Annotated in this window: 47 protein-coding genes and 1 pseudogene; 27 read left to right on the top strand and 21 right to left on the bottom strand. The window is 70.0% G+C overall.

Annotated features, from left to right (window positions below; translation table 11 throughout):
- Window positions 1-84 precede the first annotated feature (84 nt).
- From HLK59_RS18125 to HLK59_RS18155, 7 genes are all read left to right on the top strand, one after another.
- A complete protein-coding gene (locus HLK59_RS18125) occupies window positions 85-1617 on the top strand; it encodes a sugar ABC transporter ATP-binding protein (protein ID WP_171142487.1) in 1533 nt (510 codons plus the stop codon).
- Window positions 1614-2642 (top strand): ABC transporter permease, encoded by a 1029-nt coding sequence (locus HLK59_RS18130; protein WP_171142488.1) that lies wholly within the window; start codon window positions 1614-1616, stop codon window positions 2640-2642. Before HLK59_RS18125 ends, HLK59_RS18130 begins: the two co-directional genes overlap by 4 nt.
- A gap of 101 nt (window positions 2643-2743) precedes the next feature.
- On the top strand, window positions 2744-3793 hold the full coding sequence (locus HLK59_RS18135) for a substrate-binding domain-containing protein (protein WP_171142489.1): 1050 nt from the start codon (window positions 2744-2746) through the stop codon (window positions 3791-3793).
- Between the two features lie 68 nt (window positions 3794-3861).
- Window positions 3862-5076, top strand: coding sequence for a Gfo/Idh/MocA family oxidoreductase (locus HLK59_RS18140; protein WP_171142490.1), 1215 nt, complete (start codon window positions 3862-3864; stop codon window positions 5074-5076).
- 589 nt (window positions 5077-5665) lie between these two features.
- On the top strand, window positions 5666-6817 hold the full coding sequence (locus tag HLK59_RS18145) for an inositol-3-phosphate synthase (protein ID WP_346779757.1): 1152 nt from the start codon (window positions 5666-5668) through the stop codon (window positions 6815-6817).
- 193 nt (window positions 6818-7010) lie between these two features.
- Window positions 7011-8174 carry a sugar phosphate isomerase/epimerase family protein gene (locus HLK59_RS18150; protein WP_171142492.1) on the top strand — a complete coding sequence of 388 codons (1164 nt, stop codon included), beginning with the start codon at window positions 7011-7013 and terminating at the stop codon, window positions 8172-8174.
- Window positions 8175-8379: 205 nt separating this feature from the next.
- Window positions 8380-10500 (top strand): PQQ-dependent sugar dehydrogenase, encoded by a 2121-nt coding sequence (locus HLK59_RS18155; protein ID WP_171142493.1) that lies wholly within the window; start codon window positions 8380-8382, stop codon window positions 10498-10500.
- A gap of 61 nt (window positions 10501-10561) precedes the next feature.
- On the opposite strand, the gene HLK59_RS18160 is transcribed toward HLK59_RS18155, so the two are convergent.
- Window positions 10562-11602: a hypothetical protein gene (locus HLK59_RS18160; protein ID WP_171142494.1), complete on the bottom strand. Its 1041-nt coding sequence runs from the start codon at window positions 11600-11602 to the stop codon at window positions 10562-10564.
- A gap of 225 nt (window positions 11603-11827) precedes the next feature.
- On the opposite strand from HLK59_RS18160, the gene HLK59_RS18165 reads away from it, so the two are divergent.
- Window positions 11828-12025, top strand: coding sequence for a hypothetical protein (locus HLK59_RS18165; protein WP_171142495.1), 198 nt, complete (start codon window positions 11828-11830; stop codon window positions 12023-12025).
- 191 nt (window positions 12026-12216) lie between these two features.
- Here HLK59_RS18165 and HLK59_RS18170 read toward each other — a convergent pair.
- Window positions 12217-13020: pseudogene (locus HLK59_RS18170) on the bottom strand (helix-turn-helix domain-containing protein); the annotation flags it as partial.
- A 62-nt stretch (window positions 13021-13082) separates the two neighbouring features.
- Here HLK59_RS18170 and HLK59_RS18175 point away from each other — a divergent pair.
- Complete coding sequence (locus HLK59_RS18175) at window positions 13083-13673, top strand: TIGR03086 family metal-binding protein (protein WP_240982486.1); 591 nt, start codon at window positions 13083-13085, stop codon at window positions 13671-13673.
- Between the two features lie 21 nt (window positions 13674-13694).
- Here the strand turns inward: HLK59_RS18175 and HLK59_RS18180 are convergent, their stop codons facing one another.
- Complete coding sequence (locus HLK59_RS18180) at window positions 13695-14717, bottom strand: S66 peptidase family protein (RefSeq protein ID WP_171142497.1); 1023 nt, start codon at window positions 14715-14717, stop codon at window positions 13695-13697.
- A gap of 54 nt (window positions 14718-14771) precedes the next feature.
- Window positions 14772-15791 carry a LacI family DNA-binding transcriptional regulator gene (locus HLK59_RS18185; RefSeq protein WP_171142498.1) on the bottom strand — a complete coding sequence of 340 codons (1020 nt, stop codon included), beginning with the start codon at window positions 15789-15791 and terminating at the stop codon, window positions 14772-14774.
- 298 nt (window positions 15792-16089) lie between these two features.
- Between HLK59_RS18185 and HLK59_RS18190 the strand changes: the two genes are divergently transcribed.
- From HLK59_RS18190 to HLK59_RS18215, 6 genes are all read left to right on the top strand, one after another.
- Entirely contained in the window at window positions 16090-17358 is a 1269-nt protein-coding gene (locus HLK59_RS18190) for an extracellular solute-binding protein (protein WP_171142499.1), read from the top strand.
- An 89-nt stretch (window positions 17359-17447) separates the two neighbouring features.
- Window positions 17448-18320, top strand: a complete 873-nt coding sequence (locus tag HLK59_RS18195; RefSeq protein WP_171142500.1) for a sugar ABC transporter permease — start codon at window positions 17448-17450, stop codon at window positions 18318-18320.
- Between the two features lie 12 nt (window positions 18321-18332).
- The gene (locus HLK59_RS18200; RefSeq protein ID WP_171142501.1) at window positions 18333-19247 is read left to right on the top strand and encodes a carbohydrate ABC transporter permease; all 915 of its coding nucleotides are present in this window, start codon (window positions 18333-18335) and stop codon (window positions 19245-19247) included.
- Between the two features lie 102 nt (window positions 19248-19349).
- Window positions 19350-20204 (top strand): glycoside hydrolase family 43 protein, encoded by an 855-nt coding sequence (locus HLK59_RS18205; protein WP_171142502.1) that lies wholly within the window; start codon window positions 19350-19352, stop codon window positions 20202-20204.
- Between the two features lie 116 nt (window positions 20205-20320).
- Entirely contained in the window at window positions 20321-22798 is a 2478-nt protein-coding gene (locus tag HLK59_RS18210; RefSeq protein ID WP_171142503.1) for a carbohydrate binding domain-containing protein, read from the top strand.
- 168 nt (window positions 22799-22966) lie between these two features.
- Window positions 22967-23815 (top strand): PhzF family phenazine biosynthesis protein, encoded by an 849-nt coding sequence (locus HLK59_RS18215; RefSeq protein ID WP_206327275.1) that lies wholly within the window; start codon window positions 22967-22969, stop codon window positions 23813-23815.
- Window positions 23816-23847: 32 nt separating this feature from the next.
- On the opposite strand, the gene HLK59_RS18220 is transcribed toward HLK59_RS18215, so the two are convergent.
- From HLK59_RS18220 to HLK59_RS18235, 4 genes are read right to left on the bottom strand one after another with little or no spacing between them, the layout of a single operon-like run.
- Window positions 23848-24951 carry a hypothetical protein gene (locus HLK59_RS18220; protein ID WP_171142504.1) on the bottom strand — a complete coding sequence of 368 codons (1104 nt, stop codon included), beginning with the start codon at window positions 24949-24951 and terminating at the stop codon, window positions 23848-23850.
- A gap of 27 nt (window positions 24952-24978) precedes the next feature.
- Window positions 24979-25488 (bottom strand): carboxymuconolactone decarboxylase family protein, encoded by a 510-nt coding sequence (locus HLK59_RS18225; RefSeq protein ID WP_171142505.1) that lies wholly within the window; start codon window positions 25486-25488, stop codon window positions 24979-24981.
- A 35-nt stretch (window positions 25489-25523) separates the two neighbouring features.
- On the bottom strand, window positions 25524-26042 hold the full coding sequence (locus tag HLK59_RS18230) for a VOC family protein (protein ID WP_171142506.1): 519 nt from the start codon (window positions 26040-26042) through the stop codon (window positions 25524-25526).
- Window positions 26039-27028, bottom strand: coding sequence for a zinc-binding dehydrogenase (locus tag HLK59_RS18235; protein ID WP_171142507.1), 990 nt, complete (start codon window positions 27026-27028; stop codon window positions 26039-26041). Before HLK59_RS18235 ends, HLK59_RS18230 begins: the two co-directional genes overlap by 4 nt.
- Window positions 27029-27149: 121 nt before the next feature.
- Here HLK59_RS18235 and HLK59_RS18240 point away from each other — a divergent pair, with 121 nt between their 5' ends.
- The 3 genes from HLK59_RS18240 to HLK59_RS18250 all read left to right on the top strand — a co-directional run bounded on the left by HLK59_RS18240 (window position 27150) and on the right by HLK59_RS18250 (window position 29159).
- Window positions 27150-27839: a TetR/AcrR family transcriptional regulator C-terminal domain-containing protein gene (locus tag HLK59_RS18240; protein WP_171142508.1), complete on the top strand. Its 690-nt coding sequence runs from the start codon at window positions 27150-27152 to the stop codon at window positions 27837-27839.
- A gap of 2 nt (window positions 27840-27841) precedes the next feature.
- Complete coding sequence (locus HLK59_RS18245; protein WP_346779758.1) at window positions 27842-28432, top strand: helix-turn-helix domain-containing protein; 591 nt, start codon at window positions 27842-27844, stop codon at window positions 28430-28432.
- Window positions 28433-28499: 67 nt separating this feature from the next.
- Window positions 28500-29159: a TetR/AcrR family transcriptional regulator C-terminal domain-containing protein gene (locus HLK59_RS18250; RefSeq protein WP_206327276.1), complete on the top strand. Its 660-nt coding sequence runs from the start codon at window positions 28500-28502 to the stop codon at window positions 29157-29159.
- A gap of 58 nt (window positions 29160-29217) precedes the next feature.
- On the opposite strand, the gene HLK59_RS18255 is transcribed toward HLK59_RS18250, so the two are convergent.
- Window positions 29218-31419 (bottom strand): MMPL family transporter, encoded by a 2202-nt coding sequence (locus tag HLK59_RS18255; RefSeq protein WP_171142510.1) that lies wholly within the window; start codon window positions 31417-31419, stop codon window positions 29218-29220.
- Between the two features lie 95 nt (window positions 31420-31514).
- On the opposite strand from HLK59_RS18255, the gene HLK59_RS18260 reads away from it, so the two are divergent.
- Entirely contained in the window at window positions 31515-32093 is a 579-nt protein-coding gene (locus HLK59_RS18260) for a TetR family transcriptional regulator (RefSeq protein ID WP_171142511.1), read from the top strand.
- A gap of 282 nt (window positions 32094-32375) precedes the next feature.
- On the opposite strand, the gene HLK59_RS18265 is transcribed toward HLK59_RS18260, so the two are convergent.
- Window positions 32376-33161 (bottom strand): MBL fold metallo-hydrolase, encoded by a 786-nt coding sequence (locus tag HLK59_RS18265; RefSeq protein ID WP_171142512.1) that lies wholly within the window; start codon window positions 33159-33161, stop codon window positions 32376-32378.
- Between the two features lie 105 nt (window positions 33162-33266).
- Between HLK59_RS18265 and HLK59_RS18270 the strand changes: the two genes are divergently transcribed.
- Entirely contained in the window at window positions 33267-33935 is a 669-nt protein-coding gene (locus HLK59_RS18270) for an NAD(P)-binding oxidoreductase (RefSeq protein WP_171142513.1), read from the top strand.
- 21 nt (window positions 33936-33956) lie between these two features.
- Here the strand turns inward: HLK59_RS18270 and HLK59_RS18275 are convergent, their stop codons facing one another.
- On the bottom strand, window positions 33957-34913 hold the full coding sequence (locus tag HLK59_RS18275; protein WP_171142514.1) for a threonine/serine dehydratase: 957 nt from the start codon (window positions 34911-34913) through the stop codon (window positions 33957-33959).
- A gap of 73 nt (window positions 34914-34986) precedes the next feature.
- Here HLK59_RS18275 and HLK59_RS18280 point away from each other — a divergent pair, with 73 nt between their 5' ends.
- On the top strand, window positions 34987-35652 hold the full coding sequence (locus tag HLK59_RS18280; RefSeq protein ID WP_171142515.1) for a TetR/AcrR family transcriptional regulator C-terminal domain-containing protein: 666 nt from the start codon (window positions 34987-34989) through the stop codon (window positions 35650-35652).
- 2 nt (window positions 35653-35654) lie between these two features.
- Window positions 35655-36710 (top strand): low specificity L-threonine aldolase, encoded by a 1056-nt coding sequence (locus HLK59_RS18285; protein WP_171142516.1) that lies wholly within the window; start codon window positions 35655-35657, stop codon window positions 36708-36710.
- An 81-nt stretch (window positions 36711-36791) separates the two neighbouring features.
- Here the strand turns inward: HLK59_RS18285 and purU are convergent, their stop codons facing one another.
- The 6 genes from purU to glyA all read right to left on the bottom strand — a co-directional run bounded on the left by purU (window position 36792) and on the right by glyA (window position 44110).
- A complete protein-coding gene (purU, locus tag HLK59_RS18290) occupies window positions 36792-37712 on the bottom strand; it encodes a formyltetrahydrofolate deformylase (protein ID WP_171142517.1) in 921 nt (306 codons plus the stop codon).
- A 132-nt stretch (window positions 37713-37844) separates the two neighbouring features.
- Window positions 37845-38453, bottom strand: coding sequence for a sarcosine oxidase subunit gamma family protein (locus HLK59_RS18295; protein ID WP_171142518.1), 609 nt, complete (start codon window positions 38451-38453; stop codon window positions 37845-37847).
- On the bottom strand, window positions 38446-41298 hold the full coding sequence (locus HLK59_RS18300) for a sarcosine oxidase subunit alpha family protein (protein ID WP_171142519.1): 2853 nt from the start codon (window positions 41296-41298) through the stop codon (window positions 38446-38448). The genes HLK59_RS18295 and HLK59_RS18300 overlap by 8 nt, the downstream gene beginning before the upstream one ends.
- Complete coding sequence (locus HLK59_RS18305) at window positions 41295-41576, bottom strand: sarcosine oxidase subunit delta (protein WP_171142520.1); 282 nt, start codon at window positions 41574-41576, stop codon at window positions 41295-41297. The genes HLK59_RS18300 and HLK59_RS18305 overlap by 4 nt, the downstream gene beginning before the upstream one ends.
- An 18-nt stretch (window positions 41577-41594) precedes the next feature.
- Complete coding sequence (locus tag HLK59_RS18310) at window positions 41595-42815, bottom strand: sarcosine oxidase subunit beta family protein (protein ID WP_171142521.1); 1221 nt, start codon at window positions 42813-42815, stop codon at window positions 41595-41597.
- Window positions 42812-44110 (bottom strand): serine hydroxymethyltransferase, encoded by a 1299-nt coding sequence (gene glyA, locus HLK59_RS18315; RefSeq protein ID WP_171142522.1) that lies wholly within the window; start codon window positions 44108-44110, stop codon window positions 42812-42814. Before glyA ends, HLK59_RS18310 begins: the two co-directional genes overlap by 4 nt.
- A gap of 94 nt (window positions 44111-44204) precedes the next feature.
- Between glyA and HLK59_RS18320 the strand changes: the two genes are divergently transcribed.
- Window positions 44205-44873: a GntR family transcriptional regulator gene (locus tag HLK59_RS18320; RefSeq protein WP_171142523.1), complete on the top strand. Its 669-nt coding sequence runs from the start codon at window positions 44205-44207 to the stop codon at window positions 44871-44873.
- Window positions 44874-44901: 28 nt separating this feature from the next.
- Here the strand turns inward: HLK59_RS18320 and HLK59_RS18325 are convergent, their stop codons facing one another.
- From HLK59_RS18325 to HLK59_RS18340, 4 genes are all read right to left on the bottom strand, one after another.
- The gene (locus HLK59_RS18325) at window positions 44902-45708 is read right to left on the bottom strand and encodes an amino acid ABC transporter ATP-binding protein (protein ID WP_171142524.1); all 807 of its coding nucleotides are present in this window, start codon (window positions 45706-45708) and stop codon (window positions 44902-44904) included.
- Between the two features lie 22 nt (window positions 45709-45730).
- Window positions 45731-46702, bottom strand: a complete 972-nt coding sequence (locus HLK59_RS18330; protein WP_240982487.1) for an amino acid ABC transporter permease — start codon at window positions 46700-46702, stop codon at window positions 45731-45733.
- Complete coding sequence (locus HLK59_RS18335; protein WP_171142525.1) at window positions 46702-47601, bottom strand: transporter substrate-binding domain-containing protein; 900 nt, start codon at window positions 47599-47601, stop codon at window positions 46702-46704. Before HLK59_RS18335 ends, HLK59_RS18330 begins: the two co-directional genes overlap by 1 nt.
- Before the next feature lie 372 nt (window positions 47602-47973).
- A complete protein-coding gene (locus tag HLK59_RS18340; protein WP_171142526.1) occupies window positions 47974-48642 on the bottom strand; it encodes a GntR family transcriptional regulator in 669 nt (222 codons plus the stop codon).
- A gap of 350 nt (window positions 48643-48992) precedes the next feature.
- Here HLK59_RS18340 and HLK59_RS18345 point away from each other — a divergent pair, with 350 nt between their 5' ends.
- The 4 genes from HLK59_RS18345 to HLK59_RS18360 all read left to right on the top strand — a co-directional run.
- Window positions 48993-50372, top strand: a complete 1380-nt coding sequence (locus HLK59_RS18345) for an MFS transporter (RefSeq protein WP_206327278.1) — start codon at window positions 48993-48995, stop codon at window positions 50370-50372.
- Window positions 50373-50447: 75 nt separating this feature from the next.
- The gene (locus tag HLK59_RS18350; protein WP_171142527.1) at window positions 50448-51836 is read left to right on the top strand and encodes an NAD(P)/FAD-dependent oxidoreductase; all 1389 of its coding nucleotides are present in this window, start codon (window positions 50448-50450) and stop codon (window positions 51834-51836) included.
- A 31-nt stretch (window positions 51837-51867) separates the two neighbouring features.
- Entirely contained in the window at window positions 51868-52767 is a 900-nt protein-coding gene (gene dapA / locus HLK59_RS18355; RefSeq protein WP_171142528.1) for a 4-hydroxy-tetrahydrodipicolinate synthase, read from the top strand.
- A 16-nt stretch (window positions 52768-52783) separates the two neighbouring features.
- Window positions 52784-53802: ornithine cyclodeaminase family protein (locus tag HLK59_RS18360; RefSeq protein ID WP_171142529.1), on the top strand; the 1019-nt coding region annotated here is incomplete at its 3' end.

Here is a 53802-nt window from a genome sequence, read left to right on the forward strand (position 1 = left end):
CCTGTGGGATCGGAGATGTGCAGAAGAGACAGGCCCAGCCGAGCCCCGCTCGCTCAAGGCCCGCACCTGCCGAGGGGATTCCTCATGGCACCACCATCACCCCTGCTCACCATGTCCGGTATCACCAAGTCGTTCCCGGGCGTTCGCGCCCTGGACGGTGTGGATCTAGAGGTCCAGGCCGGTGAAGTCCATTGCCTCCTCGGGCAGAACGGGGCCGGCAAGTCGACCCTCATCAAGGTCCTGGCCGGCGCCCACCAGCCCGACGAGGGCACCATCACCTGGCGCGGCGAGCCTGTCACCCTGCGCTCGCCGATCGCCGCCATGCGCCTCGGTATCGCCACCATCTACCAGGAACTCGACCTGATCGAGGGGCTGTCCGTCGCGGAGAACGTCTTCCTCGGGCACGAACCGACCTCCGCCGGGTTCGTCGTGCGCGGCTCCGCCGCCCGTAAGGCGACCGCGGAGTTGCTGGAACGTCTGGGGCACTCGGAGATCGACCCCTCGCGACTCGTCGGTGACCTGTCCGCGGCGCAGCAGCAGATCGTCTCCATGGCCCGCGCGCTGTCCCACGAGGTCCGTTTGATCGTGATGGACGAGCCGTCCGCGGCACTCGACCCCGAAGAGGTGGACAACCTCTTCCGGATCGTGGGCGAACTGACGGACGACGGGGTCGCCGTCGTCTACATCTCCCACCGTCTTGAGGAGATCCGGCGCATCGGTGACCGGGTCACGGTCCTCAAGGAGGGCCGGTCGGTCGCGGGCGGGCTGCCCGCCGAGTCGACGCCGACCCATGAGGTCGTGGCCCTGATGACCGGGCGGAATGTGGAGTACGTCTTCCCCAAGCGCTCCGAGCGCCCCGAGGCAGGCTTCGCCACGGGGAAGGAACCGGTGCTGACGGTCGAAGGGCTCACCCGGCGAGGGGAGTTCGCGCCCGTCGATCTGGAGCTGGGGCCCGGAGAGATCGTCGGTCTGGCCGGGCTCGTCGGGTCCGGGCGCAGCGAGATCCTGGAGACGATCTACGGGGCGCGCAGGCCTGACGGCGGCCGGGTCCTCGTCGACGGCACCCCCCTGCGCCCGGGAAGCGTCCGCGCCGCCGTCCGCGCCGGCATCGGGCTGGCGCCCGAGGAGCGCAAGGCGCAGGGCCTGCTGATGCTGGAGTCCGTCAGCAGCAACGTCTCGGTCTCCACCCTGTCCCGGTTCGCCCGCGCGGGCTGGATCGACCGGCGTACCGAGCGGGCCGCGACGCACCAGGCGGTGCGGGAACTGTCTCTCCGACCGGACAATCCCGATGCCGCGATCAGGACCCTGTCCGGCGGCAACCAGCAGAAGGCGGTCCTCGCACGGTGGCTGCTGCGGGGCTGCAAGGTGCTGCTGCTGGACGAGCCGACCAGGGGCGTCGACATCGGCGCCCGGGCGGAGCTCTACGCCGTGATCCGCCGGCTGGCCGACGAGGGCCTGGCCGTACTTCTCGTGTCCAGTGAGGTGCCCGAGGTCCTGGGACTCGCCGACCGCGTGCTGGTGCTGCGTGAAGGCAGCGTCGTGCACACCGCGGACGCCCGGGAGCTCGACGAGCACCGTGTACTCGATCTTGTGATGGAAGGGAGCCCGACGCCATGACGCAGCCGGCCACCGCGGCGCAGCAGGAAGCACCGCCGCCCGCCGCCAAGTCCGCCGGAGACCACGGCAGTTCACGTCGAACCGGTCGACGGTGGGACGTGCGCACGCTGTCCCTGCTCGGAGTCCTCGCCGCCCTCGTCGCGGTCGGCGGGATCACCGCACCGCAGGAGTTCCTGGCGACGAGCAACCTGCAACTCGTCCTCACCCAGGCCTCCGTGATCGGCGTCGTCACCGTCGGCATGACCTTCGTCATCACCAGCGGCGGGATCGACCTGTCGGTCGGCGCGATGGTGGCGCTCGCCTCGGTGTGGGCGACGACCGTGGCGACCCAGGAGTTCGGGTTCGCCGGCATCCTCTTCACCGCGGTGATCGTCGGTGTGGGCTGCGGCCTCGTGAACGGTCTGCTGATCGCCTACGGCAGGATGGTGCCGTTCATCGCGACGCTGGCCATGCTCGCCTCCGCCCGGGGCCTGGCCTTGCAGATCACGGACGGCAGCACCCAGATCGTGTCCGTCGAGTCCGTGCTCGACCTCGGCGCCAGGGACGCCTACGTCCTGGGCATCCCGCCCCTCGTCCTGATCTTCGCCGCGGTCACCGTCGTCGGCTGGCTGGTGCTCAACCGCACCACCTTCGGCCGTCGCACCGTCGCGGTCGGCGGCAACGCGGAGGCCGCCCGGCTCGCCGGTATCGACGTTCGCCGCCAACGCCTGTACCTGTACCTGCTGTCCGGGCTGTGCTGCGGTATCGCCGCGTTCATGCTGATCGTGCTCGCCGGCTCGGGCCAGAACACCAACGGCAACCTCTACGAGCTGGACGCCATAGCCGCGGCGATCATCGGCGGCACCCTGCTCAGCGGCGGCCGCGGCACCATCATCGGCTCCGTCCTCGGTGTGCTGATCTTCACCACGATCACCAACATCTTCGCCCTGAACAACCTCGAGACCGCTGTCCAGCAGATCGCCAAGGGCGCCATCATCGTCGCCGCCGTCCTGGTCCAGCGCCGCTCGCCGCACGGCGACACCTGACGCCGTACCGCACGCCGCCGGACGGCGGCCCCTGACACCGCCGTCCGGCACCCCCGCCTCCCCAACCGACGCACACCGCCCAGTCGAAGGGTCGATCCGCCATGGCAAGAACCCCCGCCACCAGCCGTAGAGCGCTGCTGTTCGGCACCGCAGCCGTCTCCGCCGGCGCGCTGCTGACGGCCTGCACCAGCAATGAGCCCAAGGACCAGGAAGGGGCTGCGGAGAACGCCGCCCCGGTCGCGGACGACAAGCCGGGCAAGGCCGTCACCATCGGCTTCGCCGGACCGCAGGCCGACCACGGCTGGCTCAACGCCATCAACGACAACGCCAAGTCCCGCGCCAAGAAGTACTCGGACGTGACCCTGGAGATCACCGAGGGCTCCAACGACACGGCCCAGCAGATCGGCCAGATCCAGACCCTGATCAACAAGAAGGTCGACGTCCTGGTGATCCTGCCCGCCGACGGCAAGGCCCTCACCCAGGTCGGACTCCAGGCCATGAGGGCGGGTATACCCGTCGTCAACCTGGACCGCGTCTTCGCCTCCCCGCAGGCCTACCGCTGCTGGATCGGCGGCGACAACTACGGCATGGGCCTCAACGCCGGGCACTACATCGGCGAACAGCTCAAGGACGTGAAGAACGCCAAGGTCGTCGAACTCGCCGGCCTCGACAACCTGGAGCTGACCCAACAGCGCACCAAGGGCTTCGACGACGCACTGAAGAACTACCCCAACATCAAGAAGGTGGCCCGCCAGGCCGCAGACTTCACCGTGGAGTCGGGACAGGCCAAGATGGCCCAACTCCTCCAGGCCCAGTCGAAGTTCGACGCGCTGTGGAACCACGACGACGACCAGGGCGTGGGCGCGCTGCGGGCCATCGAGCAGGCCGGGCGCGACGACTTCCTGATGGTCGGCGGCGCGGGCGCCAAGTCCGCGATGGACGCCATCAAGACCGGCGACAGCGTGCTCAAGGCGACCGTCCTCTACCCGCCGACCATGGCCGCCTCCGCCATCGATCTCGCCCGCGCCCTCGGCCAGGGCAAGGGTGTCGGCGGCCTCGCCGAGTTCGAGATCCCGTCCTCACTGACCCTCTACTCGGCCGTCGTCACCAAGGACAACGTCGACCAGTACCTGCCGACCGGCTTCATCTGACCGGTCCGGGCCGCCCGTCCCGCGAACACAGCGATGAGTCAGTGACACTCCGACGAGGAGGAATCCGTATGGAACAGAGGGACAGTCGGACCGCACCGCCCGCCCTCGGCGTGGGCATGGTCGGCTACGCGTTCATGGGCGCCGCGCACTCACAGGGGTGGCGCACCGTTGGGCACGTGTTCGACCTGCCGCTGCGGCCGGTCATGGCCGCGATCGCCGGCCGCGACGCGCACGCCGTGCGGGCGGCGGCCGACAAGCACGGCTGGGCCGCGACGGAGACCGACTGGCGCGCCCTCATCGTCCGCGACGACGTACAGCTCGTCGACATCTGCACACCGGGCGACAGCCACGCGGAGATCGCGATCGCCGCGCTGGAGGCGGGCAAGCACGTACTGTGCGAGAAGCCGCTGGCCAACTCGGTCGCCGAGGCGGAGGCCATGACCGCGGCCGCCGAAGCGGCCCGCTCACGCGGGCAGTTGGCCATGGTGGGCTTCAACTACCGGCGGGTGCCCGCCCTCGCCTTCGCCCGCCGGCTCATCGCCGACGGCAGGCTCGGCACGCTGCGCCACGTACGGGTCAACTACCTCCAGGACTGGCTGGTCGATCCCGACTTCCCGCTGACCTGGCGGCTGCAACGGGAGCACGCGGGGTCGGGGGCGCTCGGCGACCTCGGCGCGCACATCGTCGACCTCGCGCAGTACCTGGCGGGAGAGGAGCTGGTCGGCGTCTCCGCCCAGATGGAGACCTTCGTCAGGCACCGCCCCCGCCTCGACGGTGCCTCCTCGGGCCTGACCGCCTCCGGCGGCACCCGGCACGGTCCGGTGACGGTCGACGACGCGGCCGTCTTCACCGGCCGGCTCGCCTCGGGGGCGCTCGCCACGTTCGAGGCGACCCGGATGGCCACAGGGCGCAAGAACGCGCTGCACCTGGAGATCAACGGCGAGTCCGGTTCGCTCGCCTTCGACCTGGAGCGGCTCAACGAACTGTCCTTCCACGACCACCGGGAGCCCGCCGCCACGGCGGGGTTCCGCAGGATCGTCGTCACCGAGGCGGACCACCCCTACCTGGAGGCCTGGTGGCCGCCGGGCCACGCGCTCGGCTACGAGCACACCTTCGCCCACCAGGCCCGCGATCTGGTCGAGGCCATCGCGTCGGGCACCGACCCGATGCCGTCGTTCGCCGACGGTCTCCAGGTGCAGCGGGTGCTCGCCGCGGTGGAGGAGAGCGCGCAGAAGAACTCCGTCTACACCCCTGTCCAGGCCGCCGAGCCCGAGGTCGGCTAGAGAGCCGTCAGGAACCCCGCTCGGATCCATCACGTCGACCGCAAGGGGGCCCGTAAGCGAGTCGACGGGCGCAACGGTCGGCTCGGCCGGGACTGCGTCTCTGCCGGGCGGCGACAACTGGCGCTCCGCGGCGCGGACGTGACATGCCGTCGGTTTCGACGGTGTGGCCGCCGGGCGGATCCGGGCTGCCCCGACATCACTTTGTCCTGATCAAGGAAAAAGTTCGTCGTCTTCGATGCGCGAAGGGTTCCGGTCAAGGACGAACGAGGCTACGGTCCCTTTCGTGCACAGGCACCACACAGTGCTTCGAGACTGACGGCGCATTCAGGTCGCACGGCGCACGGCTCGTGCGACCGGCAACGGAGGACGTCCCTGCACGGCGCAGGGCCAAGAGCCCCCAGGTATCCCGCACTTCCACCGGCGGCCCCTTGCCGCCCACGCGCACGCCGTAACCGCGCCGAACACGGAGAAGCCCTCCTAGGCCGCGGCCAAAGCCGCCCCAATGCCGGCGGTGGACGGGAGGCCCCCGAGCCCCCTCCCACCGTCCTCCACACCACATCGGAACCTCGACATGGCAGGGAGGCAGCCCGTGAACAACGACCACGAAGCACCGGAGCCCCAGACCGGCGAGCCCACCGCACGCACCGGTGTCTGGTTCGTCGGCGCCCGCGGATCGGTGGCCACCACCGCCGTCGCCGGATGCGCCGCGGTCACCGCCCGACTCCATCCGCCGACCGGCATGGTCACCGAGACGCCACCCTTCGACGGCAGCGGCCTGCCGGCCCTGTCCGCACTCGTCTTCGGCGGCCACGACACCGCCCACTGCCCGCTGCCCAAGCGCGCCGAACACCTCACCGACGCGGGCGTCCTGCCGCACGGCCTCGCCCCCGCCGTACGCGCCGAACTCCAGGCCACGGACGAGGAGATACGTCCGGGCGGCCCGCTCCCGAACGACCCGCGCGGCGACGAGGAACTCATCACGGACTTCGCCGCCGACCTCACCTCCTTCCGCCTGCGCAACGCACTGGCACGAGTGGTCGTCGTCAACGTCTCCGCCACGGAGCCGCTGCCCGCACCCGACGCCGTACGAATGCCGCCCAGCTCCCTCTACGCGGCCGCCGCCGTGCGAGCAGGCTGCCCCTACGTCAACTTCACACCGTCCACCGGGCTGCGCACCCCGGCCCTGACGGACGCCGCCGCGGCCGGCGGGCTTCCCCACGCGGGCCGTGACGGCAAGACCGGCCAGACGCTGCTACGAGCCGCGCTCGCACCGATGTTCGTCCAGCGCGCCCTGCACGTGCGGGCCTGGTCCGGCACCAATCTGCTGGGCGGGGGCGACGGGGCGGCGCTGGCCGACCCGGGCGCGGCCGCGGCGAAGAACGCCGGCAAGGAACGCGTCCTCGCCGAAACCCTCGGACACACCCCGCAGGGTGAGGTGCACATCGACGACGTGCCCGTGCTCGGCGACTGGAAGACCGCCTGGGACCACGTCGCCTTCGAGGGTTTCCTCGGCTCGCGCATGATCCTCCAGACCATCTGGCAGGGCTGCGACTCCGCCCTGGCCGCACCCCTCGTGCTGGACCTGGCCCGCCTGGTCGCCCGCGCCCACGAGGCGGGCCTGTCCGGACCGCTGCCGGAACTGGGCTTCTACTTCAAGGACCCCGACGCGGGCCCCGCGGGCCTGTCCGAGCAGTTCACCGAACTGCTGTCGTTCGCCGACCGCCTGCGGGCGGCGCGGTGACCCGCTCCCTACCTGTTCCACCGCACCGCGAGCGACGCCGAAGGTCCGCTCGCCCTGGTACCCACCCCCCGCGCAGTGCCCGGCCGCGTCGCGGCCACCGAAGTGAAGTCCCTTCTCCCGCGGCTCGCCGGCCTCGCTCGACACGGCGGCCGTCAGGCATCCGCAGCACCGTGACAACGAAAGAGAGACCCCTGTGACCGCGTTCAACGACGAAGCCGTCACCGGCGACGCCCTGCGCCGCACCCTCGGCGTCAGCCGCCGCCGTTTCCTCACCACCTGCACGGCCGTCACCGGCGCGGCGATCGCCGCCCCGGTCTTCGGCGCCGCACCCGCCCTGGCGCACGACAGATCCGCAACGGGCGACCACGACCGGGGCCGTTCCGCCCTGGTCCCGTCGCACAAGCGCGGCATCATCCTCTACACCGTCCGTGACGCGGTCGGCCGCGACCCGCTCGCCTCCGACCTGCCCTCCGGTTTCCGCGAGGTGTTCAAGCAGCTGTCGCGCTTCGGCTACCGCCAGGTGGAGTTCGCCGGCTACGGCCAGCACGCCAACGCGCCCGGCGGCGCCGATCTGGGCACCGTCCAGGGCGCGAGGCTGCTGCGCTCCTGGCTCGACGACTACGGGCTGCGGGCCCAGGGCAGCCACGGCTTCATCCCGCCGTCCTGGCCGTTGACCTCATCCGACCTGGACACCTTCAAGCGCTGGCTGGAGATATCCAACATCCTCGGCATGGAGCACATGGGCACCGGCGCCGACCCCACCAACACCCCCTACCGGGCCGACTGGGACGTCGCCGCCAAGAAGTGGAACACCCTGGGCGCCATCGCCTGCCGCGAGGGCATCAAGCTCTACACCCACAACCACGACAGCGCCTACGACTTCCTGCTCGACGGCGGCCCGCTCGACGCCCAGGGCCGGCCGACCCGCAGCTCCGGTATCCGCAAGCTGGAGTACTTCCTGAAGGCGACCGACCGCAAGAGCGTCTATCTGGAGCTGGACGTCTTCTGGGCGCACGTGGCCCAGTACAAGTTCCACACGTACACCGCCCACGACGGCTCGCAGCGCAAGGACGTCTTCGACCCGGCCGCACTCGTGGTCCGCAACACCAACCGCTTCCCGCTCTTCCATGCCAAGGACGGCGTGGTCAACCTCCAGAGCGGCCTGGGCTACGACATGGTGCCGTTCGGCACGGGCGACATCGACTACCGGAAGTTCTTCACCCGCGTAGGGGCGAAGAACTACCACAACCCGATGGTCGAGCAGGACAACGCGCCCAGCGCGAGCGTCCCCGGCCAGTCCCTGGACTTCGCCCGCATCGGCTACGACAACCTCGCGGCCCTGCGCGCCCGCCACTGACGGAGCATCACCCGCCGTACCCGCCCGGCGCCTTGGCGTCGGGCGGGTCCCCCGGGCATGCCCGAAATGACTGGAAACCCCAGGACGAACTTTCTTCGAAAAGGTTGAAACTTTGTCCTTGACGAGTTGAAAGTGGGCGCCCTAGCGTCCAACTCACGCATTCCGCCTGGCATTTCACCCGCTGGCCAGACCAAAGGAGTTCTGAGTGCGCAACAGACGGATCGTCACCCTCGTGGGGGCGGCTGCGCTGGCCGGAGCCATCGGGCTCACGCCGCTCTCCCCAGCCCAAGCCGCCAAACCGGACCCCGCACCGCCGGCTTCGTCGGACTTCCAGAAGGTCACCCTCAACGACCGCCCGGGCGAGCCCATGGCCCTGGCCGTCCTGCCCGACCGGCGGGTGCTGCACACCGCGCGCACCGGAGAGGTCCGCATCCACGACCCCAAGAGCGGCGTGAACTTCCTCGCCGCCGACCTGAAGAAGAGCCCCGCCGGGCTCTACCAGCACGACGAAGAAGGCGTACAGGGCATCGCCATCGACCCCGCCTTCGCCAAGAACCACTGGGTCTACCTCTACTACTCGCCCCGCCTGGACACCCCCATGGACGACCCGGCCACCCCGGGCGTCAACGAAGGCGACGCCCCGCAGTTCGGCACCGCCGCGGACTTCGCCAAGTACAAGGGCGTCACCCGCCTGTCGCGGTTCAAGCTGGAGGGCAACAAGCTCAACTACGCCACCGAACAGAAGATCCTCGACGTGCCGGCCGACCGCGGCATCTGCTGCCACGTCGGCGGCAAGATCGACTTCGACGGCAAGGGCAACCTGTTCCTGTCCACCGGGGACGACTCCAACCCGTTCTCCTCCGACGGCTACGCCCCGATCGACGACCGCGCCGACCGCAACCCGGCGTACGACGCGCGGCGCACCGCCGGCAACACCAACGACCTGCGCGGCAAGGTCCTGCGTATCAAGGCCAAGTCCAACGGCGGCTACGCCATACCGAAGGGCAACCTCTTCGCCCCGGGCACCGCGAAGACCCGCCCCGAGATCTACGCCATGGGCCTGCGCAACCCCTTCCGCTTCGGAGTGGACGACAAGACCGGCGAGGTCTACGTCGGCGACTACTCGCCCGACGCCAACACCGCCAACCCGGGTCGCGGCCCCGCCGGTCAGGGGCGCTGGATGGTCATCGACCGCCCCGCCAACTACGGCTGGCCGTTCTGTGTGACCCCGGACATGCCGTACCAGGACTACGACTTCGCCACGCAGACCTCCAGCGGGGCCTTCGACTGCGCCAAGCCCGTCAACGACTCACGCCACAACACCGGCCGCAGCCAGCTGCCCCCGGTCGAGGACTCCGAGATCGTCTACGGCTACGGGGCCTCGGCGGAGTTCCCCGAACTCGGCACCGGCGGCATCGGCCCCATGGGCGGCCCGGTGTACAGCTACGACAAGCGCAACAAGGCACAGAACCGCTGGCCCCAGTACTTCGACGGCAAGCCGCTCTTCTACGAGTGGACCCGCGACCAGATGAAGGCCATCACCCTCGGCAAGAAGAACGAGGTCCTGAAGATCGAGGACGCGATCCCCTCGATCACCACGGACGGTCCCATCGACGCCGAGTTCGGCCCCGACGGCGCGCTGTACGTGCTGGAGTACGGCACCGGCTACTTCGCGGAACTGCCCGAGGCCCAGCTCTCCCGCATCGACTTCACCCGGGGCAACCGCACCCCGGAGCCCAAGGTCGCCGCGGACGTGGTCAACGGCACCAACCCGCTGACGGTCCAGTTCTCCAGCGCCGGCACCAAGGACGCCGACGGTGACACCCTGCGCTACGCCTGGGACTTCGACGCCGACGGCACCGTCGACTCCAGGGAGGCGAACCCGAAGCACACCTTCACCGCCAACGCTGTCTACGACGCCACGCTGAAGGTCACCGACAGCACCGGGCGTTCGGCCTCCGCCTCCGTTTCCGTCGTGGTCGGCAACAAGGCACCCACCGTGTCCCTCACCACCGACCCGGCCCCGCACGGCGGCACCCCGTTCCACTGGGGCGACACCGTCACCTGGCAGGTCACCGTCACCGACGACCAGCCCGTCGACTGCGCCAAGGTCAGCGTCTCGTTCATCCTCGGACACGACTCGCACGGCCACCCGCTCTCCACGAGCAACGGCTGCTCCGGATCGTTCGTGACCTTCGTCGACGGCGGTCACTCCGGTTCGGACAACCTCAAGGCGGTCTTCAACGCCAGCTACACGGACTCGCCCCCGGACGGCCTGCCGTCCCTCTCGGGCAGCGCCGAGGTCGCCCTGACCCCGGAGCACTGACCCCACGCGACGACACCCCGGCGGGGCGCCACCTGGTGGCGCCCCGCTGCCGCGCAACCGGTCAGGCGGTCCAGTGACGGGCCACGCCATCGGCGAGCTGGACGAACTGCCGGGCGCCGGGGTGGTAGTGCGTGGGGGAGAACCCGGGAACGGTGCCCAGCAGTTTCCCCACGGCCGGATCCCATATCGACAGGTCGGTGTCACCACAACTGAACAGGTGGGTGCCGTCGCTGAAGAAGGGGCCGGTCGGGCCCTCGAACGCGAGCAGTTCCACGGCCTCCGGCCTCCGCGGCCCACTGCGAACCGTTCGGCGCGTATCGAAGATCCGTGCCCCGGACGGCATGACACCCTCGACGTCCCTGAGCCCCACGACGGCGACCCGGACCGAGTCGATCCAGGTCATGGCGTGGTTCCAGGCGTAGCCCCGGTCGCAGACATCGAGCCGGCTCGGACCGTCCTCGGACTCCCAGACATTGCCTTCGACCCAGGGATCGAAATCCCACACCACAGGGATCCCGGCGGGATGCCACACCCAGCCGTCGTCCAGGATCCGTCTCCCGTCAGGGCTCACGTACAGCGCCCCGTGGAAGTAGTCGAGATCGTGTTCCGGCTCCGGGAGCGAGCGATCGGTCAGCGACGCGCCCGTCTGCGGGTCCGTCACGTCCAGGCGGTTCCAGTCCGTGCGGTGGACCACTACGCAACGCCCATGACGTCGGGCGAACGCCAGGGAGAACGGCACCGTCTCCTCGTTGTAACCCCCGCCGTCCAGTTCCACGGTCACCTCGCCGGTCCGGAGGTCGATCACCTCGCCGAAGCGGCCGTGGTCGTTGACCACCGCGGCGAACCCGCCGTCGTGGGAGGCGTGCAGGCGTCGACGGCACGGGCGGCCGTCCCATGGCTCGCGATCGTCCTCCGCCTCGACGCCGGTGGTTCCGACAGCTTCATGACGACCCGCCGCCACGTCCCACCGGCTGATCGTGCCGTCCTCGTCCAGCGCCAGCCAGGCGGGCCGATCGCGATCACCCACCGGTGCCAGATCGGTGACCGCACCCAGACCCGGTGGCACCGGGACCTCGAAGACGGCATCGCTGCTGTCGATCATGGCTGCCCCCCACTCCCCAAAACCGAGGCGACAGCATATCCAGGAGATCCCTGACATGTGTCAGGGACCGTTCAGGCCGGTGGCTCCCTAGGTTGTGGCGCGTACCGCTGCCGGCGGTCGGCAACGGCCCCACGTAGCGCTCGCGTCGCCTTCAAGGAGGTACCTGCGATTTTCGGCAGACTCATGAGGACGGCGGTCTCGGCCGTCGCGGTGGCGGGGTAGGTCATGGCCGTCACCGCCGGGTCGGCGTCCGCGAGTTCCAGCGCCACCCACTACGGATGCCCGTACGGAGCCGTGTGCATCTACAACATGGCCGACCCGAACTCGGGTATCCAGAGCGGCGGTGTCTACTGGGCCTACGGCGCACACAACCTCAGCAACCAGTTGGGCACCGGCAACAACTACCCCTGCACCCCTCCGTGATCCGCCCGTAGCGTCCACTCTTCAAGACAGGAGCAGACATGCGTAAAGCCGTAGTCGGTTTGTTCATGGCACTGGCCGCATTGGTCGCGGTGGTACCGCTCGACAGTGGCGGTCAGAGCGAGATCGTCGCCTGCTGTGGTGGTGGTCCCGGCTTCCCGTAACGGGACGGCCATGCGTGGCTGGCGTGTGGCCTGCGCGTAGGCGGTGGGGGTGGCGCCCACGGTGGTGGTGAAGTCCCGTACGAGGTGGGCCTGGTCGGCGTAGCCGAGGTCGGCGGCGAGGGCGGCCCAGTCGATGTCGTCGCGGCTGCTCGCCTGTTCCAGGGCCTCGTGGATGCGGTAGCGGAGGATGACCCACTTGGGGCTGACGCCGACGTACGCGGAGAAGAGCCGTTGCAGCGCCCGCACGGAGAGGCCTTCCGCGTGGGCGAAGTCGCCGACGCGGCGGACCGCGCGGTCGGCGCGGATGCGCTCGACGAGGTCCCTGGCGAGGTCGGCCTGGGGATCGGGGGCGGGGTCGAGCGAGAGCATGAAGGTGTCGAGGGCGGCGACGCGGGCCCGGTCGTCGGGGGGAGTGACGACCGACCGGGCGGTGTCCTGGGTGAGCTGCGGGAACACGTCGTGGGCGGCCAGCACCTGACCGGTCCAGTGCGACACCGGTACCTCCGGTGCGTAGGGGCGGAAGGCGCCGGGCCGGAACTTCACTCCGCACACCCGGCCCCGCCCGGTCAGCTTGCGCGTGTACAGGCCGAGCGCGACGCCGGTGACCTCGCCGTAGGGCGGCCCTTCGTCCTCCTCCCACTGGAAGGTGAGGTTGACGGAGGGGTGCGGGACGACATGGGAGGCGTAGGGCGCGGGCAGGTCCCAGTCGATGAGCCAGTACCACTCGACGTAGCGGCGCAGCGGCTCGGCGGGCTCGTGCCGGCGGAACCGCACGCGGGTCAGCAGCCCGGAGGGGTCGACGATCCCGCGGGTGTCGCGGCGGGGTGCGGCCATGACGGGATCGTATGTCGCGTTTCTTCAAGAGGGGCAGCGGTGGCGGTGCCTACGGTCGGTGCATGGACACGAAACCTGTGGAGACGTACGGCATCGGAGAGCTGCTGGGCAGGGCGCGGGAGAGGGCGGTCCCGGTGCTCCGGGGCATCCCGGACACGGCCCTGTCCGCTCCCACACCGTGCGCCGAGTACGACGTGAAGGTCCTGGTCAATCACCTCTTCCAGGTGATCGTGCAGTTCCAGCGGCTGGCCGCGAAGGAGGCATCGGACTTCGGTGAGACGCCCGACCGGGTCGCCGGGAGCCCCGAGTGGCGTGAGCGGCTCCTGGACGAGGCCGGCCGGCTGGTGGCGGCCTGGTCCGCACCCGGCGCCGAGGAGGGGACGACCGGGGCGATGAACATGCCCGCGCGGCTGGTCGGCTCGATGGCGCTGCTCGATCTGACCGTGCACGTGTGGGATCTGGCGACGGCGACAGGCCAGGACCACCCGGGCGCCGACGAGGCGGTCGTGGCGCAACTGTGCGGCGCGGTGGACGAGTTGGCGCCGACGGCCAGGAAGATGGGGGTGTTCGGGGAGCCCGTGCCGGAGGCCGAGGGCGCGTCGGAGTTCGAGCGGCTGCTGGCCCGCACCGGCAGGGATCCGTACGGGAAATAGTCCCCGGCCGGCCCGCGTCGCTCAGCCGACCGGTCCCGTCACCGGGCCCGCCGCCCGTACCGCGGGTTCGAGCAGTGACAGCGTCCGCCGCCGTGCGTCGAGGGCGACACGGACACCGACGGGCATCGGCAGATTCGGGCCGGCATGTCCGAACTCGACGTTGCCCAGGACCGGGATGTCACGGTCGCCCAGGACATCGAGGACGATCTCGCGCAGGCTCGGAGAAGCGTCCGCCCCGAGCCCGTCGATCCAGTCCGGGACGCCCACGACCATGCCGGAGATCCGATCGAGGACGCCGGCGTGCCGCAGTACCTGGAGATAGCTCCACACGTACGAGGCCTGGCCGCCCGACTCCTCCCAGAACAGCACCGCGCCGTCGAACCGATCGAGCGGCAGAGCGTAGGGCGTCGCCTGGTTCAGCACGATGCGGTTGATCACCCCGCCGATCAGCCGGCCTTCGGCGCGACCGGCGCGCCAGCACTCCCATGACGGGGTGGTCGGCAGCGCGCCGATCGGTTCCGTGGAGGTCAGCAGTCTCGCGTAGAGCCTCTCAAGTTCCGCCCTGCGTGGGGCGGTCGCGCGCTGCCAGTGCCCGCCGAGTCCGGGGGTGGCCAGGTCGGTGTGGAAGCCGACCAGACCGGTGCGCGCGTAGCACACCAGGTGCAGCAGCGAGATGTCGCTGAAGCCGAGGAGCGGCTTGGGATCGGCGGTGATCGCCTCGAAGTCGATCAGGTCGAGGTATCCGAGCGCCGTCTGGCCGCCGTCGTGCGCGATGATCGCGCGCACTTCGGGATCCCGCAGGAGCCCGTTGAGTTCCTCGGCGATCTCCGCCGGCCGGGCCGCGCTCCACCAACGCCGCCGCCCCGCTTCGAGGAGCGGCGCCCGACGCACACGGAAACCCATCCGCTCAAGCACGACGACCGCCTGTTCGAGGTCGGGCTCGTACACGGTGTGGAGCGGCCCGGAGAGCGACGCGATGACGACGAGATCTCCGGGCGTCAGAGCACGCGGGCGAAGCGGTTGAGGTGGTGCCGTACGGATCACCGAGGCAGTGTCCCGACACCCGGAACGGCACGCTACTCAATTACCGGTCGACGGTCACACCGTCGCGTCCGGGGGCGGAGCGGTGGAGTTGCGCAGCACGAGTTCGGTGCCCACCTCCATGTGCTCCATGAGCAGTTTCTGGCCCTCGATGAGGGACAGCAGTGCGCGGGCGGCCTTCTGGCCCATGTCGTGGAGGGGCTGGCGGACGGTGGTCAGGCCGGGAAAGCTCTGGGCGGCCTGGGGGAGGTCGTCGAAGCCCATGACGGAGAAGTCGGCGGGCACGTTCAGGCCGAGTGCCCGTGCCGCGTCGACCGCGCCCAGCGCCATCAGGTCCGCTCCGGCGACGATCGCCGTGGGCCGGTGCTCGGTGATGAGGCGGGTCGCGGTACGGAATCCGCAGGCGTAGGAGAAGTCGCAGGAGGCGACCATCCGCGGGTCCACCTCGAGTCCGGCCAGCCGCATGCCGTCCTCGAAGCCCTGGAAGCGGACGGACGTGCTTTCGAGATCCTCCTCGCCGCGGAGGTAGGCGATCCGGGTGTGTCCCAGGTCGATCAGGTGCTGGGTGCCGGCCCGCATGCCGTGGTAGTTGTCGACGGTCAGCCGGGGCAGGGGGACGTCCAGTCGGCGCGGGTCGATGATGACGCAGGGCAGTTTCTGCCGGCGCAGCAGCTTGACCGTGTCGTCCTCCAGGACCGGGGCGATCAGCAGCACACCGTCCACGAGGCCGCGTGTCAGGAACTCGATCCGGTCCTTCTCCCGTACCGCGTCGTGGTACGAGGCGTTGACCAGCAACTCCTGTTCGGCGCTGGCCAGTTCGTCGGCTACGCCACGCAGGATCTCCAGGCCGTACTGGCTGGTCAGGTCGAGGGCGATGAGGCCGATGAGCCCGCTGCGGCCGGCCTTGAGGTTGCGGGCCGCGACGTTCGCCCGGTAGCCGAGCCGCCCGGCCACCTCCATGACACGGCGCCGGGTCTCCTCGGAGGCTCCCGGCTTGCCGTTCACGACGTTGGACACGGTCATCGCGGAGACACCGGCCTCCTCGGCCACCTGCGCGATGGTCACCCGCCCTGTCACTCTCACTCCTTCTGCCCGCCCGACTCAAGCACGCCCACTCTTCCATGCCGGGGGCGTCACGCCAAAGCTTCGGGAAAACACTTTGGAAACTGTAACGATAAGGCAGCTTCCCTGTTGGCGAAACCCGGTGTGAGCATGCGTGTCAGTTGGGTCCGAGTGAGTCGGGTCGGTCACTGAAAGTTACGTATAGATGTCGCCTAAGTTTTGCGTTACAGTCCCCGCCATCAACACGTAACGTTCGCCGCAAACCAGTCACAGAGAACAAGTCGGCCCGTACCGACATTGGGTGAGGTGTGCAATGAAGCGCTCTGGGAGATGTATCGCGGTCGCCACCACGGTCGCCGCTCTGGCGGCGTCGCTGGCCGCTTGCGGAGGTGGGTCGTCCGACGCCTCCTCCGACGGCACGGTGACCCTGCACGTGGAGGCATGGAAGGGGGGTGGCGCGGAACCCGCCAACGTCGCGGAGATCAACAAGGCCTTCGAGAAGGCCCACCCGAAGATCAAGATCGACTTCGAGTACATCACCGCCAACGACACCTACGTCCAGAAGCTCCAGCCCGAGCTGCTCGGTGGCAAGGCCGGCGACGTGATCATGGTCGACACGGACAAGATGAAGAAGTGGGGAGCCTCCGGCTACCTCGCCGACCTGTCCGAGGAGTCGTGGGCGAGCCGAATAGCCCCCGACGCCAAGGCCTTCGCGCAGGCCGACGGCAAGACCCTCGCCATGCCGATGGAGCTCATCGGCATCGGCATGTACGCCAACATGGACCTGCTGAAGAAGGCGGGCATCACCGAAGTCCCCGCCGACTGGCCGACGTTCCTCGCCGACCTGGCCAAGCTCAAGAAGGCCGGCATCACCCCTCTCACGCTGCCCGACAAGAGCGGCTGGACCGGCAGCTCGGTGTTCCAGGCCGCGGGCTCGACCCTCGTCTACCAGGACAACAAGCAGTGGGACGCCGACTTCAACGGCGGCAAGGCCTCCTTCGACCCCGACTGGAAGGAGTCGCTGGAGCAGCTGAAGACCCTGGAGGACAAGGGGTACGTCAACTGGAAGAACGAGATCGGCACCGACGAGTGGTCGCAGGGCCCGCAGAACTTCAGCGCAGGCAAGAGCGCCTTCTGGTACCAGGGTGCCTGGCAGGTCTCCAACATCGAGAAGGCCGGATTCCCCGTCTCCTTCGCGCCCTGGCCGGGCGGCGCCCAGGGCACCAAGCCCAACGGCATGCTCTTCTCCGGCACCATGTGGGGGGTCAACTCCCAGTCCCAGCACGGTGACGCGGCCCGCGCGTACGTCGACTTCTGGTCGCAGAGCGAGAACCTCGCCAAGTACCTCGACGCAGAGCACGCCGAGTCGCCGTTCACCGGCGGCACGACCCCGGAGAGCACCTCGACGACGGCCTTCACCACGGCCTTCAAGGAAGGCCGTTACCGGATCCTGCCCTCCGACTCCTGGTACGGAGCCACCGCCGAGACCGCGATCGGATCGAAGATCCAGGCCTATCTGCTGGGCAAGTCGTCCGCCGCGCAGACCCTCAAGGACATCCAGACCGCGGCGTCCGCCAAGTAACCCGGTCTCCCGGTCGGCCATGGCGGGCGCGGTCGGCGGCTCCTGACCGCTCCCCGCCATGGCTCCACGAGGGCAAGAGGAGAAACACCGTGTTCCATCGACGGCGTGCCACCATGGCCGCTTTCCTGCTCCCGGCGATCGTCGTGTACGGCACGTTCATGCTGTATCCGCTGGCCCGTGGCGTCTATCTGAGCATGACCGACAGCCTCGGCGGCCCCATCGCCCACTTCGTCGGCACCGAGCAGTACCGTGACATGGCCGACGACCCGGACGTCACCGCCGCCCTGTGGCACACCGTGCTCTACGCCGCCGTGGTCGTCGTCGTCCAGAACGGCCTCGGTCTGCTCTTCGCGAGCCTGCTCTTCCGCCGGCCGAAGGTCCGCAAGGCGCTCAGCGTGGTGCTGCTGACCCCGACCCTCGTGTCACCGGTGATGGCGGCCTTCATCTGGTCGTATCTCTTCGCCCCGGAGGGCGGGATCAACGCGCTGCTCGGTGTGTTCGGCCTCGACTCCCTCCAGCACGTCTGGCTCGGCGACACCTCGACCGCGCTGTACGCGGTGGCGGCCGTCAACATCTGGATGTTCGCCGGCTACTCGTGCGCCATCTTCCTGGCCGGATACATGAGCGTGCCCACCGAACTGCTCGACGCCGCCGCGGTCGACGGCGCCGGTGGCTGGCGACGGTTCCGGAGCGTGGAATGGCCGATGCTGGCGCCCGCGCTGACCGTGAACGTGACCCTCAGCCTCATCGGTTCGCTCAAGGTGTTCGAGTTCCCCCTCGTCCTCACCAATGGCGGCCCGGCCGGCGCCACCGAGACCCTGACCACGCTCGTCTACCGCAACGTCTTCGGCGGCGGGAAGTTCGCCTTCGGCATCGCCGTCTCCGTACTGCTCCTGGTGACCGTGGTCGTCCTGTCCAGCGCCACCTCCTCCCTGCTCCGCCTGCGCGAGCGACGAATCTGACAGGCGGACACCATGACTTCCCACACCCTCGAAACGAACGCCGTCCACCGGTCGGCACCCCCCGGGACACCGGCCGACGGCACACCCGCGCGATCCGGCCCCCCGTTGCGCCGGGCCCTCGGCACCCTCGGCACCGTGCTGCTGTGCCTCGGCGTACTGGTGTTCGTCCTGCCGTTCCTGTTCACGATCGTCACCTCGCTGCGCACCGCGGCGGACGTGGCCCGCGCGCCGCTCGGCTTCCCGCACTCCTTCACCCTCAAGAACTTCTCGGACGCCTTCTCCCAGATCCACTACGGCCGCAGCGCCCTCAACACCCTGCTCATCACGGGCCTTTCGTGCCTGAGCATCACCGTGATCGGCTCCCTGGCCGCCTATCCGCTGGCCCGCATCACACAGGGCTGGTCGACATGGGTGTACCGGCTGTTCATCCTGGGCACGTCGGTGCCGGTCTTCGTCGTGGTGGCCCCGCTGTACCTGCTGATGCGGGATCTCGGCCTGCTGGACAACTACGCGGGCGTGGTCTTCATCTACACGGCCATGTTCCTGCCGGTCGCCGTGTTCTTCTACACCAGCTTCATCCGCTCGATCCCGATGGACATCGAGGAGGCGGCGGCACTCGACGGCTGCGGCGCGTTCCGTACGTTCTTCACGATCATCCTGCCGCTGCTGCGCCCCATCACCAGCACCCTGCTGACCTACATCACGCTCCAGGTCTGGAACGACCTGATCGTTCCGCTGGTCTTCCTCCAGGACCCCGGCAAGCGCACGGTCATGGTGAACGCGTACTCCTTCATCGACCCGCACACCGTGCAGCCGACCACGCTCTTCCCGGCCGCCCTGCTGGGTGTCGCACCGCTGCTGGTGATCTTCATCTTCCTCCAGCGCCATGTGGTCGCCGGCATGTCCGCCGGTGCCGTCAAGGCCTGACCCCCGCACACCGGTTCACCCGCCGACGCCGGCCGCCCGGGCCGCCGTACGGCCGCCCCGCCATGCCCCGACGTCCCACCCTCCCGGAAGGACCCCCCACCGATGTACGTGGTCTCCTACTTCACCGACGCCGACGAGGCGCTGCACCTGGCCCACAGCGACGACGGCGAGGAGTTCACGCAGGTGAACGGCGGCCGACCGGTCCTGCGGGGCACGGTCGGCACGGGCAGGCTCCGGGACCCCTTCATCGGAGCGGGCCCCGACGGGCTGTTCCATCTGCTCGCCACCGACGGCTGGACCAGCCCGAACATCGTCCACGCCACGTCCAGCGACCTGCTCACCTGGTCGGAGCAGGAACTGCTGCCGGTGATGGCCGGAGTGGAAGGCGCCCACAACGCCTGGGCCCCGGAGTTCTTCCTGGACCGCGGGACCGGCCTCCACCACCTCATCTGGTCCTCCGTCGTCGAACCCGGCACCACCTCCGAGGGCCGCGACTTCGAGCACAACGGCCAGGACCACCGCATCTGGCACTGCACCACCGAGGACTTCCGGAGCTTCTCGGCGCCGGAGGTCTTCTTCGACCCCGGTCACTCGGTCATCGACGCCACCGTCAGGGAGGCGGACGGCGGCGGGTTCCTCATGGCCTTCAAGGACGAACGGGGCTCCAACGACCTGGCCACCGTGCACAAGGACATCCACCTGATCACGTTCGACGCCCCCGGCGGCCCCTACTCCGCCCCGCGCGGACCGGTGACCCCCTCCGTGGTGGAGGGACCGTCCATGTTCCGCCGCGGCGACGAATGGATCATGATCTTCGACCACTTCCTCGAAGGGCGGTACGGAGCCCTCCGCAGCAAGGACGGAACGGACTGGGAGCCCGTCTCCCTGACCCTGCCGCCGCGCATGCGTCACGCCTCCGTCCTGGAGACCACCGCCCTGACCTCGCTCCTCTCCTAGGGGCGCAGCCGCAGGTTCCGGGCGGGTCCGCCTCGCACGGCCCGCCCGGTGCAGGAAGACCCGCGGCGCACTCTCGCGTCGCGGGGGGACTCGAACACCCAGCAAGGAGCGTCGCGATGAAGCGTCGCAGACCGTCAAGCCCGGCCGGCCGGGCAGCACGCGCTCTGACCCTGCTCGCCACCCTGGCGGGAGCACTCCTGGTCCCGGCCCACACCGCGCTCGCGGCGGGCACCACCCACTACGTCGACTGCTCGGCCACCAGCAACGGCAGCGGCACCCAGGCCAGCCCCTGGAACTCCGTCAGCGGCGTCAACGCCACCACCTTCGCCGCGGGCGACAGCATCCTCTTCGCCGCCGGCACCACCTGCGACGGCCAGCTCACCCCCGGCGGATCGGGTGCCTCCGGCAGCCCGATCACCATGGGCGCGTACGGCACCGGCGCCAAACCGGTGATCGACGCACAGGGCGCCACCGGCCCGGTCATCCATCTCCTCAACCAGCAGTACTGGGAGATAGGCGGCCTCGAACTCACCAACGAGGCCTCCTCACCCGCCTACCGTTCCGGCGTACTCGCCGAGAACAGCTCGGGCGGCATCCTGCACCACATCCGCGTGCACGACATGTACATCCACGACATCACCGGGTACGGCGGCGGCTGGTACTCCACCAACGCCGGCGTCGGCATCCAGACCGACCACACCACCACGGTCTCCACCTGGGACGACGTGGTGGTCGAGGACAACACCTTCGACCACGTCGACCGCATCGCGGTAGCCGTCACCCCGGACGGCGACGGCCAGGGCACCGGCCTCACCACCAACGCGGTGATCCGCGACAACACGATGACCTACGACGGCGCCGACGACATCCTCGTCGTCAAGGGCGACGGCGCGCTCATCGAGGGCAACAAGGCGGGCTACGGCGGCGCCAAGGCCACCTGCCCGCCGTCCGGCCAGTACTGCAACGGCGCCTCGGCCGGCATCTGGATGTCCGGCAGCCAGAACACCGTCGTCCAGAACAACGAGGTGTACTGCCACGTCAACGGCGCCGACGGCACCGGCTTCGACGTGGACTGGGGCAACCACAACACCACGTTCCAGTACAACTACAGCCACCAGAACCTCGGCGGCTTCATGCTGGTCATGCCCGCCTTCTCGGTGACCGGCGAACCCACCTCGACCGTCCCCAGCGACGGCACGGTGGTCCGCTACAACGTCAGCGAGAACGACGGCACCAACGACGGCTGCCCCGCCTCCGGCACCCAGACCCACGGCAAGGGCGTCTTCCACTTCGTGGGCGCCGTACCCAACCAGAGCGGCAGCACGGCCGCCGTCCCCCTCTTCTACAACAACACCATCTACCTCAAGAGCGGCCTGAGCACCCCGGTCCTCTACTCGCGCTCCGGCTCCAGCATCGCCGGCCAGCTCTCCTTCCAGAACAACGCCGTCTTCAACTACGGCTCCGGCGGCTACTTCTCCACCAAGAGCACGTCGACCTACTCGAACAACCTCTTCTACGGCAACCACCCGTCCTCCGAGCCGACCGACGCGGCCAAAGTCACGCTCGATCCCGAGTTCCGCAACCCCGGCAACGGCAGCACCTCCTCGTCGTACACCGGCATCAACGGCTACCAGGTGCACCCGTCCTCACCCGTGATCCGGGCGGGCGCGGTCATCAGCGGCAACGGGGGCAAGGACGCCTTCGGCAACACGGTCTCCGCCACGGCCGCCCCCAACATCGGCGCCTACAACGGCACCGGAGGCAACCTGCTCTCCAACGCCGGGTTCGAGACAGGCGCGTTGAGCCCCTGGACTCAGGCCAGCGGCACCTCCTCGTCCGTTTCCGGCGCGGGCGCCCGCACCGGCGGCTACGGACTGACCACGGCGGCGAGCGGCAGCGGCGCCAACCAGGCCCTCACCGGGCTCAGCGCCAACACCACCTATCTGCTGACCGGTTGGGGCAAGGTCGCCACCGCGGGCGAGACCCTCGCGATCGGGGTGAAGGGTTTCGGCGGCACGGAGACGTACACCAACATCGCCACGACGTCCTACACCCAGGCGGCGGTCCTGTTCACCACCGGCTCCTCGAACACCTCGGCCACCGTCTACTGCTGGAAGAACTCCGGTGGCAGCGGCGCCGGTTACTGCGACGACCTCGCGGTGGAGCCCCTGTCCTCGGCCACCAACGCCATCACCAACCCGGGCTTCGAGACCGGCGCGCTGACCCCCTGGGCACAGTCCGCCGGCACGGCGTCCAGCGTGACCGCGTCCAACGCCCGCAGCGGCAGCTACGCCCTCCAGACCGGAGTCAGCGCCAGCGGTGCCATCCAGACGGTCGGCGGACTCACCTCCAGCGGGACGTACCTGCTGGTCGGCTGGGCCAGGACGGCCACCGCCGGTGAGGAGGTCGCCGTGGGCGTGAAGGGCTTCGGCGGCACGGAAACGTATCTGCGAACCTCGACCACGTCCTACGCCCAGCAGCCGATCTTCTTCACCACAGGCGCCTCCACCACGTCGGCGAGCGTCTACTGCTACAAGAACTCGGGCTCCGCGGCCGGATACTGCGACGACTACACGCTCGTCAGACTCCCGTAACCGTCCCTGCTGGGACCGGCTGTCTCCGGCAGAGCTGTGGCCCGGCGGTCCGACCGCCGGGCCACAGCGAAGCGACCGTCCACAGCGCCGTGCCCGCTGGGACGGGGTGGCTTCCGCTGACGGGCGGGACGTGCAGAATTCGTTGCAGCCGCTACCGAAAGGCCCTCGATGACCATGCAGCGCACCCGCTCGTTCGTTCAGGTCGACGTGTTCTCCACGAGCCCCTACTCCGGCAATCCGGTCGCGGTCGTGCTGGACGGGACGGACCTGAGCGATGAGGAGATGCAGGGACTGGCGTGTTGGACGAACCTGTCCGAGACCACGTTCGTCCTGCCTCCCACCGTCCCGGAGGCGGACTACCGGCTGCGGATCTTCACCCCGGGAGGTGAGCTGCCGTTCGCGGGACACCCCACTCTCGGTTCGGCGCGTGCCTGGCTGGACGACGGCGGAGTACCGCACCACGCCGACCGTGTCGTACAGGAGTGCGCGGCGGGTCTGGTCACCGTGCGCCGAGGTGAGGACACCCTGTCCTTCGCCGCCCCGCCTCGTGTGCGTGAGGGGGCGCTCGACGACGAGTATCTGGACCGGATCGTGGGCGCGTTCGGTATCGCCCGCGACCGGGTCGTGGCTCATCAGTGGGTCGACAACGGTCCCGGGTGGGCGGTGGTCCGGCTGGCCACGGCCGAGGAGGTGCTCGCCCTCGAACCCGACCTGGCCCTCATTCCGACCGAGATGGTCGGTGCGATCGGCGCCTATCCCGAGGGGTCCGAGTACGCGTTCGAGATGCGCACCTTCGCCCCGGGCGCCGGTGTGCCCGAGGACCCCGCGTGCGGCAGCATGAACGCCGGCGTCGGGCAGTGGCTCACCTCCACCGGCGCCGCGCCCTCCGCCTACCGGGTCTCCCAGGGCGCGCGGGTGGGACGGGCGGCCAGGATCGAGGTCGCCGCCGATGCCGACGGCACCGTCTGGGTCAGCGGCGCCGCCGTCATCCGTATCCGCGGCACCATCGCGCTCTGAACCAGCGAGGGGCTCTCGGGTGGCTCACCCGCTCACGAGTGCGCGATCGCCTTGTGCGTGAAGGTGGGCGACGTGCCCGGGTTGGCCCAGGAGGCCGTCAGTTCGCTGGAGGGGAAGAACTGCAGGAAGCGCGGGTCGCTCTGGGAGCGGTCGACCAGGGTCTTCTCGACGATCAGCGAGTTGTACTGGTCGGCGGTCGTCTCGATGGTGTTGGCGTTGAGGACGACCTCCTGGCCCCAGGTACGGGCCCAGCGGGCGATGCCCGGCATCCGGGAGTGCTCGGGGGTCAGGCACTCGGCGGCGATGACGTTCTCGCTGCTGGCCCAGATGCCGGTGGAGGTGTTGAGGACGATGGTCTGGTTGCCGAGCACATGCCCCGGGGTCTCGACCACGGCGACACCGGGACCGAGGATCAGGGAGCCGTCGACGGGCAGGAAGGCGTCCGGCCGTACGTCCCGGTAGGTCTCCGGCTGGTACCAGGGCTGCTGGAGGGGGTGCAGCCGGGACATGGCCAGCAGTTCGTGGCGCTGCACGATGACCTTGGCGTGGGGGAAGGCGGGCCGGACGACCGCACCGCCGAGATCGTGCTGCGGGCCGGTGGTGCCCACCCAGCGGCGCAGGTCCTGGGTGTGCAGGTGGTCGAAGAGCAGGTAGTCGACGTCCTCCGGCCTGATGCCGAGACGGGCCAGGTGCCCCAGGACCGTGCCGTGTTCGGTGGTGAGCAGTGACTGCAACGGCTTCGGGGTGCGCCGGATCAGTGCGGCGAAGTACGGCGTGTTCTGGCCCAGTTCATGGTCGCTGGGCTCGAAGAGCAGGACGCGTTTGCGTCCGTCGCTCTCCGTCCAGCGCACGACCAGCATGCGGTTGGTGATCGACAGGAACGGGGCGATCGCCCGACTGGCCCGGAACAGGCCGAACCTGGTCGGGTACGGCAGCGTGATCAGGTCGCAGGTCGTGACGCTGTCCGGGGTGCCGGTCGCGGCGAACTCGGCGCGGAAGACCTTGGCCTGGTCACGGGCCCGGGCGAGTCTGGCGCCGTAGCCGCCGGGCACCTCGGTCAGACCGTCGAAGGCGGTGACACGGGTGCCCAGGGTGGGCATGTCGAGGACGTCGTCGTCCTGCCAGGCGAGCTTCATGGATGGCTCCAGGGATGTGGGTACGGCTCAGTACGGGGCCTTCTCGCCCTCGGTCGTCACGTCGAAGGTGTTCAGGAAGTTGCAGACCAACTGGTAGAAGCCGACGGTCAGGACCAGGTCGGAGAGCTGCCCGGTGGTGAGGTGGGAGAGCGCCTCGGCGCGGTCCGTCTCGGTGAGCGTGTGCTGCTCCAGCAACCGGTCGGTCAGGGAGAGGACCGCCGCCTGCTCTGTCGTCAGCCCTTCTGCCGAACCGCTCCCGGCGGCGGCGATGCCGACCTCGTCGAGGCCGAGGAGCCGGCCGATGTTCTCGTGGTGGTGGATCTCGTACGGTGCCCGGTAGGTGTGTCCGACCCGGAGGATGGCGAGTTCGCGCAAGGGGTGCGGCAGGGCTCCCTGGAAGATCGCGTCGGCCATCTGGAGGAAGGCCGGAGCCAGGGCGGGGGAGTGGAACACCATGCGGTAGACGTTCACGGCGGACCGCTCGGCGGCGATCTTCCGCAGGTCGTCGGGGAGTTCGGTCAGGTCGGGGTAGTCCATGGTCGTCGGACCTCTCCTTCGTGCGTACGGCGGTGTCAGCCGACCTTGTTGATGGGGTTGGTGCCGTCCCACACGGCGGCCATCTCGCGCAGCGCGGCGAAGAGTTCGCCCTTGGCGCCGCCGATGTCGGAGATCTCGATGACCGTGCCGGGGTGCGTCTCGGTGTCGAGGTAGGCGAAGCGGCCGCCCTGGATCGCACCCTCCTGGGCGACGGTGTAACCGAGGGACAGGGCGCGGTCGTAGAGCTCCTGGTAGTCCTTCGTCCAGTAGGCGACGTGCTGCGCGCCCTCGTGGCCGGCGTCCAGGAAGTCCTTGTAGAGGGACGGCTCGTCGTCGAGGGGCTGGATCAACTCGATCTGCACGTCACCGGAGTTGGCGACCGCGGCGGCCATGCGCATACCGGAGGAGACGCCCCGGTACGTGAACCAGTCCGTCTGTACGGGGTCCTGGTAGAACCAGGGGCCGACGCCCTGGGCGACCCAGAACTCCATCGCGGAGTGCAGGTCGCGGACGACGTATCCGATCTGGGCGATCTGCCCGAAGACACGGCTCATGAGGTGACCTCCAGAACGATCTTTCCTACGGCTGTGTTGGAACGCATGTGGTCCGCCGCCGACTTGGCGTCGTCGAAGGCGAAGACGCGGTCGACGACGGCTCGGACCCTGCCTTCCGCCACGGCGGGTACGACGTCGGTGGCGAGCGCGGCGCAGGCGTCGGCGAGTTCGTCGGGCGTGCGCACGCTGAAGGTCGTCCCGAGTACGCGCAGACGCCGGAACGACAACTGGTCGAGGTCGATGGTGGACTCGGCCCCGGCCAGCCGCCCGACGTTGACGACGGTGCCGCCGACGCGTGTGGCCGGGAAGGTGTCGGCGAAGAGCTGCCCGCCCACGTGGTCCAGGGTGAGGTCCACCCCGGCGCCGCCGGTGACGGCGGCCACGGCCTCGGCGAGGTTCTCGGACGCCGTGTCGACGACGACGTCCGCGCCGACGGACTTCAAGGCGTCGGCCTTGCTGTCGGAGGTGGTGGTCGCGATGACCTGGGACGCGCCGAGCGCCTTCGCCAGCTGTACGCCGATCAGGCCGACCGACGAGGTGGCGCCGACGACGAGGACGCTCTGCCGCAGGCCGAAACCGCCCTGGGCGAGGGCGTCGTGCTCGGTGGCCAGTGCCACCGGCAGGGCCGCGGCGTCGGTCCACGACAGGGACTCCGGCACCGTGATCACATGCCGGTGGTCGACCAGGGCGTAGGGGGCGAAGGCGCCCAGGGTGACGCCCATGACGCGGTCGCCGACGGCCCGGTGCCGCACGTCGGTGCCGATCGCGTCGACCTTGCCGGCGAATTCGAGACCGGCGGTGAACAGGTCGCTCGTCTTCGCGCGGGGGTTGTACGTGCCCTGGAGCATGTACAGGTCCGCCCGGTTGACGGCGGCCGCCCGCACGCGGACGCGGATCTGTCCAGGGCCCGGTGCCGGTATGCCTACGTCCCGGACGTCCCATTCGGGACCGGCGCCTCCCATGAGCGCCCGCATGGTGCTGGTCATCACTGGTTCTCCGTTGCGACGTTTACGACGTGGAAAGGAATCCGAAAAACTTACGGTGTATGTACGCCGTTTCCTCAAGCTAGACTTACGTAATAAGTCATGTCAAGAGTGGGGAGGGCCGATGGAAGTCCGAGGCAGCGGCCGGGGCAGGCGGCTCGGCCTGTCGCGGGACAAGGTCGTCGACGCCGCGGTCGCGGCCATCGACCGGGACGGCCCGGACGCCTTCTCCCTGCGGAGACTCGCGGGTGAGCTGGGCGTCGAGACGATGTCGCTCTACAACCACGTACCGAACAAGGACGCCCTGCTGGACGGTGTCGCCGAGGTACTGCTGGGCGGGGTCGACCTGTCCGGAGCCGACACCGGGACCTGGCAGGAGCGTGCGCGGGCGCATGCCGCCGCCTTCCGGGCCGCGGCCCTGCGGCACCCCAAGGCGTTCACCCTGGTTCTCACCCGGCCCACCCAGTCACCGGCCGCCATGGAGAACGTCCGGTGCGCCCTGGCCGGATTCCCCGAACTCGGGCTCCCGCCCCAGGAGCTCGTGCACGTGGTGCGGAGCTTCGCCGGGTTCATCGTCGGCATGATCATGCGGGAGCTGGGCTCGGCCATCACCGTGGGCACCGTCGGGCAGGACCAGGTCCAGCGGCGGGTCGAGGAGATGTCCGCCCTGGGTGATCCGCTCCTGTCCGCTGCCGCCCCCTATCTCGCGGTGAGTGACCACCAGGCCGAGTTCGAGCACGGCATCGAACTGCTCATCGCCGGTCTCGCGGTGCGGGTGGGGGTGCCCTACGACGGGGGGCCGAGAAGGACATGACCGTGGACCCGACCGCAGGGGGCAGAAGACGGCAGCAGCGTGGTCTGCGCCGCGCCGGGCAGATCCTGGACGCGGCGGAGGAACTCGTCGCGGCCGCCGGTGTCGAAGCCGTCGGCATGAACGCCGTAGCGCGCCATGCGGGCGTGTCTCCGGGCACTCTCTACCAGTACTTTCCGCACAAGCGGGCCCTCGTGGACGGGCTGTCGCGGCGGTTCGCGGAGGACCTGCGCGCAGAGACGTCGGGCACGCCCCGCCTCCTGGCCGGGCGTGGTGGTGAAGGGGCCGAGTCCGCCCTGGACGGTGTGCTCCGCAGGGTCCTGACCCTGGCGGAGGCGCGCCCGGCCCTGCTGCCCCTGCTGTGTGGCACCGGGTTCACCGGTGAGCCGAACATGCTCTTCCGATCCCTTGCGGCCCGCCTGGCCCCCCTCCTGGGCGAGGGCGCCGCCGATGAACTCGCGACCCGCTTCCTCGTCCAAGGCGTCGCGGTCGCCCTGCGATGTGACGACCCCGATGCGCGGACCGTCGTACTCGAACGGACGCGGGCGGCGATTCTGGGCGCCGTGCGGGCCTCGACCTGCCGTGATTCCTCATAGCGCTTGAAACTTATGAGATAAGTTGCTAGGTGGCGCAGGGGTGCGCCGTTGGACGAAGGGATGGGCGATGGCGCAGAGGATGACCCGTCGTGGGCCGCTGACCAGGGCGGAGATCGTGCGTCAGGCCTTGGTCGTGGCCGAGACGGAGGGCATGGAGAAACTGTCCCTCCACAAGATCGCGGCGGCGGTCGGGGTGCGGACCATGTCGTTGTACAACCACGTCGACGACAAGGCCGATGTCCTCGACGCCATGGCGGACGTGATCCTGAGCGGGATCCGGATTCCCGAGGTCGACGAGATGTCGTGGGAGGACGGGATGCGGGACCTCGCGCACTCCTTCCGCACCGCCGCACTGGGGTACCCCCGTTCCGCGTCCCTGGTGCTGACCCGGCGCCTGAACGCCCCTGCCGCCATGCCGGTGGTCGAGGCCGCGCTGCGCCTCCTGAACCGCGCCGGGCTGGAAGGCGCCGACGCCGTGCATGTGCTGCGGGCCTTCATCGCCTTCCTGATCGGGACGCTCTCGCGCGAGGTGGGGTTCGCGCCCACGTACGCCGGTGCCATCCCGGGGGTGACCGCCATGCGCGAGCAGGAACTCGTCGACGGCGGGCTTCCCGCCGTGGCCGCCGCGGCGGCCGAGCTGGCCGTGATCGACCACGAGGCGGAGATGGAGTACGGCCTGGAGCTCCTGCTCGACGCGGTGCGACGCCGGGCCGCAGCGCTTTCCTGACTCCGGTGGGTCCGCGCTGTCGCGCGCCGTGCCGCCCGACAGCGCGGACCCACCCGCGTCACCCCACCGGCACCTCATGCCGCTCGGCGTCGCCCTTCGCCGTCGTGCGGTCGGGAAGGCCGGCGCCCTCGATGTCGACGTCGGGCAGAGCGCGGTCGAGCCAGCGGGGCAGGCTCCAGGCACGACGGCCGAGCAGGGCCATCGCGGCGGGCACCAGGGTCATCCGGACCACGAAGGCGTCGATGAGGACACCGATGGCGAGCGCGAAGCCGATGGACTTGATGACCGGGTCCTCGTTGAAGACGAACCCGGCGAAGACCGCGGCCATGATGAGCGCGGCTGCACTGACGACCCGCCCGCTGCGGGCGACGCCGTGGACGACGGCCCGCTGTGCGTCCAGCGTGTTCTCGTGGTGCTCGCGCATCCGGCTGACGAGGAAGACCTCGTAGTCCATGGCGAGTCCGAACAGGACGCCGATCAGCAGGACCGGCAGGAAGCTGGTGACCGGGGCGGCGGCGGGGATGGCGAGCGGGCCGTTGAGGTGGCCGTACTGGAACACCCAGACCGTGGTGCCCAGGGCCGCGGCCACGGAGAGCAGGAATCCGAGGGCCGCCTTGAGCGGGACGAGCAGGGAACGGAACGCGAGGGTGAGCAGGATCAGGGCCAGGATCACGATGATCGCGACGAAGCCGGGCAGTGCGCCGGACAGCTTGTGCGCGACGTCGATGGCGGCCGCGGTCTGTCCGGCGATGTAGAGGGTGCCGCCTGCCCCGGCGATCGCCGGGGCGTTGTCGCGGAGGCGGTGCACCAGGTCGGTGGTGGCCTGGTCGTCTGGTCCGGTCCTCGGTACGACGCCCATGACGACCAGGCTCTTGTCGGCGTTGGGCACCGGCTGGGAGACGGCCGCCACGTCGGAGTCCCCGGCGAGGGACGTGCGCAGGTCGGTGACGGTGGCCGTGATCTTTGCGGCGGGTATCGCCTTCGTGTCGACCACGGCGACGAGGGTGGCGTTGAAGCCCGGTCCGAAGCCCTCGGTGAGCAGGTCGTAGCTCTTGTGCTGGGTACTGGTGGTGGGGTCCGAGGCGTAACTGGGCAGTCCCAGACGCAGGTTGCGGGCCGGCAGGGCGAGCGCGAGCAGGGCGATCACGCCGGCCAGCAGCACGATCAGCGGCTTGCGGGTGACCGCGCGGGCCCAGGCCAGACCCCAGGCGCCGGGGGCTCGCTCGCGACGGCCGGGACGAGGCTTCCCGGCGCGGGGGCGGAGCCGCTCACCGAGCAGGCCGAGTACGGCCGGCACCAGGCTGACGGCGATGAGGACGGCGATCAGCACCGTGGCGGCGGCGGACAGGCCCATGACGGCCAGGAAGGGGATGCCCGTGGCGCACAGGGCGGCCAGGGCGATGATGACCGTCGCACCGGCGAAGACGACCGCGCTGCCCGCCGTCGCCACGGCCCGCGCGACGGACTCCTCGGCGTCCATGCCGGGGTCGGCGAGCTGTTCGCGGTGGCGGGAGATGATGAACAGGGCGTAGTCGATGCCCACCGCGAGGCCGATCATGAGGGCGAGCACGGTGGACGTGCCGGTGATCGACACCCAGGTCGACATGAACTTCACGCCCAGGACGCCGATGGCCACGCCCACCACGGCGGTCAGCAGCGGCAGTCCGGCCGCGATCAGCGAGCCGAGGGTCAGGGCCAGTACGACGAGGGCGACCACGACGCCGACGAGTTCGGCCGGTCCGCCGACCTTCGTCTGGGCCTTCATCGCGGTGCCGCCGTACTCGACCTCCAGGCCGGCCTTCTTCGCGGGGGCCATCGCGCCGCTCAAGGAGTCCTTGGCCTGCTGGGTGACGTCGGCGGCGGCCTGCCGGAAGCGGATGTCGGCATAGCCGATGCGCTTGTCCGCGGACATCGTCCCGGTCGTGAAGGGGTCGGTGACCTGCACGACGCCGGAGATCTCGGCGGCCCTGCCGAGCCCCGTCCGGATGGCGGCCTCGGCCTTCGACTCCGTCAGGGTGCCGTCCTTCGGGGCCGCGTACACCACGCGGATCACGCCGCCCGCGGCGTCCGGGAACTTCTTCTCCAGGAGGTCCTGGGCCTGTTGGGACTCGATGCCGGGGACGGTGAAGTCCGAGGCCACCTTGCCGTGGATGGTGATGCCCAGGCCGCCGACCGCGGCGAGCAGCAGCAGCCAGACGCCGATGACCCGGCCGCGGTGGGCCACCGCGAACCGTGCCCATGCGTAGAGGCGAGACGCCATGTCCGCCTTCCCTTCGTCTTCCGATGTGAGCTTGCTGCACCCTAAGGCATATTTACAGTCGACTGTAAATTAACTCTGCATGGTAAGATTTGGGTATGGTGACTGACGGGCCACGGGACGGCCTTCGGGAGCGAAGCAAGGCGCGACGCAGAGAGGCGATCCTCCGGTCCGCGTATCTGCTCTTCGCGGAGCGTGGATTCGACGCGACGACGATCGCCGACATCGCCGAGGCGGCCGAGGTCTCGCCGCGCACGGTCACGCTGTACTTCCCCTCCAAGCTGGAACTGGCGCTCGCCCGCTCCGACGCACTCGCCGAACGTCTGGGCGCGGCCCTGCGTGAACGGCGGGAGGGCTGGCTGACACTCGACGCCCTGGAGCACTGGCTGCGTGCGGAGATCGCCAACCGGAGCGACCTCGACGACCTGTCCGAGCGGATGTTCGAGCTGAACCCGCAGATCAAGGCCGTCAGCAACGGGCGCCTCGCGGAAGTCGTCCAGGAAGGCGCGCGCATGTTCGCCGAGGAGAGCGGCAGCGCACCCGACGCCTTCGGCCCGCGCATGGTGGCCACCACCGCGGCGGCGATCGTCAGCGAGCTGTGCCACGACCCCGAGAACGCCGACATCGACGGGGCCATGGCCTTTCTGCGGGCCGGGGCCGCCACGCTGCGGCGGTGATCGACGCGCGGGCGGCTCAGAGAGCTGCCTGCACCGCCCGTACCTGACTGACCGTCACGAAGTCGCGGTCGAGTGCCCCGGTACGGGGCTCCCGGGGCGCGCTCCAGCCGTTTTTCCGGTGTGGGCCGCTTCGCGCGACGGCGGCCGCACCTGGCAGTACGTCGCTGTGGTCACCGTCGCGAACGGCAGGCGCTTCCTGTCCTTCGCTCGCCCGGCAGGCGGCGCTGACGGACACCGGCGGGAGAACCGAGGCGCTGGAGGCGCCGGCCGCACAGCCCGCCGCTACGCGCCGGTGCGTGCCTTCTCGTACAGGTCGGGGTCGTGGGCGCTGACGATCGTGAGGTCGGGATCGGCGCGTCGGTACAGCTCGGCGAGGCGGGCGTGGTTGTCGCGGACCTTCTTCAGGTCGAACGCGACGACGGTCTCCATGCCGCGCAGGGAGGCGGGGACGGGGGAGCGGCCGTCGAGGGTGCCGTGGTGGTAGAAGGCGTCACCGGCGTGCAGGACCCAGCGGGATCCGGCGTCGACCGCCACGGCGGCGTGGCCGCGGGTGTGGCCCGGGAGAGCGACGAGGACGATGCCGGGCGCGATCGTGTCGAGTTCCCTGGCGGCTGCGAACCCGCGCCATGTGTCCCCGTCGGGACGGTGCTCGACGAGCTTCGGGCCGTGTGCCCACTGGGCTGAGCTGTAGCGGATCCGCTCCCGCCAGGAGGGGGAGTGGACGGCCCCGCGCGCCTCGTCCGCGGTGAGGTGGACCTGGGCGTGGGGGAAGTCCGAGAGGCCACCGATGTGGTCGGCGTCGAAGTGGGTGAGCACGATGTGGCGGACGTCGTCCCGGCGGAATCCGAGCCTCTCGACCTGCCGGGCGGCCGTCTCCTCGGGGTCGAACGCCGGCCGGATGAAACGGCGTGCCGGTCCGACGCGCCGCCCGGGGTCGGCGATGTCGCCGAGGCCGAAGCCGGAGTCGACGAGGACGAGAGCGTCGGCGGTCTCGATCAACAGGACGTGGCAGACGAGACGGGCGCCGGGCGGACGCATCGTGCCGCAGTTGAGGTGGTGGACCTTCATGGCGGGTCTCCTCCATGAGACTTATGTCGTATGTCAATATTGCTCAAGCTAGACTTACGATATAAGTGAAGTCAAATACATGCCCCCTGGGCGAGGAGAGAAATCATGAAGATCGTCGTGCTGGGTGCCACCGGCAACATCGGCTCACACGTGGTCGAGGAAGCCCTGTCCCAGGGTCACGAGGTCGTGGCCTACGTCCGCAACCCCGACGCGGTACAGCCGCAGACCGGGCTGACCGTCGTGCGGGGTTCGCTGGACGACCGGGCGGCCATGGCGAAGGCCTTCGCCGGCGGTGACGCCGTGATCTCGGCCATCGGGGTCGCCCTGCGCGCGAAGAAGCCCGTCGACCTGATGCGGCGCACCCTGCCGGTCGTCACCGCCGCGGCGCGGGACGCCGGAGTCGAGCGGTTCGTGCTCGTCTCGGCGTTCGGTGTCGGGGACACGGCGGCGAAGGCGTCGTTCTTCGCGCGGCTCGTCTATCGCACGGTCGTCGCCGCGATCTTCAAGGACAAGGAGCTCTCGGAGGAGAACCTGCCTGCGAGCGGCCTGAACTGGACGACCGTCTACCCGGTCAACCTCAAGGAGGCCCCTGCGGCACCGGCCGCCACGGTCGAGCGCCTCGACCGGGTCGCCAAGGTCCCCGGCCTGCCCACCCTCCCGTTCGCGAACGTCGCGCGCGCCCTCGTCGAGATCGCCGGTGACAGTGGCCTCGCCGGGCAGCGGATGCTCGTCACGACCGAGAAGGGATGGGAGCCCCTGGGACACGGGGCCTGAGGGGGAGCGTGGTCTCGCCGGTCAGCGAACCAGGTCGCTCGGGTCGGTGTTGGCGCCGCAGAGGACGACGGCGACCTTCTCGCCGGGGGCCGGACGGTAGGGGGCCTCGGTGGCCGTGAGGGCGGCGAGGGCCGTGGCGGCAGCGTGTTCGACGGCGAGCCGGCGGTGGTCCCACAGGGCCTGGCGGGCGCGGACGATCTCGCTGTCCGGTACGAGGACGCAGCGCACGTGGTCCTGCCGGGCCGCGTGGAGTGCCATCGCCGAGGTGCGGCGGGCGCCCAGGGAGTCGGCGGCGACGGAGTCCACGGGGACGTCGACCGGGTGGCCGGACTCCACGGCTGCGTGCAGGGCCCGGCAGTTCTCCGGCTCGACGGCGACGACCCGGACGCCGTGGTGCCGGGCGGCGGTGGCCACGCCGGTGAACAGCCCGCCACCGCCGACGGCCACCACGACCGTGTCCAGGCCGGGCAGCCGGGTGCGGATCTCCTCCAGGAGGGTGCCCGCGCCGGCCGCGATGAGCGGATGGTCGTAGGCGTGGGAGGTGAGTGCGCCGGTGGTGCCGGCGAACTCCTCGCAGGCGGCGAGGGCCTCGGCGTACTCCGCGCCGACGAGGCGGACGTCGGCGCCGTACGCGCGCAGCTTGGCCACCTTCACCGCGGGTGCGGTGGTGGGCACGAAGACGGTCGCGGTGACGCCCTCTTGTCGTGCGGCCCACGCGCAGGCGAGCCCCGCGTTGCCACCGGAGGCGATGGTGACCCCCGTGTCCGGGAGGGTGCCGGCGTCGCGGTGGGCCTGGAGGAAGTTCTGCGCGCCGCGGGCCTTGAAGGAGCCGGTGTGCTGCATGAACTCCATCGCCAGCCACAGCTCGCACGGCCCCGGCACGCTGTCCGCGTCGGCCGGAGCGAGGGTGACGGGACGGACCCGGCCGGTGATCCGTTCCGCGGCGGCCTTGATGTCGCCGTAGGTGAGCTGGTGCACGGTGCTGCTCCTGCTGAGGGGCGTCCCCTCGTCGGCCGGACTGTTCGATACGACGTATCGTACAGTGACTCGCATGCCGCGCCACTCACCCTCCCTGGACCGTGCGACCCCGGACCGCATCGCCGAGACCGCCCTCCTCCTCGTCGACGAGAGCGGCCCCGAGGCGCTGACCTTCCGGGCGCTCGCCGTGCGCCTGGACATCTCCCTCGCCTCCCTCCAGCGGCGCTGCACCGACCTGGCGGGGCTGCTCGACCTGTGCACCGACCACCTGGCCGCCCGCCTCCCCGTGATCGAGCCGGGCACCGACTGGGCCACGGCGACCGAGGCGCGCTTCACCGCGCTGTACCGGCTGCTCGCCGCCCACCCCGGGCTGCTCGCCCTGCGCGGGACGCGGCCCTGGCTCGGGCCGAACCTGCTGGCCCGCCTGGTGGAGCCGCAGCTCGCCGACAGCCTCGCGGCCGGGCTGAGCCCTGAGGAGGCGATCACCGCGTACCGGCGGATGTACCTGCTCACACTCGGCAGCGCGAGTTTCGTCGACCACCGCGACCCCAAGGCCACCCGGGCCGCGACGCGCACCGCGCTGGCCGCTCTCGACCCGGAGGAGTTCCCGGTGCTGACCGGACACCTCGCCGCGATCGTGCCCGCCGTGACCGACGACGAGGTCTACTACGGCGCCCTGCGCCAGCTCATCCGCGCCACCGCCGCCTCCCCCTCCGCCGACGCACAGCAAGGACCCTGACCATGAGCACCACCACCGTCCCCACGGCGCGCATCTTCAGCAGCGACAACGTCGCCGGCGCCTCCCCGGAGATCATCGAAGCGACAGCCCGGGCGGCCGGCGGCCAGGCCAAGCCGTACGGCGCGGACGACATCACCGGCGATGTCCGGCGCAAGCTGTGCGAGGTCTTCGAGTGCGACGTCGACGTGCTGCTGGTCTCCACCGGCTCCGCCGCGAACGCGCTGAGCCTGGCCGCACTGACCCCGCCGTGGGGGAGCGTGCTGTGCCATCGCGACAGCCACATCAACAACGACGAGTGCGGGGCGCCCGAGTTCTACACCGCGGGCGCCAAACTCGTCCCGCTCGGCGGCGACGACGCCAAGATCGATCCCGACGAACTGCGGGCGGCCGTACGGCACAAGGCCGGGGACGTGCACAGCGTGGAGCCCTCGGTGGTGAGCGTCACCCAGGCGACGGAGACCGGTGCCGTCTACTCCCTCGACGAGCTCCACACCCTGGGGCCCGTCGCCAAGGAGGCGGGCCTGCGCCTGCACATGGACGGTGCGCGCTTCGCCGGAGCCGTCGCCGCCCTCGGGTGCAGCCCCGCCGAGCTGACCTGGCGGGCCGGTGTCGACCTGCTGTCGTTCGGGGCCACCAAGAACGGCACGATGACCGCCGACGCGATCGTCGTCTTCGACCGCTCCCGCACCGCCGAACTGGCCTTCCGTGCCAAGCGTGCCGGCCAGCTGTCCGCCAAGACGCGTTTCCACGCCGCCCAGTTGGACGCGTACCTGACCGACGACCTGTGGTTGCGGAACGCGACCCACGCCAATGCCATGGCCGCCCGCCTCCAGGAAGGCCTGAAGACCATCACCGAGGTCGGACTGCTCGGCGCCGCCGAGGCCAACATCCTCTTCTGCCGCCTGCCCCGGCAGACCGTCGACGGGCTCCTGTCGGACGGCTACGGCTTCTACCACGACCGCTGGGAGCCGGGCGTCGTCCGCTTCGTCACCTCCTTCGCGACCACGGAACAGGACGTCGACGACCTGCTCCACGCCGTTCGCCGACACACCGTCTGATCTCAGCGAACGGGACTTCTGACGAGTCGGGTACCCCTGCGACGCCGGGCACCTGACCCCGTACGCCGGAGACCGCGACCGTCAGCGCAGGACCACCGTGCGCCTGCCCTTGACGAACACGCGGCCCTCGCAGTGCCAACGGACCGCTCGGGCCAGGGCCGCCGACTCCGCGTCGCGGCCGATGGCGGCCAGCTCGTCGGGGGCGTGGCTGTGGTCGACGCCGATGACCTCCTGGGCGATGATCGGGCCTTCGTCGAGGTCGGCGGTGACGTAGTGGGCCGTCGCGCCGACGAGCTTGACGCCGCGTTCGTGGGCCTGGTGGTAGGGCTTGGCGCCCTTGAAGCTGGGCAGGAACGAGTGGTGGATGTTGATCACCCGGCCGGGCAGCCGGCTGCACAGGTCGTCGGAGAGCACTTGCATGTAGCGCGCCAGCACGACCAGGTCGACGGCGAACGAGTCGATGATCTCCAGGAGCCGGGTCTCGGCCTCGGGTTTGGTCGCGGCGGTGACCGGCACGTGGAAGAACGGGATGCCGTGCCAGGTGACGAGTGACTCGTGGTCGGGGTGGTTGGAGACCACCCCGACCACTTCGACGGGCACGTCGCCGCTGCGGGCGCGGTAGAGCAGGTCGTTGAGGCAGTGGCCGTAGCGGGACACCATGATCAGCACGCGGCGCCGGGTGCCGACCGGTTCGAGGTGCCACCGCATGGCGAACGGGGCGGCCACGGCGGCGAAGCCGCGGCGCAGGGTTCGCGTGGTGCTCTCGCCACCGGAAGCGGCGAAGTGCACCCGCATGAAGAAGTGGCCGTCCCGGCGGTCGCCGAACTGCTGGTTGTCGATGATGTCGCTGCCGTGCTCGACCAGGAACTGCGAGACGGCGAGAACGATCCCGGGAGCCTCAGGACAGTCGAGGGTGAGGACGTGCTCGACCGGTTCCGCGGCGGGATCGGTCGTTGCGTCGCAGAGGGCGGGGGACGTGGCGGGAGCCAGGGAATCAGTCATGGGAGTCGGCATTCGATGACGTTGACGGCGAGACCGCCGCGGGCGGTCTCCTGGTGTGCGACGTAGTCGACCTTCATGTCCCGGCCGGTGTCGCGCATGGTCTTGACGGCCTCGGCCTCGGCGCCGGTGGCGTCAGGGGATCTCCGGACCCTGGTACTCGCTCATCGCGTCGATGAGCCAGCGGGCCAGGTAGTCGGCGAACGAGGAGCGCGGGAAGAGCCGGTACGTCGGTGCGTCGTCGACCTGCCAGAGCAGTACCGCGACCGGGCCGACCGTGGTCGACACCGCCTGGCCGGGACCCAGGGCACGGGGATGGAGGTCGAGCGGGCAGCCCTTCTCCAGGACCTGCCGGGCGGCCGGGCCGCTCAGCTCCAGCGTGGTGCGGTTCGCCGAGACGTCCACGACCGAGCCCGGGTCTCCTGCGAGTGCCTCCCGCAACTCGGAGGCCACGGTGGCCCCTTCGGCCTGGGAGAGCACGAGCCACTCGTCGGGGCCGAGCCACACGACCGTATGAGGGCCGGACACACCGGTGTGTCCGCACCGCCGGGGGAGCGGGGCCCCCAGCGTCTTCCCGATACGGTCGGCCGCCTCGGAGGAGGGGTCGACACGCAGGTTCACCATGGTGATGTACGGCCACTCGGCCAGGGAAACGCCCCGGGCGCCACTGACGGTGGCGGCCCGCATCCGCTCCTCCAGATGCGCCACGGGGCTGGTACGCGATGCGGTGATCCGCTCAGCCATCTCGCTTGGTCCCTTCGGGGTCGTAGAGGACGAAGTCGGCCACCTCGACGGGCACCAGGTCCTCGCCCACCGGGGCGAGCAGGGTCTGGCCGATCCTGGCCCGTCCGTCGGCGACGAGGGCGAGCGCGAAGGGGCGGCCGAGGGCCGGGCTGTGGTAGCTGGAGGTGACGTGGCCGAGCATCGGCACGGGCACCGTCTCCAAGGGGGTGTCCGGGGGCACGAGTTGAGTGCCCTCGGGCAACCGGGTCGTGCGGTCGGCCGGCAGCAGGCCGACGAGTTGCTTGCGGTCGGTGCGGGAGGTGTCGGCGCGGGTGTAGGACCGCTTTCCGACGAAGTCCTTCTGCCGGGAGACCACCCAGGACATGCCCGCGTCCTGCGGGGTGACGGTGCCGTCGGTGTCCTGGCCGACGATGATGTAGCCCTTCTCAGCGCGCAGGACGTGCATGGTCTCGGTGCCGTAGGGGGTGATGCCGTACGGCTGTCCGGCCGCGTACACCTGCTCCCAGACGGCGAGGCCGTACCACGCGGAGACGTTGATCTCGTAGGCGAGTTCGCCGGAGAAGGAGATCCGGCAGACGCGGGCCGGGATGCCGGAGGCCAGGGTGGTCTCGCGGAAGGCCATGAACGGGAACGCCTCGGCGGACAGGTCGAGTTCGGGCGCGAGCCGCGCGACGACCTCGCGTGACTTCGGCCCCACGACCGCGATCGTCGTCCACTGCTCGGTCACCGAGGTGCAGTGCACGTCGAGTTCGGGCCACTCGGTCTGGAGCCATTCCTCCAGCCAGTCAAGGACGTTCGCGGCGCCGCCGGTCGTGGTGGTCATGAAGTAGCGGTTGTCGTCGAGGCGGAGGGTCACGCCGTCGTCGAAGATCATGCCGTCGGGCTTGCACATGACGCCGTAGCGGGCCATGCCGGGCTTGAGCTTCTTGAAGGCGTTGGTGTAGACGCGGTTGAGGAACTCGCCCGCGTCCGCGCCCCAGATCTCGATCTTGCCGAGGGTGGAGGCGTCCATGACCGCCACTCCCGCACGGGCCGCACGGCACTCGCGGGCCACGGCGGTGTCCATGTCCTCACCGGGCAGCGGGAAGTACCAGGGGCGCTTCCACTGGCCGACGTCCTCGAACTTCGCGCCGTGCGCGACATGCCAGGTGTGCACGGACGTGGTCCGCTCCGGATCGAACAGCTCGCCGCGTTCCCGTCCCGCCAGGGCCGCGAAGGCGATCGGCGTGTACGGCGCGCGGTAGGCGGTGGTGCCGATCTCTCCCAGCGAACCGCCGAGCGCCTCGGCGATCACCCCGATCGCGTTGACGCCCGACGTCTTGCCCTGGTCGTTGGCCGTGCCGAGCGAGGTGTAGCGCTTGACGTGCTCGACACCGCGCATGCCGGCGCCGGTGGAGCGCCAGATGTCGGCGACGGTGACGTCACGCTGGAGGTCGACGAAGTGGGTGTCCCAGGTGCCCGGTTCCCCGTCGGGGGCGGGCACCAGCCACAGGGCCCGCGTCGGGCCGGGCGTGAACCGCGGGGCGGCGGACGGTACGGCGACCGGGAACCCAGCCGCCTCCGCGGCCAGCGCACCCGCCCGCGCTCCCTCGGCCACGCAGCCGTCGAGGTCGTACGTCCCGCGCGCGGCGCCCACGACCCGCTGGTCGCGTACGGTCCCGTCGGGCACGAAGGCGACCAGTCCGGAGTCCCAGCGAAGCCTGCCCTGGCGTTGGCTGTGCAGGTGCACCACCGGGCTCCAGCCACCGGACACGGCGAGCAGGTTGCAGTCGAACGACTGGGCGGCGCCCGTGAGTTGACCTTCGGCGTCGAGGGCCTGGACGGTGACTCCGGTGAGCCGGCCGTCTCCCGTCGTGTCGACCACCGCGCTGCCCGTCAGCACCCGCACCCCGGTCGCCGCGGCGATCTCGGCGGCACGGTCGGAGAGTTCGGGCCGCGCGTCCACGACGGCGGCGAGGTCGATGCCCGCCGCGTGCAGATCGGCGACGGTGTCGTAGGCGCTGTCGTTGGTCGTGCTCACCACGGCCCGTGAACCCGGCGCCACGGCATACCGGTTGAGGTACGTGCGGACGGCCCCCGCGAGCATCACACCGGGCCGGTCGTTGCCGGCGAAGACCAGCGGACGCTCGTGCGCGCCGGTCGCCAGGATCACCTGGCGGGCCCGGATGTGCCACAGCCGCTGCCGTGAGACACCCTCGGGAGCGTCGGATCCCAGGTGGTCGGTGCGCCGTTGCAGCGCCAGCACGTAGTTGTCGTCGTACGACCCGAAAGCCGTGGTGCGGTGCAGTACGACGACCTCGGGAGCGGCATCGAGGGCCGCGCGGACGTCGGCGACCCACCGGAGGTCGGACCGCGCGGCGGAGAGCAGCGAACCGCCCGCCTCACGCTGGTCGTCGACCAGGATCACCCGGGCACCGGAGCCGGCCGCAGCGGCGGCGGCCGCGAGACCGGCGGGTCCGGCGCCGACGACCAGGACGTCGGTGTGGGCGTACTTCTTGTCGTAACCGGCCGGGTCGGGGGTCGGGTCCAGCCGGCCCATCCCGGAGAGCGTGGTGGCGGACAGGCCGTCGTACAGCTCCACGGTCGTGGCCGGGAGCATGCCCTCCGAGCAGGAACCGTCCAGCTGCACCAGGGCGTTGGGCTCCTCGACACCCGCGGCGACGATGCCGCGCGGGCGGCCGCGGTAGAGCGACGGGGCGACCTCGACGACACCGTTCGCCAGCATGGCCGAGGCGATGGTGTCGCCCGGGTGTCCGGTCAACTCCCGTCCGTCGACGGTGAATCGGAGCGAGGTGCCGCGGTCGACACGGCCGCCCCGCGGCAGCCGGAAACGCTGGTCGGTCATCGGTTCCCTCCCGGGCGCGGCTCGTCGAGCCGGTAGATGGCCAGCAACTCGTTGCTGACGGTGTCGCGCAGGACGTTGAACCAGCGGCGGCAGCCGGTGCTGTGCACCCAGCGTTCGGCGAAGGGGCCCTTGGGGTTGTCGCGGTAGAAGACGTACTCGGCCCACTGCTCGTCGGTGAGGTCGGCGGGGGTCTGCGGATAGGGGACGTGGGCCTGCCCGCCGTAGTGGTACTCGGTCTCGTCGCGCGGACCGCACCAGGGGCAGCTGATCAGCAGCATGGCGTTCTCCTCGATGCCTCAGTGGGCCACGGCCGCGGCGCCGTGTTCGTCGATCAGGGCGCCCGTCCGGAAGCGGTCGAGGGCGAAGGGGGCGTTGAGTGGATGCGGCTCACCGGTCGCGATGGTGTGCGCGAAGGTCCAGCCGGCCGCCGGGGTGGCCTTGAAACCGCCGGTTCCCCAGCCGCAGTTGACGTAGAGGTTCTCGACGGGCGTGCTGCCGATGATCGGCGAGGCGTCCGGGCTGACGTCGACGATGCCGCCCCAGGTGCGCAGCACGTGCGCCCGCGCGAAGATCGGGAACAGTTCGACGGCGGCGGCCATCTGCTGCTCGATCACGTGAAAGGAACCGCGCTGACCGTAGCCGTTGTAGGAGTCGACGCCCGCGCCCATCACCAGCTCGCCCTTGTGGGCCTGGGAGACGTAGACGTGCACGTGGTTCGACATGACGACGGTGGGGTGCACCGGCTCGTGCAGTTCGGAGACCAGTGCCTGGAGCGGATGCGACTGCACCGGCAGCCGTACGCCCGCCCGCTCGGCCAGCACACTGCTGTGCCCGGCCGCCGCGAGCCCCACCGAACCGGCGTGGATCCGGCCGCGGTTGGTCTCCACTCCCACGACCCGGTCGCCGTCCCTGAGGAAACCGGTGACCTCGCAGCCCTGGATCAGGTCCACGCCCAGCTCGTCGGCGCGGCGGGCCAGTGCCCAGGCGACGTGGTCGTGCTTGGCGATGCCGGCCCGCGGCTGGAAGGTGCCGCCCAGGACCGGATAGCGGGTGCGGGAGGAGACGTTGAGGATGGGGCAGACCTTGGCGACCTCGTCCGGCTCCAGCCACTCCGCGTCGACCCCGTTGAGGCGGTTGGCGCCCACGCGGCGCATGCCCTCGCGGACGTCCTGGAGGGTGTGCGCGAGGTTGAGGACGCCGCGCTGGCTGAACAGGAAGTCGTAGTCCAGTTCCTCCGGGAGGCGCTCCCACAGCTTGAGCGCGTGTTCGTAGATCGCCGCGCTCTCGTCCCACAGGTAGTTGGAGCGGATGATCGTGGTGTTGCGGGCCATGTTGCCGCCGGCCAGCCAGCCCTTCTCCAGGACGGCGACCTTGGTGATGCCGTGGTTCTTGGCGAGGTAGTAGGCGGTGGCCAGGCCGTGTCCGCCCGCGCCGACGATGACGACGTCGTACGAGGAGCGCGGGTCGGGGTTGCGCCACAGGAAGTCCGGGTGCTCCGGCAGCGGCGTGCTGGTCATGCCGCGTCTCCGTTCAGGTGGGGGTAGAGGGGGAACGCGGCGGCGAGCTTCTCGACCCGGGCGCGCAGTTCGTCGTCGGGCTCGCCCTTGAGGGCCTCGGCGATGATGTCGGCGACCTGCCGGAACTCCGGTGTCCCGAAGCCTCGTGCGGCCAGGGCCGGGGTGCCGATCCGCAGGCCCGAGGAGACCATCGGCGGGCGCGGGTCGAACGGCACCGCGTTGCGGTTGACGGTGATGCCGACGCGGTGCAGCCGGTCCTCGGCCTGCTTCCCGTCGAGCGCGGAGTTCCGCAGGTCGACGAGGACCAGGTGGACTTCGGTGCCGCCGGTCAGCACGGTGATCCCGGCTTCGGCCACATCGTCGGACAGCAGCCGGCCGGCCAGGATGCGGGCGCCGTCCAGGGTGCGCCGCTGGCGCTCCCTGAACTCCTCGCCCGCCGCCACCTTGAAGGCCACCGCCTTCGCCGCGATGACATGCTCCAGCGGGCCGCCCTGCTGGCCCGGGAAGACCGCGGAGTTGATCTTCTTGGCCAGGCCCGCACGGCTGAGGACGACTCCGCCGCGCGGACCGCCGAGAGTCTTGTGCGTGGTGGTGGTGACGACGTCGGCGTACGGCACCGGGTTCGGGTGCAGGCCCGCGGCCACCAGCCCGGCGAAGTGCGCCATGTCCACCATCAGGTAAGCGCCCACCGCGTCGGCGATCCGCCGGAACGCCGCGAAGTCCAGGCGGCGGGGATACGCCGACCAGCCGGCGACGATCATCTTGGGCCGGTGGGCGAGGGCGAGCTGTTCGACCTCGTCCATGTCGATCCGCAGGTCGGACTCGCGCACGTGGTAGGGCACGACGTCGTACAGCCTACCGGAGTAGTTGACGCGCATGCCGTGGGTGAGGTGCCCGCCGTGCGCCAGGTCGAGGCCGAGGATCGTGTCGCCGGGCTCCAGCAGTGCGAACATCGCGGCCGCGTTGGCCTGGGCGCCCGAGTGCGGCTGCACGTTCGCGGCCTCGGCGCCGAACAGCTCCTTCACCCGGTCGATGGCCAGCTGCTCGACGACGTCCACGTGTTCGCAGCCGCCGTAGTAGCGGCGGCCCGGGTAGCCCTCGGCGTACTTGTTGGTCAGGACCGAGCCCTGGGCCTCCATGACCGCGGCCGGGGCGAAGTTCTCCGAGGCGATCATCTCGAGGGTCGACCGCTGGCGGTGCAGCTCGGCTGCCACCGCGGCGGCGACCTGGGGGTCGAGCTCGCTGAGCGGAGCGGAGAGGCGGGTGAACGTGCTGGTCGACGAGGGCGTTGCCATCTGTGCACCATCCTGAGAGCCAACTGGTGAGCAACTGATATATCAGCGTCTGCGGTAAAGTATGCGAGCTTGCAGGACAGGTCAAGGGGGCCCTATGCGGAACGTGGCGACCGAGCCCGTGACCGGCGAGGAGGTCTCGCTGGCGGAACGCGCCTACCGGGCCATCCGCGACCGGCTCGTCATGCTCGAGATCCGCCCGGGCGCGCCGATCAACGAGGAGCAACTGGCACAGTCCCTCGGCGTCGGCCGTACTCCGGTGCGTGAGGCACTCAAGCGGCTTCAGTACGAGCGCCTCATCACGGCCTACCCGCGACGCGGGACCTTCGCCACCGACGTCAACATCACCGACCTGGCCCATATCTCCGAGGTGCGCCAGGAACTGGAACCCCTGGCCGCGTCCCAGGCGGCACGGCGGGCCACGGCCGCCGACCGGGCGGCCCTGACGGCACTGCGACGGCAGCTGGAGCCCGCGGACTCCCGCCGGCCCGACGCCGCCGAACTCATGCGCCTGGATCTCCAGGTCCACCGCGCCGTCTACGCCGCCACGCACAACCCGTACCTGGAGGACACCCTCGTCCGCCACGACAACCTGGCCACCCGCATCTGGTGTCTGTTCGTCGACCGGCTGTCCGACATGGCGGGCCACGTCGACGAGCACGGACCGCTGATCGAGGCGATCGTCGCGGGTGACGCCGACAAGGCGGCACAGCTCGCCCGCGACCATGTCGAGGGCTTCGAGCGCGCCATTCGCGCCGCCATCTGAATTCCCCCGCCTCAGCTGGGGGGAGGGGTCAGAGGATGCTGTCGATGAAGGTGCGCGTCGACTCGTGCACGGGGGCGTCGATGACCTGGGACGGCGGGCCCTTCTCGACGAGCCGGCCCTCGGACATGAAGACCACCTCGTCGGCGACGCCACGGGCGAACCCGATCTCATGGGTGACGACCATCATCGTCATGCCGCTGGTCGCCAGCCGCTTCATCACGTTCAGTACCTCGCCGACCAGTTCGGGGTCCAGGGCCGAGGTCGGCTCGTCGAAGAGCATGACGCTGGGCTTCATGACCAGCGCCCGCGCGATCGCCACGCGCTGCTGCTGGCCGCCCGAGAGGGTGCTGGGGTAGACGTCGGACTTGTGGGCCATACCCACCTCCTCCAGCGCCTGCATCGCGTCGGCCACGGCCTCGGCCTTGTTGACGCCCTTGACGCGGCGCGGTGCCTCGATGAGGTTCTCCAGCACGGTCATGTGCGGAAAGAGGTTGTACGCCTGGAAGACCATGCCGGTCCTGGTGCGCTGCCTCGCGATGGCCGAGGGCGACAACTCGTGCAGCTTGTCGCCCTTGATGCGGTAGCCGATCACCTCGCCGTCCACGACGACGGTGCCGCGTGAGGGGCGTTCGAGGTGGTTGACACAGCGCAGCATGGTGCTCTTGCCCGAGCCGGAGCGGCCGAGGATGACGACCACCTGGCCTCGGCGCACCTCCAGGTCGACGCCCTTGAGGACCTCGACCGCACCGAAGCTCTTGTGGAGGTCGATGATCCGGACGATGGGATCGGCCGTCGAGGTGTCGGTGCCGTCGGGCGCGGATGTCGTTGCGCTCATCGGATCCTCACCAGTCCTTTCGTTACGCCGGATTCGGGTTGTCGTTCGGCTGGGACCGCCGCGAGAGCCGGGAGCCGAGCGAGCGGAGCTTGGCGAGTTGGCCGGACCGCTGCCCGCCGATGTGGACACCGCGCCCGTAGTGACGCTCGATGTGGCTCTGGGCGTAGGACAGCACCGTGGTGCACACCAGGTACCAGATCGAGATCACGACGAGCAGCGGGATCGTGCGGAAGTTCTGTGAGTAGATCAACTGCGCCGAGTACAGCAGGTCGGCGAGGGCGATGATGCTCACCAGCGAGGAGTGCTTGAGCATGCCGATGACCTGGTTGCCGGTGGGCGGGACGATCACCCGCAGGGCCTGGGGCAGGACCACCCGGTAGAAGGTCAGCCAGCGGTTCATGCCGAGCGCGATGGCCGCCTCGCTCTGGTGCCTGGGCACCGAGAGCAGGCCACCGCGCACGATCTCGGCCATGTAGGCCGACTCGTTCAGGGTCAGGCCGATGATGGCGACGGCCCACAGGTTCAGCACGCTGTTGGTGGCCGCGCCGACGAGCTCAGGGCCGCCGAACGGCACGGTGAGCGACAGACGGGGGTAGAGGGCCGAGAGGTTGAACCAGAAGATCAGCTGGACCAGGAGCGGTGTCCCCCGGAAGAACCACAGGTAGGCGCCCGAGAGGGAGGAGAGGACCCGGTTCTCCGACATCCGGCAGGCGGCCAGGACGATGCCCAGGATGATGCCCAGGGTCATGGACACCCCGGTGAGGATCAGTGTGGTGCGAAGGCCCGCCATGATCTCGGGGTTGAACAGGTAGTCCCGGACGACCGGCCACTCGAAGTTGGCGTTGGTCATCATGGAGTAGCCCAGATTCGCCGCGACGAGGAGCACGAGCAGGGCGGCGAGGCGCCGGCCGGGATGCCGCATCGGCACGAGTTCCGAGGGCGGGGTGGTGGACGGGTCGACGCGTGCCGGGTCCATGACGGGGGCCGCCTTCATCAGTTGCTCCCCGTCGCGGGAAGGATCTCGGCCTTCTTGATCAGCCCCTGTCCTGCGTTGAACTCGTCGAGGATCTTCTGCAGTTCACCGTTGTCGATCAGGTGGTCGGTGGCCGCCTGGACGGCCTTGGCGAACTGTGCGGTATCGCTGTTGCGCGCCAGCACCATGCCGGTCTTGTACTTGGGGGCCCAGTCCAGCTCGACCAGCTTGAACTGGTTCTTGGCCTGGCTCATCACATAGGCGACCTGGCTCGCGCTGCTGACCGCCGCGTCGACCCGGCCGCCTCGCAGAGCGAGGTTGACGTTGGCCTGCGAGTCGAAGGTCTTGACGGTGATGGCGTCCTTGCCGGCGCTCTCGCACTTGTCCGCGAGCTTCGCGGCCAGCGCCGCCTCCGCGGAACCGAGCGATGCGGCCAGGGTGTGACCGCAGAGGTCCGTCTCGGTGGCGGCGCTGGTTATCGCGCTGCCGGCTGGGACCATGAGGGCGTCGCTCGACGAGTGGTTGGTCACGAACGTGACGGTCGCGGTGCGCTCGTCCGTCGCGTAGATCTCCCCGGTCGCGGCGTCGTAACGGCCCGCCTGGAGTCCGGCGATGATGCCGTTGAACGGGGCGATCTTGATCTGGACCTTCAGGCCCAGGACCGCGGCGATCCGACGCACGTTCTCGATGTCCCAGCCGGTGGGAGTCGCCCCGTCGGCGGGCTCGATCACCGCGGGTGGGTAGGTGGCGGCGGCGATCGAGTCGACCTTCTTGGACGCGTTGTCCGCCGCGGTCGTGGACGAACCGGTGGTGGACGAACCGGTGGCGGACGACCCGCACGCCGCCGTCGACCCGAGGAGGGCGACGGATCCGGCCATCGCCCCGAAGCGAACCAGACGTGAATCGCGTAGACGCTTCATGACTCTCCCTGTGGCTGAAATGCCTGAGCGGATTAATCACGACATGGGCCCTGTTCCGGAAGTCTTCAGGGCTGGGTGATGGCAGGTAACTTCGCACCTTCATCGAGGCCTGACAAGATGTGATCACAGATCAATTTTGGTTCGACACTTGTGACACATGCTCTGACCTGGGAAAAGCTTCCGGTAACGAATTTGACAAGCGAGCGCGGGGGAGATCACACCCCGATCGCACCGCTCGCCCGTCCGGCCGCACGGGTCGTCGTGACGCGTAGCAAGCCGGCAATCGACCGGTGATCAGCGGAGCTGAACATGGCCGGCACGCATCGCCGCGCCACGGGGTGACCGGGGCCGCCGCTCAGTCCGTCGCGGCGTCTATCGCGACACCAGCTGCGCCTTGATCCGATCGGTGGCGTTGGCCAGTGACTCGTTGTTGATGGCGGCCGCCGCCTCGGCGTCGTGCGCGTGGGCCGCCTTGAGCAGCTGCTCCTGGTAGCGCCACAGCGCGTCGTCGTCGCGTGCGTCGAGGGAGGCCCGGGCGCCGACGATCTTGTAGGCGCGGCAGTGCTGCCACAGGGTGCGGATGGTGTTCAGGAGCACGGGATTGCCGGCGGCCTCGTACAGGATCGTGAGGAGGGCCTCGTCGTGGTCGAGGTACGGGACGACGGCGCCTTCGGTGATCGCGCGCCGCATCAGCTCGAACTCCTCACGCATGCGGGCGACGTCGGCCTCCCCGATGCGCTCGGCACCGCGGCGCGCTGCCGCGACCTCCAGGATCTGCCGGGTGTCGTAGATGTGGAGCAGTTCGGCGAGGTGCTGGCCCTTCACCACCGAGCCCTTGTGCGGAACGCGCTCGGCGAAGCCGGCTTCCTCCAGGCGGCGGATCGCCTCACGGACCGGCATCACGCTGGTGCCGACCTCGGCGGCGAGATCGCGGATGCGCAAGCGGTAGCCGGCGGGATACTCGCCGCTGGTGATCGCCTCGTGCAGCACCGCGTACACCTGGTCGGTCATGGAGGGCGCCGGCTCGACACGTTTGGACATACGCACGACTGAATCATAAACAGCCTGGTCGGCGGCAGGGGTTCGACGAAGGCTCACGTCCCGCACACCCCCGGCTGTGCCATCCGGAGGGACACCGTGTTCGAGAACGTCACCTGAACTCCGCTCCGACCCATTGTGTGATCTGTGATCACATCCTATGGTGGCGGACAGCCGAGGCGAGACCGGAGCTCCCTCGGGCATCGCGTGACGACACTCCCCACCTGGTCGACACGCCGGCCCGCAGGCCGAGTCGGTGCCGGGCACCCGGCACCGACACAGACACATCAACTCCCACCTGGCCCGGACCTACCCTTGAAGGGTGAGTCCGGGAACCGCTCCCGGAGGCTGTGATGACCGCTCGCACAGGACCGATCGCAGGAAACCGACTCGATGACGCGCCCCTGTCGCGCTTCCACAAGAAGCTGGCGCTGTACTCCTCCGGGGGCCCGTTCCTCGACGGCTACGTCCTGAGCATCATCGGTGTCGCCATGGTCCAGATCACGCCCCAACTCGACCTGTCCGACTCCGCGCAGGGCCTGATCGGCGCGTCCGCGCTCATCGGCATCTTCCTCGGCGCCTTCGCCGGCGGCCGGCTCACCGACAGGTTCGGCCGGCAGGCCCTCTACACCATCGACCTGATCGCCATCATCGTCTGCTCCGTCGCCCAGTTCTGGGCCACCGACCCGGTGTGGCTGTTCGTCCTGCGCCTGCTGATCGGCATGGCGGTCGGCGCGGACTACCCCATCGCCACGTCACTGCTTGCCGAGTTCACCCCACGCCGCCACCGGGGACCGCTCCTGGGCGGCCTGGTCGTGATGTGGTTCTTCGGCGCGGCCGTGGCGTACATCGTCGGCGAGATCCTGCTGACGACCGGCGACGACGGATGGCGGTGGATGCTGGCCAGCGCCGCGCTGCCCGCCACGGTCATCGTGCTGCTGCGCCTCGGCACCCCCGAGTCCCCGCGCTGGCTGGCGAACAAGGGACGCACGGAGGAGGCCGAGGCCGTCCTCAAGCAGGTCTACGGCCCCGACGTGACCATCGCCGACCTGCCGGACGAGACGGAGCAGCGCGAGAACGTCGACCTCAGGGCGATCCTGCGCTCCGGCTACGGCGGACGGATGCTCTACATCACGGTCTTCTGGACGTGTTCCATCATTCCGCTCTTCGCCATCTACGCCTTCGGCCCGAAGATCCTGGACGCGCTGCGACTGGAGGGAGACCTGGCCAACGTCGGCGAGGCCCTGATCACCGTCATGTTCCTCATCGGCTGTGTGATCGCCCTGCTCTGCGTCAACCGCATGGGCCGACGTCCCCTGGTCATCCACAGCTTCGTCTGGTCGGGCCTGGCCCTGCTGCTGCTCGGCATCTTCCCCGACGCCCCCTCGGGCGTGGTCATGACCCTCTTCGCCCTGTACGCCATCATCATCGGCGGCACCCAGATCCTGCAGTGGGTCTATCCGAACGAGCTGTTCCCGACCGAGGTACGCGGCTCCGCGGTCGGCCTGGCCTCCTCCGCCAGCCGGATCGGCGCCGCCGTCGGCACCTATCTCGTCCCGATGGCCCTGACCGGCTGGGGCGTCGGCGGCACCATGCTCGCGGCCGCCGCCATCAACGCCGTCGGCGCCGTCGTCTCCGTGCTGTGGGCACCCGAGACACGCGGCATGGCGTTGCACGAAGCCGCCGCACTGACACCTCGCCCCACACCTGTCGACAGCCCCCTGGGCGTCTGACCGGCCGACCCCGCCTGTCGGGGCCGGATCTTCCGTGCACGAACTTGTCACCCGTGAACCCGCAGGAGGGTACCGATGAAAGACGTAGTGATCGTGGGAGGCGGTATCGCGGGGCTGGCCGCGGGCTGGCGACTGCGGCACCGGGACACGCTCCTGCTCGAATCCGAGGGACGGGTCGGCGGACGCATCCGGTCGGAACGCCGCGGACCGTACTGGCTCAACTGGGGCGGACACGTCTACGCCGGCGGGAACTCGGCGACGTCGTGGCTGCTGAACAACACCGGCGTCGACTCCATAGCGGTGCCCGGCTCACTGGCCGGTCTGTCCATGAACGGCAAACTGCTGCTCAAGGGCCGGGTGGAGAGCTACCCGTTCCGCATCCCGATGCCGATGTCGGCCCGCGTCGGCATGGTCAGGGCGGGCGCCAAGGTCGCCCTGTCGGTGGCCCGCTACGCCCGCATCGTGCAGCGGCGACGGGGCGAGACCGAGGCCCAACGCCAGCAGCGGGTCTACGACTTCATGAACGACCGTTCCTTCAAGGACTTCATCGGTGACCTGCCCGAGGACGCCGAAGCCCTGTTCAAGCCCACCGTGACCCGCTCCGCCGCCGACATCGACCAGCTCTCGGCCGGCGCGGGCGTCGGCTACTTCAGCCTGGTGTGGAACATCGGCGCCGGCCTCTCGGAGAGCATCCTCGGCGGCCCGTCCACGCTCACCGAGAGCATCGCCGCGGCCCTGTCGGACCGGGTACGGCTGAACGCGACCGTCGACGAGATCGTCCAGAAGAAGGACTCCGCCGTCGTCCGCTACCGGGAGGACGGCGTGGAGAAGGAGGCCGAGGCCCGCTGCGTCGTCCTGGCCACGCCCGCGACCGTCAGCCACCGGGTCGCCGTCGACCTCGACCGCGATGTCCGCGAGGCCCTGTCGAAGATCGTCTACGGCCCTTACGTGAGCGCGGCGTTCCTCACCAACGAGACCGAACGCCAGGTCTGGGACGACGCCTACGGCATCGCGACACCGAAGCGGTCCTTCAACGTCGTGCTGAACATGTCGAACGTCGTGCACGGCTACGAGCGGGAGCGCCGGCCCGGCAGCAGCATCATGACCTTCTCGCCGGGCAGTCTGGCGCGCGAACTGCTGGAGCACGACGACGACAAGATCCGCCGGATCTACCTCGACGACCTGGACCAGGTCCTGCCCGGCTCCGCCGAAAACGTCGTGGAGGCCGAGATCCAGCGCTGGCCCACGGGCGCGCCGTACTGCTTCCCCGGCCGCGGCGGGCTCCAGCAGACCCTGACCCGCCGCACCGGACGGGTCCTCCTGGCCGGCGACTACCTCGGCACCCTCTACACCGAGACCGCGATCCAGACCGGCCTGTCGGCGGCGCAGGAGGCCCAGAGCCTGCTGGCCACCGACCGGCAGACCGCGCGGCACGGCCTGGCGCCGGTCGATCTCGCGTCGTAGGACCACTGCTCACCCCTAAGGAGACCCAAGAATGTCCTCACAGCTGAGCGGTGTGCTGACCGCCCTCGCCTCACCGTTCGCGCCGGACGGACGGATCGACGACAAGACACTGCGCCGCCTGGTCGACCGCAGCGTCGACGGCGGGGTCGACGGAGTCGTCGCCTGCGGATCCACGGGCGAGTTCGCCGCGATGAGCGGCGCGGAACGGCGCCAGGTGGTCGAGACCGTCGTCGACCAGGCGGCCGGACGCGTCCCGGTCATCGCCCAGACCGGTGCGGTGAGCACCCGGGAGGCGATCGAACTCTCCCGCCACGCACAGGCCGCCGGAGCATCGATCCTGATGGTGGTCACCCCGTACTACGAGCCGCTCACGCTCGACGAGACCCTGCGCTACCTGCGCACCGTCGCCGACGCCGTGGACATTCCGATCATGCTCTACAACCTGCCCGGCGCCACCGGCGTCAATCTCTCCCCGGAGACCGTCGGACAGCTCGCCCGCGAGGTCGACAACATCCAGTACATCAAGGACACCAGCGCCGACATGGCTCAGGCCGGGCAGCTGATCCACCGCTACGGCGACGTCATCTCCACCTTCATCGGCTGGGACAGCCTCCTCCTCCAGGCACTCTCGGAGGGCGCCGCCGGTGTCATGGCGGGCACCGCGAATGTCATGCCTGCCGAACTCGTCTCGGTCCACCGCGCGTTGCGCGAGGGCGACCTCGACCGGGCGCGGACCGAATGGGCCCGGATCTATCCGCTGATGGACGCGATCATGTCCGCCCCGTTCATCCCGGCGGTCAAGGCCGCCCTGAACGCGCTCGGCATCCCCGTGGGCCCGCCCCGCGAGCCGCTGCTCGGCCTCGACGCCGCCACCACCGCCGGGATCACCTCTCTCATCGAGAAGCTTCCCCAGCTGTCGGCGTCACGGTGACGGAAGGCCGCCCGTCGTGAGATTCCTCGACGAGCACGACGTCCGTTCCGTGTTCGACATCGACACCGCTGTCGCCTCGCAACGGACGGCGTTCATCGCACTCGCGAGGGGAGAGGCGTGGCAGCCGGAGAAGATCCTCGGCGGCCACGCCGACGATCCCGACACCGTCTTCTGCTACGCCTCCCGCCTGGACCGCACGAGCGGCCCCGTCTGCAAGTTCGGGAGCGTCAACCCTGGGAACGCGGCCACGGACCGGCCGACCGTCAACGCCGTGGTCGTCGTGCTCGACCCCCGCACCGGCGTCCCCCTGGCCTTCATGGACGGCACCGCGCTCACCACGCTGCGCACCGCCGCCGCCAGCGCGGTCGCGGTCCAGGCCCTGGCTAGGAAAGAGGCCACCCGCCTCCTCGTCCTGGGATCAGGCGTACAGGGGCAGGCGCATGTCGCGGCACTCCAGCACGACAGGACCTATGACCGGACCGAGGTGTGGTCGCCGCGCCGGTCCTCGCTCGACGCCTGCGTCGGCCGCCTGCGCGAACAGGGCCTCGACGCCGAACCGGTGGAATCCCTGAACGACGCGATCGCCGAGGCGGACATCGTCGTCTGCGCCACCTTGGCCACCGAACCGCTGTTCACCGCAGACCAGTTGAGACCCGGTGCGACGGTCGTCGCGATCGGATCCTTCGACCGGCACCGCCGCGAGATCGGCCCCGACGTCCTCGACGCCAGCAGCCACGTCGTCGTCGACCACGCACCGACGGCGCGACAGAACTGCGGTCCGATCGTCGCCGACAGGGCGCGGGCCGGCACAGCGGAGCCGGCACTCCTCGAACTCGGGCGGGTCCTGACCGGCCACGAGACCGTTCGCGGCGGCGATGACGACATCGTGACGTACATCAGCGCAGGCCTCGGCGTCCAGGACGCGGCAGCGGCCTGGAGCGTCCACCAGCGGGCCGAAGCACTCGGCATCGGCCGCAGCGCCGACTGGCCGGCCCCCACCCCACCCGACCACGGCCCACCCGCACCCGAGTACAG

It is taken from the genome of Streptomyces sp. S3(2020) (genome assembly GCF_013044505.1).
In the GTDB taxonomy this organism is placed as follows: Bacteria; Actinomycetota; Actinomycetes; order Streptomycetales; family Streptomycetaceae; genus Streptomyces.

Excerpts from the sequence above, each read along its gene's own strand:
- HLK59_RS18200 (WP_171142501.1), top strand. The coding sequence starts at position 18,333 with ATGACTTCCCACACCCTCGAAACGAACGCCGTCCACCGGTCGGCACCC.
- HLK59_RS18330 (WP_240982487.1), bottom strand. The coding sequence starts at position 46,702 with ATGAAGGCGGCCCCCGTCATGGACCCGGCACGCGTCGACCCGTCCACC.
- HLK59_RS18125 (WP_171142487.1), top strand. The coding sequence starts at position 85 with ATGGCACCACCATCACCCCTGCTCACCATGTCCGGTATCACCAAGTCG.
- HLK59_RS18235 (WP_171142507.1), bottom strand. The coding sequence starts at position 27,028 with ATGACCAGCACCATGCGGGCGCTCATGGGAGGCGCCGGTCCCGAATGG.
- HLK59_RS18205 (WP_171142502.1), top strand. The coding sequence starts at position 19,350 with ATGTACGTGGTCTCCTACTTCACCGACGCCGACGAGGCGCTGCACCTG.
- HLK59_RS18220 (WP_171142504.1), bottom strand. The coding sequence starts at position 24,951 with ATGAAGCTCGCCTGGCAGGACGACGACGTCCTCGACATGCCCACCCTG.
- HLK59_RS18250 (WP_206327276.1), top strand. The coding sequence starts at position 28,500 with ATGGCGCAGAGGATGACCCGTCGTGGGCCGCTGACCAGGGCGGAGATC.
- HLK59_RS18260 (WP_171142511.1), top strand. The coding sequence starts at position 31,515 with ATGGTGACTGACGGGCCACGGGACGGCCTTCGGGAGCGAAGCAAGGCG.
- HLK59_RS18255 (WP_171142510.1), bottom strand. The coding sequence starts at position 31,419 with ATGGCGTCTCGCCTCTACGCATGGGCACGGTTCGCGGTGGCCCACCGC.
- HLK59_RS18230 (WP_171142506.1), bottom strand. The coding sequence starts at position 26,042 with ATGAGCCGTGTCTTCGGGCAGATCGCCCAGATCGGATACGTCGTCCGC.
- HLK59_RS18130 (WP_171142488.1), top strand. The coding sequence starts at position 1,614 with ATGACGCAGCCGGCCACCGCGGCGCAGCAGGAAGCACCGCCGCCCGCC.
- HLK59_RS18135 (WP_171142489.1), top strand. The coding sequence starts at position 2,744 with ATGGCAAGAACCCCCGCCACCAGCCGTAGAGCGCTGCTGTTCGGCACC.
- HLK59_RS18270 (WP_171142513.1), top strand. The coding sequence starts at position 33,267 with ATGAAGATCGTCGTGCTGGGTGCCACCGGCAACATCGGCTCACACGTG.
- HLK59_RS18300 (WP_171142519.1), bottom strand. The coding sequence starts at position 41,298 with ATGACCGACCAGCGTTTCCGGCTGCCGCGGGGCGGCCGTGTCGACCGC.
- HLK59_RS18160 (WP_171142494.1), bottom strand. The coding sequence starts at position 11,602 with ATGATCGACAGCAGCGATGCCGTCTTCGAGGTCCCGGTGCCACCGGGT.
- HLK59_RS18225 (WP_171142505.1), bottom strand. The coding sequence starts at position 25,488 with ATGGACTACCCCGACCTGACCGAACTCCCCGACGACCTGCGGAAGATC.
- HLK59_RS18340 (WP_171142526.1), bottom strand. The coding sequence starts at position 48,642 with ATGTCCAAACGTGTCGAGCCGGCGCCCTCCATGACCGACCAGGTGTAC.
- glyA (WP_171142522.1), bottom strand. The coding sequence starts at position 44,110 with ATGGCAACGCCCTCGTCGACCAGCACGTTCACCCGCCTCTCCGCTCCG.
- dapA (WP_171142528.1), top strand. The coding sequence starts at position 51,868 with ATGTCCTCACAGCTGAGCGGTGTGCTGACCGCCCTCGCCTCACCGTTC.
- HLK59_RS18240 (WP_171142508.1), top strand. The coding sequence starts at position 27,150 with ATGGAAGTCCGAGGCAGCGGCCGGGGCAGGCGGCTCGGCCTGTCGCGG.
- HLK59_RS18210 (WP_171142503.1), top strand. The coding sequence starts at position 20,321 with ATGAAGCGTCGCAGACCGTCAAGCCCGGCCGGCCGGGCAGCACGCGCT.
- HLK59_RS18140 (WP_171142490.1), top strand. The coding sequence starts at position 3,862 with ATGGAACAGAGGGACAGTCGGACCGCACCGCCCGCCCTCGGCGTGGGC.
- HLK59_RS18325 (WP_171142524.1), bottom strand. The coding sequence starts at position 45,708 with ATGAGCGCAACGACATCCGCGCCCGACGGCACCGACACCTCGACGGCC.
- HLK59_RS18280 (WP_171142515.1), top strand. The coding sequence starts at position 34,987 with ATGCCGCGCCACTCACCCTCCCTGGACCGTGCGACCCCGGACCGCATC.
- HLK59_RS18320 (WP_171142523.1), top strand. The coding sequence starts at position 44,205 with ATGCGGAACGTGGCGACCGAGCCCGTGACCGGCGAGGAGGTCTCGCTG.
- HLK59_RS18165 (WP_171142495.1), top strand. The coding sequence starts at position 11,828 with ATGGCCGTCACCGCCGGGTCGGCGTCCGCGAGTTCCAGCGCCACCCAC.
- HLK59_RS18305 (WP_171142520.1), bottom strand. The coding sequence starts at position 41,576 with ATGCTGCTGATCAGCTGCCCCTGGTGCGGTCCGCGCGACGAGACCGAG.
- HLK59_RS18215 (WP_206327275.1), top strand. The coding sequence starts at position 22,967 with ATGACCATGCAGCGCACCCGCTCGTTCGTTCAGGTCGACGTGTTCTCC.
- HLK59_RS18190 (WP_171142499.1), top strand. The coding sequence starts at position 16,090 with ATGAAGCGCTCTGGGAGATGTATCGCGGTCGCCACCACGGTCGCCGCT.
- HLK59_RS18175 (WP_240982486.1), top strand. The coding sequence starts at position 13,083 with ATGGACACGAAACCTGTGGAGACGTACGGCATCGGAGAGCTGCTGGGC.
- purU (WP_171142517.1), bottom strand. The coding sequence starts at position 37,712 with ATGACTGATTCCCTGGCTCCCGCCACGTCCCCCGCCCTCTGCGACGCA.
- HLK59_RS18310 (WP_171142521.1), bottom strand. The coding sequence starts at position 42,815 with ATGACCAGCACGCCGCTGCCGGAGCACCCGGACTTCCTGTGGCGCAAC.
- HLK59_RS18345 (WP_206327278.1), top strand. The coding sequence starts at position 48,993 with ATGACCGCTCGCACAGGACCGATCGCAGGAAACCGACTCGATGACGCG.
- HLK59_RS18265 (WP_171142512.1), bottom strand. The coding sequence starts at position 33,161 with ATGAAGGTCCACCACCTCAACTGCGGCACGATGCGTCCGCCCGGCGCC.
- HLK59_RS18285 (WP_171142516.1), top strand. The coding sequence starts at position 35,655 with ATGAGCACCACCACCGTCCCCACGGCGCGCATCTTCAGCAGCGACAAC.
- HLK59_RS18295 (WP_171142518.1), bottom strand. The coding sequence starts at position 38,453 with ATGGCTGAGCGGATCACCGCATCGCGTACCAGCCCCGTGGCGCATCTG.
- HLK59_RS18350 (WP_171142527.1), top strand. The coding sequence starts at position 50,448 with ATGAAAGACGTAGTGATCGTGGGAGGCGGTATCGCGGGGCTGGCCGCG.
- HLK59_RS18335 (WP_171142525.1), bottom strand. The coding sequence starts at position 47,601 with ATGAAGCGTCTACGCGATTCACGTCTGGTTCGCTTCGGGGCGATGGCC.